The organism is Burkholderia sp. BE12 (assembly GCF_002959955.1).
Lineage (GTDB): Bacteria > Pseudomonadota > Gammaproteobacteria > Burkholderiales > Burkholderiaceae > Burkholderia.
In genome coordinates this window covers 1-57517 of sequence record NZ_PREY01000011.1, presented here as the reverse complement: position 1 = coordinate 57517, position 57517 = coordinate 1, and the positions used below count along the sequence as shown (strand labels likewise).

Annotated in this window: 51 protein-coding genes (1 of these 51 cut by a window edge); 22 read left to right on the top strand and 29 right to left on the bottom strand. The window is 66.8% G+C overall.

Annotation, left to right across the window (positions count from 1 at the left end; translation table 11 throughout):
• Positions 1-436 carry the 3' portion of a GNAT family acetyltransferase gene (locus C4B30_RS14390; RefSeq protein ID WP_027785189.1) on the top strand. The gene continues 20 nt to the left of window position 1, outside the view, so only the last 436 of its 456 coding nucleotides appear in the window; its start codon lies beyond the left edge, outside the window; the stop codon is at positions 434-436.
• A 24-nt stretch (positions 437-460) separates the two neighbouring features.
• On the opposite strand, the gene C4B30_RS14385 is transcribed toward C4B30_RS14390, so the two are convergent.
• From C4B30_RS14385 to C4B30_RS14350, 8 genes are all read right to left on the bottom strand, one after another.
• Positions 461-1132 (bottom strand): DUF2278 family protein, encoded by a 672-nt coding sequence (locus C4B30_RS14385; protein WP_027785190.1) that lies wholly within the window; start codon positions 1130-1132, stop codon positions 461-463.
• Between the two features lie 264 nt (positions 1133-1396).
• On the bottom strand, positions 1397-2113 hold the full coding sequence (locus C4B30_RS14380; RefSeq protein ID WP_027785191.1) for an ABC transporter ATP-binding protein: 717 nt from the start codon (positions 2111-2113) through the stop codon (positions 1397-1399).
• Complete coding sequence (locus C4B30_RS14375; RefSeq protein ID WP_027785192.1) at positions 2113-2889, bottom strand: ABC transporter ATP-binding protein; 777 nt, start codon at positions 2887-2889, stop codon at positions 2113-2115. The genes C4B30_RS14380 and C4B30_RS14375 overlap by 1 nt, the downstream gene beginning before the upstream one ends.
• A gap of 24 nt (positions 2890-2913) precedes the next feature.
• Positions 2914-4083, bottom strand: coding sequence for an ABC transporter permease subunit (locus C4B30_RS14370; protein WP_027785193.1), 1170 nt, complete (start codon positions 4081-4083; stop codon positions 2914-2916).
• Positions 4084-4102: 19 nt separating this feature from the next.
• Positions 4103-5053, bottom strand: coding sequence for a branched-chain amino acid ABC transporter permease (locus tag C4B30_RS14365; protein ID WP_027785194.1), 951 nt, complete (start codon positions 5051-5053; stop codon positions 4103-4105).
• Between the two features lie 209 nt (positions 5054-5262).
• Positions 5263-5907 carry a hypothetical protein gene (locus C4B30_RS14360; RefSeq protein WP_027785195.1) on the bottom strand — a complete coding sequence of 215 codons (645 nt, stop codon included), beginning with the start codon at positions 5905-5907 and terminating at the stop codon, positions 5263-5265.
• A gap of 270 nt (positions 5908-6177) precedes the next feature.
• Positions 6178-7158, bottom strand: coding sequence for a 4-hydroxy-3-methylbut-2-enyl diphosphate reductase (ispH, locus tag C4B30_RS14355; RefSeq protein WP_006488968.1), 981 nt, complete (start codon positions 7156-7158; stop codon positions 6178-6180).
• Positions 7159-7160: 2 nt separating this feature from the next.
• The gene (locus C4B30_RS14350; RefSeq protein WP_006488950.1) at positions 7161-7616 is read right to left on the bottom strand and encodes an FKBP-type peptidyl-prolyl cis-trans isomerase; all 456 of its coding nucleotides are present in this window, start codon (positions 7614-7616) and stop codon (positions 7161-7163) included.
• Positions 7617-7751: 135 nt separating this feature from the next.
• Here C4B30_RS14350 and radC point away from each other — a divergent pair, with 135 nt between their 5' ends.
• The 4 genes from radC to nadB all read left to right on the top strand — a co-directional run bounded on the left by radC (position 7752) and on the right by nadB (position 10928).
• Entirely contained in the window at positions 7752-8525 is a 774-nt protein-coding gene (gene radC / locus C4B30_RS14345) for a RadC family protein (RefSeq protein WP_105132661.1), read from the top strand.
• A 237-nt stretch (positions 8526-8762) separates the two neighbouring features.
• Entirely contained in the window at positions 8763-8996 is a 234-nt protein-coding gene (gene rpmB, locus C4B30_RS14340) for a 50S ribosomal protein L28 (RefSeq protein ID WP_004186391.1), read from the top strand.
• Positions 8997-9013: 17 nt separating this feature from the next.
• Positions 9014-9181 (top strand): 50S ribosomal protein L33, encoded by a 168-nt coding sequence (gene rpmG / locus C4B30_RS14335; protein WP_006478046.1) that lies wholly within the window; start codon positions 9014-9016, stop codon positions 9179-9181.
• 160 nt (positions 9182-9341) lie between these two features.
• Positions 9342-10928, top strand: a complete 1587-nt coding sequence (gene nadB / locus C4B30_RS14330) for an L-aspartate oxidase (protein WP_105132660.1) — start codon at positions 9342-9344, stop codon at positions 10926-10928.
• Between the two features lie 97 nt (positions 10929-11025).
• On the opposite strand, the gene nadC is transcribed toward nadB, so the two are convergent.
• From nadC to purN, 6 genes are all read right to left on the bottom strand, one after another.
• A complete protein-coding gene (gene nadC / locus C4B30_RS14325; RefSeq protein ID WP_080681360.1) occupies positions 11026-12036 on the bottom strand; it encodes a carboxylating nicotinate-nucleotide diphosphorylase in 1011 nt (336 codons plus the stop codon).
• Positions 12036-13172, bottom strand: a complete 1137-nt coding sequence (nadA, locus tag C4B30_RS14320; RefSeq protein WP_027785199.1) for a quinolinate synthase NadA — start codon at positions 13170-13172, stop codon at positions 12036-12038. Before nadA ends, nadC begins: the two co-directional genes overlap by 1 nt.
• 253 nt (positions 13173-13425) lie before the next feature.
• Positions 13426-14622: a DesA family fatty acid desaturase gene (locus C4B30_RS14315; RefSeq protein WP_027785200.1), complete on the bottom strand. Its 1197-nt coding sequence runs from the start codon at positions 14620-14622 to the stop codon at positions 13426-13428.
• A 220-nt stretch (positions 14623-14842) separates the two neighbouring features.
• Entirely contained in the window at positions 14843-16225 is a 1383-nt protein-coding gene (locus C4B30_RS14310; RefSeq protein ID WP_027785201.1) for a mechanosensitive ion channel family protein, read from the bottom strand.
• Positions 16226-16242: 17 nt separating this feature from the next.
• Complete coding sequence (locus tag C4B30_RS14305; protein WP_027785202.1) at positions 16243-17508, bottom strand: RsmB/NOP family class I SAM-dependent RNA methyltransferase; 1266 nt, start codon at positions 17506-17508, stop codon at positions 16243-16245.
• Positions 17505-18167, bottom strand: coding sequence for a phosphoribosylglycinamide formyltransferase (purN, locus tag C4B30_RS14300; protein ID WP_027785203.1), 663 nt, complete (start codon positions 18165-18167; stop codon positions 17505-17507). The genes C4B30_RS14305 and purN overlap by 4 nt, the downstream gene beginning before the upstream one ends.
• A 123-nt stretch (positions 18168-18290) precedes the next feature.
• On the opposite strand from purN, the gene C4B30_RS14295 reads away from it, so the two are divergent.
• The 5 genes from C4B30_RS14295 to dut all read left to right on the top strand — a co-directional run bounded on the left by C4B30_RS14295 (position 18291) and on the right by dut (position 24509).
• A complete protein-coding gene (locus tag C4B30_RS14295; RefSeq protein ID WP_027785204.1) occupies positions 18291-19283 on the top strand; it encodes a bifunctional riboflavin kinase/FAD synthetase in 993 nt (330 codons plus the stop codon).
• A 104-nt stretch (positions 19284-19387) separates the two neighbouring features.
• Positions 19388-22225 (top strand): isoleucine--tRNA ligase, encoded by a 2838-nt coding sequence (ileS, locus tag C4B30_RS14290; protein WP_027785205.1) that lies wholly within the window; start codon positions 19388-19390, stop codon positions 22223-22225.
• A 2-nt stretch (positions 22226-22227) separates the two neighbouring features.
• On the top strand, positions 22228-22728 hold the full coding sequence (gene lspA / locus C4B30_RS14285) for a signal peptidase II (RefSeq protein ID WP_027785206.1): 501 nt from the start codon (positions 22228-22230) through the stop codon (positions 22726-22728).
• A gap of 67 nt (positions 22729-22795) precedes the next feature.
• Positions 22796-24007, top strand: coding sequence for a bifunctional phosphopantothenoylcysteine decarboxylase/phosphopantothenate--cysteine ligase CoaBC (gene coaBC, locus C4B30_RS14280; RefSeq protein WP_027785207.1), 1212 nt, complete (start codon positions 22796-22798; stop codon positions 24005-24007).
• Positions 24008-24062: 55 nt separating this feature from the next.
• A complete protein-coding gene (gene dut, locus C4B30_RS14275; RefSeq protein WP_027785208.1) occupies positions 24063-24509 on the top strand; it encodes a dUTP diphosphatase in 447 nt (148 codons plus the stop codon).
• A gap of 57 nt (positions 24510-24566) precedes the next feature.
• Here dut and C4B30_RS14270 read toward each other — a convergent pair whose 3' ends face one another.
• The 4 genes from C4B30_RS14270 to clpS form a co-directional block, all read right to left on the bottom strand.
• Positions 24567-25337 (bottom strand): COG4705 family protein, encoded by a 771-nt coding sequence (locus C4B30_RS14270; protein ID WP_027785209.1) that lies wholly within the window; start codon positions 25335-25337, stop codon positions 24567-24569.
• A 134-nt stretch (positions 25338-25471) separates the two neighbouring features.
• Entirely contained in the window at positions 25472-26851 is a 1380-nt protein-coding gene (locus C4B30_RS14265) for an amino acid permease (protein WP_027785210.1), read from the bottom strand.
• A gap of 103 nt (positions 26852-26954) precedes the next feature.
• A complete protein-coding gene (gene clpA / locus C4B30_RS14260) occupies positions 26955-29255 on the bottom strand; it encodes an ATP-dependent Clp protease ATP-binding subunit ClpA (protein ID WP_027785211.1) in 2301 nt (766 codons plus the stop codon).
• The gene (clpS, locus tag C4B30_RS14255; RefSeq protein ID WP_006398529.1) at positions 29252-29566 is read right to left on the bottom strand and encodes an ATP-dependent Clp protease adapter ClpS; all 315 of its coding nucleotides are present in this window, start codon (positions 29564-29566) and stop codon (positions 29252-29254) included. The genes clpA and clpS overlap by 4 nt, the downstream gene beginning before the upstream one ends.
• Before the next feature lie 545 nt (positions 29567-30111).
• On the opposite strand from clpS, the gene C4B30_RS14245 reads away from it, so the two are divergent.
• Positions 30112-30315 (top strand): cold-shock protein, encoded by a 204-nt coding sequence (locus tag C4B30_RS14245; protein WP_006478030.1) that lies wholly within the window; start codon positions 30112-30114, stop codon positions 30313-30315.
• A 248-nt stretch (positions 30316-30563) separates the two neighbouring features.
• Here the strand turns inward: C4B30_RS14245 and C4B30_RS14240 are convergent, their stop codons facing one another.
• Positions 30564-32093 carry a YadA family autotransporter adhesin gene (locus C4B30_RS14240; RefSeq protein WP_227789535.1) on the bottom strand — a complete coding sequence of 510 codons (1530 nt, stop codon included), beginning with the start codon at positions 32091-32093 and terminating at the stop codon, positions 30564-30566.
• Positions 32094-32483: 390 nt separating this feature from the next.
• Entirely contained in the window at positions 32484-34091 is a 1608-nt protein-coding gene (locus C4B30_RS14235; protein WP_027785213.1) for a multicopper oxidase family protein, read from the bottom strand.
• 588 nt (positions 34092-34679) lie between these two features.
• On the opposite strand from C4B30_RS14235, the gene C4B30_RS14230 reads away from it, so the two are divergent.
• Positions 34680-34904, top strand: a complete 225-nt coding sequence (locus tag C4B30_RS14230) for a hypothetical protein (RefSeq protein WP_027785214.1) — start codon at positions 34680-34682, stop codon at positions 34902-34904.
• Positions 34905-35027: 123 nt separating this feature from the next.
• On the opposite strand, the gene C4B30_RS14225 is transcribed toward C4B30_RS14230, so the two are convergent.
• Positions 35028-37256: an NADP-dependent isocitrate dehydrogenase gene (locus C4B30_RS14225; protein ID WP_027785215.1), complete on the bottom strand. Its 2229-nt coding sequence runs from the start codon at positions 37254-37256 to the stop codon at positions 35028-35030.
• Positions 37257-37538: 282 nt separating this feature from the next.
• On the bottom strand, positions 37539-38795 hold the full coding sequence (icd, locus tag C4B30_RS14220) for an NADP-dependent isocitrate dehydrogenase (protein WP_027785216.1): 1257 nt from the start codon (positions 38793-38795) through the stop codon (positions 37539-37541).
• Positions 38796-39071: 276 nt separating this feature from the next.
• Here icd and C4B30_RS14210 point away from each other — a divergent pair, with 276 nt between their 5' ends.
• The 5 genes from C4B30_RS14210 (at position 39072) to C4B30_RS14190 (ending at position 44316) form a co-directional block, all read left to right on the top strand.
• On the top strand, positions 39072-39650 hold the full coding sequence (locus C4B30_RS14210) for a pseudouridine synthase (protein WP_027785218.1): 579 nt from the start codon (positions 39072-39074) through the stop codon (positions 39648-39650).
• A gap of 283 nt (positions 39651-39933) precedes the next feature.
• Complete coding sequence (locus tag C4B30_RS14205; RefSeq protein ID WP_011352970.1) at positions 39934-40149, top strand: hypothetical protein; 216 nt, start codon at positions 39934-39936, stop codon at positions 40147-40149.
• Positions 40150-40309: 160 nt separating this feature from the next.
• Positions 40310-40810 carry a DUF192 domain-containing protein gene (locus C4B30_RS14200; RefSeq protein WP_027785219.1) on the top strand — a complete coding sequence of 167 codons (501 nt, stop codon included), beginning with the start codon at positions 40310-40312 and terminating at the stop codon, positions 40808-40810.
• A 227-nt stretch (positions 40811-41037) separates the two neighbouring features.
• Positions 41038-43143: an elongation factor G gene (gene fusA / locus C4B30_RS14195; RefSeq protein WP_027785220.1), complete on the top strand. Its 2106-nt coding sequence runs from the start codon at positions 41038-41040 to the stop codon at positions 43141-43143.
• A gap of 162 nt (positions 43144-43305) precedes the next feature.
• Positions 43306-44316, top strand: coding sequence for a HoxN/HupN/NixA family nickel/cobalt transporter (locus C4B30_RS14190; RefSeq protein WP_027785221.1), 1011 nt, complete (start codon positions 43306-43308; stop codon positions 44314-44316).
• Positions 44317-45313: 997 nt separating this feature from the next.
• Here C4B30_RS14190 and C4B30_RS36055 read toward each other — a convergent pair.
• Positions 45314-46285 carry a hypothetical protein gene (locus tag C4B30_RS36055; protein WP_158683498.1) on the bottom strand — a complete coding sequence of 324 codons (972 nt, stop codon included), beginning with the start codon at positions 46283-46285 and terminating at the stop codon, positions 45314-45316.
• A gap of 60 nt (positions 46286-46345) precedes the next feature.
• Positions 46346-47191, bottom strand: a complete 846-nt coding sequence (locus C4B30_RS14180) for an aldo/keto reductase (RefSeq protein ID WP_027785222.1) — start codon at positions 47189-47191, stop codon at positions 46346-46348.
• A 166-nt stretch (positions 47192-47357) separates the two neighbouring features.
• Between C4B30_RS14180 and C4B30_RS14175 the strand changes: the two genes are divergently transcribed.
• Entirely contained in the window at positions 47358-48104 is a 747-nt protein-coding gene (locus tag C4B30_RS14175; RefSeq protein ID WP_006489667.1) for a GntR family transcriptional regulator, read from the top strand.
• A gap of 22 nt (positions 48105-48126) precedes the next feature.
• Here the strand turns inward: C4B30_RS14175 and C4B30_RS14170 are convergent, their stop codons facing one another.
• The gene (locus C4B30_RS14170; protein WP_027785223.1) at positions 48127-49518 is read right to left on the bottom strand and encodes a CoA transferase; all 1392 of its coding nucleotides are present in this window, start codon (positions 49516-49518) and stop codon (positions 48127-48129) included.
• A 140-nt stretch (positions 49519-49658) separates the two neighbouring features.
• Between C4B30_RS14170 and C4B30_RS14165 the strand changes: the two genes are divergently transcribed.
• Entirely contained in the window at positions 49659-50891 is a 1233-nt protein-coding gene (locus C4B30_RS14165) for a citrate/2-methylcitrate synthase (RefSeq protein WP_027785224.1), read from the top strand.
• Here C4B30_RS14165 and C4B30_RS14160 read toward each other — a convergent pair.
• Positions 50864-51187 (bottom strand): DUF2917 domain-containing protein, encoded by a 324-nt coding sequence (locus tag C4B30_RS14160; RefSeq protein ID WP_027785225.1) that lies wholly within the window; start codon positions 51185-51187, stop codon positions 50864-50866. The genes C4B30_RS14165 and C4B30_RS14160 overlap by 28 nt on opposite strands.
• Positions 51188-51424: 237 nt before the next feature.
• Here C4B30_RS14160 and mdtD point away from each other — a divergent pair, with 237 nt between their 5' ends.
• A complete protein-coding gene (gene mdtD / locus C4B30_RS14150) occupies positions 51425-52861 on the top strand; it encodes a multidrug transporter subunit MdtD (RefSeq protein WP_011694373.1) in 1437 nt (478 codons plus the stop codon).
• Between the two features lie 168 nt (positions 52862-53029).
• The gene (locus tag C4B30_RS14145) at positions 53030-54304 is read left to right on the top strand and encodes an EAL domain-containing protein (RefSeq protein WP_027785226.1); all 1275 of its coding nucleotides are present in this window, start codon (positions 53030-53032) and stop codon (positions 54302-54304) included.
• 19 nt (positions 54305-54323) lie between these two features.
• Here the strand turns inward: C4B30_RS14145 and C4B30_RS14140 are convergent, their stop codons facing one another.
• The 3 genes from C4B30_RS14140 to C4B30_RS14130 all read right to left on the bottom strand — a co-directional run bounded on the left by C4B30_RS14140 (position 54324) and on the right by C4B30_RS14130 (position 56604).
• Positions 54324-54929: a class I SAM-dependent methyltransferase gene (locus C4B30_RS14140; protein WP_027785227.1), complete on the bottom strand. Its 606-nt coding sequence runs from the start codon at positions 54927-54929 to the stop codon at positions 54324-54326.
• Positions 54930-55031: 102 nt separating this feature from the next.
• Positions 55032-56087: a 2-dehydropantoate 2-reductase gene (locus tag C4B30_RS14135; RefSeq protein WP_027785228.1), complete on the bottom strand. Its 1056-nt coding sequence runs from the start codon at positions 56085-56087 to the stop codon at positions 55032-55034.
• Positions 56080-56604 (bottom strand): Mpo1 family 2-hydroxy fatty acid dioxygenase, encoded by a 525-nt coding sequence (locus C4B30_RS14130; protein WP_027785229.1) that lies wholly within the window; start codon positions 56602-56604, stop codon positions 56080-56082. The genes C4B30_RS14135 and C4B30_RS14130 overlap by 8 nt, the downstream gene beginning before the upstream one ends.
• Positions 56605-56685: 81 nt before the next feature.
• Here C4B30_RS14130 and C4B30_RS14125 point away from each other — a divergent pair, with 81 nt between their 5' ends.
• Positions 56686-57393 carry a Crp/Fnr family transcriptional regulator gene (locus C4B30_RS14125; protein WP_027785230.1) on the top strand — a complete coding sequence of 236 codons (708 nt, stop codon included), beginning with the start codon at positions 56686-56688 and terminating at the stop codon, positions 57391-57393.
• Positions 57394-57517 lie beyond the last annotated feature (124 nt).

Here is a 57517-nt window from a genome sequence, read left to right as displayed (position 1 = left end):
TGTCGCTATCCGCCCGTTCGAACGCGCCGACACCGATGCCGTGCTCGCGGTATGGCGCGACGCGTTCCCGCAGTACGACGAAGCCGGTGCGCCGCCGCACCGCGATCCGCTGCGATCGATCGAGCTGAAGCTCGCGACCCAGCCGGAACTGTTCTTCGTCGCGACCAGCGGGGCGCGCGTCGTCGGCACGCTGATGGCCGGTTTCGACGGACATCGCGGCTGGCTCTACTCGTTCGGCGTCGCGAACGACGCACGCCGGCTCGGCGTCGGCCGCGCGCTGATCGCGCATGCGGAACGCGCGCTCGCCGCGCGCGGCTGCCTGAAGATCAACCTCCAGGTGCTGCCCGGCAACGAGGACGCATGCCGCTTCTACGCGGCGCTCGGCTATCGCGTCGAGGAACGCATCTCGTTCGGCAAGACGCTGCCCGCCGCGTAACGCGGCCGCCGGCAGCGGCACGGCTCAGCGCGTGATCGGCCCCGCGCCCGGCAGCGGGTTGCCGAGCGCGTCGGTCGGCACGGCCTGCTGCTCGAACGCCGCGAAATACGCGGCCCACTGCGTGTCGCTCACGCGCACGATCAGCGCGCCGTCCTGCCACACGTCGTTGTGGTCGTTGTGATCGTCGCCCGCGCGATGCAGGTAGTTCGGGCCGGTCGAGCCCTGGTTCATGTGCGTGTCGTGGATGCCGTTGCCTTGCGCATAGGTGCGGCCGAACACGACGACGTCGAGGCCCTGCGACTGCGCGGCGTTCACGAGCCGCAGCAGCGACGGGATCGGCTCCGGATGCTCGGTGCCGTCCATCACCGCGCTCGCGCGCCACGCGCCCGTCTCGTTCAGGATGTCGCTGCGCAGGTAGTCGAGCGCGGGCAGCGCGGCCTGCCCCGTGAGATCGGTAAAGCCTTCGGCCGCGGCGGCGAGCGTCTGCGTGACCGGATGGTGGAAATCGTAGACGAGCTTGTAGTTCAGCAGGTCGTCCGCGTCGTTGGTGCCGACATTGATCGCGACATCCCAGTCGCCCGCCGGCAGCGCCAGCGTCAGGTGGATGTGATACTGGATCTCGCTGCCGTGCGGCGAACCCTTCAGCCGCGCCACCGACGTCACCTTCGCCTTCACGAAACCGTAGTCCAGACTCATGCGTGTTCTCCGTGTCCCGATGAGCCGCCGATGCTACGCGGCCCGTGTGTCCGTTTGCGGGCGACCGGCTGCGGGCGACCGGCTGCGGGCGACCGCATGCGGACGACCGCACGCTAGCCGGCGCAACAATCGAATGGAGTCGCCTTTGCGCGCACAGTTCGACGCGAATCGCACGATACGAAAAAAAAGCCGTCACGGCTATCCCGTGACGGCTTTTTGAAAGCCCGGGTGCGACCTGCGCAACCGGCCCGTTCATTCGATCGCTTACTCGCCCAGATACGCGGCGCGCACCTTCGGATCGTCGAGCATCTGCTTGGCGTCGCCTTCCATCGTGACCGTGCCCGAATCCATCACGTAGCCGCGGTCGGCCGCCTGCAGCGCGAGGCGTGCGTTCTGCTCGACCAGCAGCACCGTGATGCCTTCCTTCGAGATCTCGCGCACCACTTCGAAGATCTTCTCGACCATGATCGGCGACAGGCCCATCGACGGCTCGTCGAGCAGCAGCAGCTTCGGCTTGGAGAGAATCGCGCGCGACATCGCGAGCATCTGCTGCTCGCCGCCCGACAGCGTGCCCGCGAGCTGCGTCGCCCGTTCCTTCAGGCGCGGAAAGAAGCCGAACATCCGGTCGACGTCCTTCTTGATCTGCTCCTTGTCGTTGCGCAGGTACGCGCCCATCTGCATGTTCTCGATGATCGACATCCGCGCGAAGATCCCGCGGCCTTCCGGCACCATCGCGAGGCCGCGCTTGAGCAGTTCGTGCGACGGCACGCCCTTGATCGACTTGCCGTCGTACTCGATGTCGCCCGCCGAGTACGGCTTCAGGCCGGTGATCGCCTTCATCGTCGTGGTCTTGCCGGCGCCGTTCGCGCCGATCAGCGTCACGAGCTCGCCCTGACGGACTTCCATGTCAACGCCCTTGACGGCCTGGATGCCGCCATAGTTGACCTGCAAGCCCTTGATTTTCAACATTGCCGCTGCCATCAGTGCACCCCTGCGCCGAGATATGCCTCAATCACCTTCGGATTCTTCTGCACGTCCTGCGGCAGACCCTCGGCGATCACCTTGCCGTAATCGAGCACCGTCATCCGGTTGCACAGCCCCATCACGAGCTTCACGTCGTGCTCGATCAGCAGGATCGTGCGGCCGTCCGAGCGGATCTTGTCGAGCAGGCGCGTGAGTTCGACCTTCTCGGTCGCGTTCATCCCGGCTGCCGGCTCGTCGAGCGCGAGCAGCTTCGGGTCGGTCGCCAGGGCCCGTGCGATTTCCAGACGACGCTGGTGACCGTACGACAGGTTGCGCGACGTGTAGTCGGCGTACTGCAGCACGCCGACGTATTCGAGCAGCTCGATCGCGCGTTCCTTGATCTCGCGCTCTTCCTGACGTTCGGCCGGCGTCTGGAACACCGCCCCGAGCAGCCCGTGCTTGGTGCGCACGTGGCGGCCCACCATCACGTTCTCGAGCGCCGTCATCCCGCCGAACAGGCGGATGTTCTGGAACGTGCGCGCGATGCCGGCCTTGGCCACCTGGTGCACGGCCGTCGGCGTGTAGTTCGTGCCGTCCAGCTTGAAGTCGCCGGAGTCCGGCGTGTAGAGGCCCGTGATCACGTTGAAGAACGTCGTCTTGCCGGCGCCGTTCGGGCCGATCAGGCCATAGATCTCGCCTTCGCGGATCTGCAGGCCGACGTCGGACAGTGCCTGCAGCCCGCCGAAGCGCTTGTTCACGCCCTGCACGGACAGTCGGATTTGCTTGTCGCTCATGTGTGTTATCCCCTTGTCCGTTGGTTAAGCGCGCACCGGCTTCTTGCTGTTGCGCTTCGCCAGTTTCGCGATCTTGTCCTCATGCTTCGGCGCGGGCCACAGGCCTTCCGAGCGGTACAGCATGATGACCACCATCGCGAGGCCGTACAGCGCCTGACGGATCACTTCCGTATCGACGATGTCGTGACCGAACAGCGCATGCTGCAGCGGGCTCATCGTCGAGCGCAGGAATTCCGGGAAGATCGCGAGCAGCACCGCACCCAGGATCACGCCCGGGATATGACCCATGCCGCCGAGCACCACGCAGGCGAGCACGACGATCGATTCCCAGAACGTGAACGACTCGGGCGACACGAAGCCCTGGAACGCGCCGAACATCGAGCCCGACAGGCCGCCGAACGACGCGCCCATCGCGAACGCGAGCAGCTTCACGTTACGGGTGTTGATGCCCATCGCCTTCGCGGCGATCTCGTCTTCGCGGATCGCTGCCCACGCGCGGCCGATACGCGAGTGCTGCAGACGCGTACACACCCAGATCACCAGCAGCGAGCAGAGCACGAACAGGTAGTAGTACATGTACACCGACGGCAGCTGGAAGCCGAACAGCGTATGCGTCTGCGACAGGTTGAAGCCGCCGACGTGCACCGGATCGATGCCCGTGATCCCCTTCGGGCCGTTGGTGATGTTCACCGGACGGTCGAGGTTGTTCATGAAGATCCGGACGATTTCACCGAAGCCGAGCGTCACGATCGCCAGATAGTCGCCGCGCAGGCGCAGCGTCGGCGCGCCGAGCAGGATCCCGAAGGTCGCCGCCAGCGCCATCGCGATCGGCACGATGAGCAGGAACGGCACGTGCAGGCCGTTCGGCGCGAGCGCCGCGATCCACTCGAACTGCGAGGTCAGGTGCGGCGAGCTCAGGAGTGCCGCCACGTATGCGCCCACCGCATAGAACGCGATGTAGCCGAGGTCGAGCAGGCCGGCGAAGCCGACCACCACGTTCAGGCCCAGCGCGAGCATCACGTACAGCATCGCGAAGTCGAGCACGCGGACCCAGTAGTTGCCGCCGGCAGAGCCGATCAGGATCGGCGCGGCGATCACGAGGACCGCGGTGAGGAGGCCGATGACCACGGTCTTGGCGGTGTTGCGCTCTTCGACGAGCGACGTCGACGATTCGATCGGTTGAATGGATGTCATGTTGTTTGCTCCCCTTCCGTTACGCGCGATCCGCGACCCGTTCGCCCAGCAGCCCCGACGGACGGAACACCAGCACGATGATCAGCACGATGAAGGCGAACACGTCCTGATAGTTGCTGCCGAATACGCCGCCCGTGAGGTTGCCGATGTAGCCGGCCCCGAGCTGCTCGATCAGGCCGAGCAGCACGCCGCCGACCATCGCGCCGCCGAGGTTGCCGATCCCGCCGAGCACCGCCGCGGTGAACGCCTTCATGCCGGGGATGAAGCCCATGTAGAAGTGCACGTTGCCGTATTCGGACGCGATCATCACGCCGGCCAGCGCGGCGAGCGCGGAGCCGATCATGAACGTCGCGGAGATCACGAAGTTCGGGTTCACGCCCATCAGGCTGGCGGTGTTCGGGCTTTCGGCGATCGCGCGCATCGCGCGGCCGAGCTTGGTCTTGTGCACGAGCAGCAGCAGGCCTGCCATCACGAGGAACGCGACCGCGATGATCACGATTTCAGTGACCGAGATCACGGCGCCAGGCGTGGTGTCGGTGGCCTTGATCACGTTGATCGGGTCGGTCGGCAGCAATTGCGGGAACGGCAGCGGGTTGCGCGACCAGATGATCATCGCAGCCGTCTGCAGCAGGATCGACACGCCGATCGCGGTGATCAGCGGCGCGAGGCGCGGCGCGCGGCGCAGCGGCCGGTACGCGACCCGTTCGATCGTGAAGCCGACGAACGCACAGACGACCGCGGCGATGCCCAGGCCGATCGTCAGCGTCGCGACGTTGCCGAGGCCGGGAAAGTGGTTCTGCAGCACGGTGATGGCCGACAGCGCGACCATCGCGCCGATCATCAGCACGTCGCCGTGCGCGAAGTTGATGATGCCGAGAATGCCGTACACCATCGTGTATCCCAACGCGATGATGGCGTACACACTGCCGAGCACCAGCCCGTTGAGAACCTGCTGGACGAAAATATCCATTTAAAGCTCCTTGGCCCATGCTGCCGGAGGTCGTTGCGCCGCGGGTAAGCGAGGCATCGCGCCTTCTCGGCGACACTGCGGGTACTAGTCGATACCGGTAAGGGTGGATCGTCCCGGCGCGCGCCGCCCGGCCTGTACGGCCGGACCTGCCGCCGGAGCGGATACAAAAACGGCACCGCACTGTTTCGGTGCCGTCATGAGTCCCGTCGCTAAATCGTCACGACATCGAGGACGGTGTTCGTGGCCTCCTTGAAGTCGTGGGGCAGCATGCCGAGACGGCCGTCGTCCGGTTTCCCGGCATCCGTGCCCTGGCCCGTCCGGTGCCATGCAAGCATCGCGCCCGGACGGAGCGGATTCCGCGCCGCGTCGCCCGGCAAGGCGTTGCGGCAGCCGCGCCCGACTTGCGTCAGGACTGCATCGGAATCCATCGTACGAACCAGACTGCGCGCCACGCCATGGGCGGTCGCGGCAACGCGCTGTTTCGTCGAATCGAATTGAAGGCGGGACAGTGGCATCGGCACGCTGCCGGCAACGCCGCGATCGTCCGGCATCCATCGACCGGCCGCTGGCCGCGGCGCAGCCTGCATGCCCGCTGCCGGCCCGGTCGTCGGGCCGCGCGCGTTGATTTCCTCGATCGTCAAACGTGCCCCGTGTTCCTTGTCCCTGCCCAGTTGCGCGATACGGCGTGCCGATGGCGCCGCGCGTCCGCTTCCGGCGACGCGCACGCCGCTGGCCGATGGCGCCGCGAACCCCGCCGCCTCCCTGCCCGCCCCGTCGTCGCTCTTTTTGCTGCAGCCGGCATGGATTGCAACCGGTGCGGCGACGGACACGGCGTAAGCCAACTTCACATGCATTGAATGGTCTCCCGCGCCTTGCCAAAAACCCGATTTCAAAGCCATTCCGGCTTGAAAACGGGCGCATTGTAACTCCATTTATAGGACGCCAATATTCCTGATTCGATGGGGTTTTCCTGCATTGCAACCAATTTTGAGACACGATTACGCGCGGCGGGAGCAACCGGGTTGCACCACGATTGGGAATAATGGTTGCGATTGCAATTTCGAGACCACAAAAAAAGCGCGCCGGGAGGCGCGCTTCGGTGTTCCGCGAGTGCGATGCGGCAATCAGGCGGCGGGCGGCAGGTTCAACCCGCGCGGCAGCGGAAACGACACGTTTTCCTCGATGCCGTCGAGCGCCCGGACGTTGCGCACGCCGAGTTCGCGCAGCCGTGCGATCACGGCCTGGGCGAGCACCTCGGGCGCCGACGCGCCGGCCGTCACGCCGATGCGGCGCTTGCCGGCGACCCATGCCGGATCGATCTGGTCGGGCGCGTCGACCATGTACGCGGCCACCCCGCGCTTTTCGGCCACTTCGCGCAACCGGCTCGAGTTCGAGCTGTTCGGGCTCCCGACCACGATCACGACATCGCATTGCGGCGCCATGAACTTCACCGCGTCCTGGCGGTTTTGCGTCGCGTAGCAGATGTCCTGCTTCTTCGGTTCGCGGATCTTCGGATACTTCGCCTTCAGCGCACCGATGATCTCGGCCGCGTCGTCGACGGACAGCGTCGTCTGCGTGACGAGCGCGATGCGCTCGGGATCGGCGAGTTCGAGCTTCTGCACGTCCTCGACGCTTTCGACGAGGTGCATGCCGCGCTCGACCTGGCCCATCGTGCCTTCGACTTCGGGATGGCCCTTGTGCCCGATCATGACGATGTCGACGCCGTCCTGGCGCATCTTCGCCACCTCGACGTGCACCTTCGTGACGAGCGGGCAGGTTGCGTCGTAAATGCGCAGCCCGCGCACGTCGGCCTCGTCGCGCACGGCTTTCGACACGCCGTGCGCACTGAAGATCACGGTGTTGCCGGCCGGCACTTCCTCGAGTTCCTCGACGAAGATCGCGCCCTTCTTCTTCAGATCCTCGACCACGTACTTGTTGTGGACGATTTCGTGACGCACGTAGATCGGCGCACCGTGCATCGCGATGGCGCGCTCGACGATCTCGATCGCGCGGTCGACGCCCGCGCAGAAGCCGCGCGGCTGGGCCAGCAGGATTTCGGCGTCGGCGGCGACGGTCTGCCCGGACAGCGTATCGGTGGTACTCATGATTACAGGATTCCGATGATTTTCACTTCGAACGTGAGCGCCTGGCCCGCGAGCGGATGATTGAAGTCGAACAGCGCCGAGGTCTCGCTGACTTCCTTCAGCACCCCCGCGTAGCGACCGCCATCCGGTGCATTGAACTCGATGAGTTCGCCCGGGGTGAAATCGTCGCCGACCATCCCGTTCTCGCGCAGCGTCGACAGCGTCACGCGCTGGAGCATGTCGGGATTGCGGGGGCCGAACCCCTGATCGGGGGCTAGCTGAAAAGTCGAGTGGTCGCCAACCCTGAGCCCGAGCAGAATCTGTTCCAGCGACGGCGCCAGTTGCCCCGCGCCCAGCAGCAGCGTGGCCGGCTTGTCCGAGAAGGTGTTGACGATGTCGGCGCCGTCGGCCAGTGCCAGCCGGTAATGCAACGTGACGTGGGAACCGGGCTTCACTTCGGATAGATCGATGAGGCTCATGAATTACTCGTTCAGTCGGCGCCCGATACGGCCGAATGGCCCGGCGCAAAGCCAATATTGTAAGTCACCTGAGCGGGCAAGGAGGAAAGTGCGACGACGTCGCGCACGCCGCCCGCGCCCAATGGAGTTCCGAGCATGCCGTCACCCCGCCTCATCCTGCCGTCGGCCGAATGCCGCGACACCGCCGACACGCCGACCGATCCGCCCGGCCGCGTCATCCCGATCAACCGGCACAGGCGCCGCCCGGCCGGCTGGCGGCCCGAGCGGCCGCGCGAACGGCTGGTGGAACGCGGGCCGACCGCGCTGACCGACGACGAGCTGATCGCGCTGCTGCTCGGCACCGGCAAGCCCGGTCACGATGTCTTCGTCACCGCCCGCAAACTGGTCGAGCAGTTCGGCACGCTGAGCGGGCTGCTCGAAGCGACCACCGGCGATTTCGAGGCGCACCCCGGCATCGGTCCCGCGCGCTCCGCGCGGCTCGTCGCGGTCACCGAGATCGCGCGGCGCATGCTGGTGGAGAAAGCGGAGGAACGGACGCCGATCGACTCGCCCGGTGCCGTCGAGGATTGTTTGCGACTGAAGATCAGCACGCGCCAGTACGAAGTGTTCATCGCGGTCTATCTGGACGCGCGCAACCGCCTGATCGACATGGAGGAAATCGCGCGCGGCTCGCTCACGCGCATGGCCGTCTATCCGCGCGAGATCGTGCGCCGCGCGATGAAACATAACGCCGCGGCGCTGATCGTCGCGCACAACCATCCGTCGGGCGCGGTGCAGCCGAGCGCGGAAGACCGCCGCCTGACCCGCGTGCTGAAAGACGCGCTCGAACTCGTCGACGTGCGGCTGCTCGATCACGTCGTCGTCGGCGTCAGCGATACTTTTTCGTTCGCGCGGGCCGGTTGGCTGTAAACTGTGGCGCGGCGGCCCGTCCCAGGGCGCCGCAACGGCGAAGTGAAATTAGGTTTGATTTTTCTGAACTTTTTCTGCTAGAATCGCCGTCTGTATTTTTTCCAACCAGTTCTAGCCATCGAAGGGCCTCGTCTGCAAGGGCTACGGCGTTCTGAGTGCAACCATGGATCACGTGGCGGCGCGATGGAACCTTCACCGGCGATCGAACCCCGAATTTAGCGTATTAGGAGTGCTCTCATGGCACGCGTATGCCAAGTAACTGGGAAAGCGCCGATGAGCGGCAACAACGTTTCCCACGCCAACAACAAGACCAAGCGTCGCTTCCTGCCGAACCTGCAAAACCGCCGGTTCTGGGTTGAAAGCGAAAACCGCTGGGTGCGCCTGCGCGTCTCGAACGCCGGCCTGCGCCTGATCGACAAGAACGGCATCGATTCCGTGCTCGCTGACCTGCGCGCACGCGGCGAAGCCTAAGCCCAAGGAGCACAATCATGGCAAAAGGCGCACGCGACAAGATCAAGCTCGAGTCCACCGCTGGTACGGGTCACTTCTACACGACCACGAAGAACAAGCGCAACATGCCGGAAAAGATGGCGATCAAGAAGTTCGATCCCGTCGTCCGCAAGCATGTGGAATACAAAGAAACCAAGATCAAGTAATCTCCGGTTTCTGCCAGCCTGACGGCGACCGAAAAGCCCCGCTCCTGCGGGGCTTTTTGTTTTGCGCGCACGCTCGGGCCCGACGCGGTATGCTCTCCCCTTTCCGCGGCCGCGGCCGCCGGAACGCACAAGATCAAAAGCGTAACGATGGAGATGCAGCATGAAATTCGACGTGGCGATCGTCGGCAGCGGCCTGGCAGGGCTATCGGTCGCACTCAACCTGGCCAGCACGCGACGTGTCGCGCTGATCGCGAAACGTTCGATGATGGAGGGGGCGAGCGATAACGCGCAGGGCGGCATCGCGGCGGTCCTCGACTCGACGGACAGCATCGAGAACCACGTCGACGACACGCTGGTCGCCGGTGGCGGCCTGTGCGACGAAGGCGCGACGCGCTACATCGTCGAGCACGGCCGCGAAGCAATCGAATGGCTGATCTCGCAAGGCGTGCCGTTCACGAAGGACGACGCGGCCGAACTCGGCTTTCATCTGACGCGCGAAGGCGGCCACAGCCATCGCCGGATCATCCATGCGGCCGATGCGACCGGCCATGCGGTGCTTGCGACGCTGTCGGAGCGCGCGCGCCAGCATCCGAACATCACGTTCTTCGAAAACCACCATGCGATCGACCTGATCACGTCGGACCGCCTCGGCCTGCCCGGCCGCCGCTGTCACGGCCTGTATGCGCTCGACGTCGACAACGACCGTACGATTACGATCGAGGCGCCGCATACGGTGCTCGCCACCGGCGGCGCCGGCAAGGTCTACCTGTACACGACGAACCCCGACACCGCGACCGGCGACGGCATCGCGATGGCGTGGCGGGCGGGCTGCCGCGTGTCGAACATGGAATTCATCCAGTTCCACCCGACCTGCCTGTTCCATCCGTACGCGAAGTCGTTCCTGATTTCGGAAGCCGTGCGCGGCGAAGGCGGCCTGCTGAAGCTGCCCGACGGCACGCGCTTCATGCCCGCGCACGATCCGCGCGCCGAGCTCGCGCCGCGCGACATCGTCGCACGCGCGATCGACTTCGAGATCAAGAAGCGCGGGATCGACTGCGTGTATCTCGACATCAGCCATCAGCCGGAAGCGTTCCTGCGCGAACATTTCCCGACGATTCATGCGCGCTGCCTCGAATTCGGCATCGACATCGCGAAACAGCCGATCCCCGTCGTGCCGGCCGCGCACTATACGTGCGGCGGCGTCGTCACCGATCTCGCGGGGCGCACCGATCTCGCCGACCTGTATGCGGTCGGCGAAACATCGTACACGGGGCTGCACGGCGCGAACCGGCTCGCGAGCAACTCGCTGCTCGAATGCCTCGTGATCGGCCGCGCGACAGCCGAGGCGATCGAGGCGGCCGGCTTCGATACCGACACGCCCGCCACGCTGCCCGCGTGGGACGAAAGCCGCGTATCGGATGCGGACGAGGAAGTCGTCGTTGCACATAACTGGGACGAACTGCGCCGCCTGATGTGGAACTACGTCGGCATCGTGCGCACCGACAAGCGCCTCGAGCGCGCGAAGCACCGGCTGTCGCTGCTGCGCGACGAGATCCACGAGTACTACGCGAATTTCCGCGTGACGCGCGACCTGCTCGAACTGCGCAACCTCGTCGACGTGGCAACGCTGATTGTCAAGAGCGCGCACTCCCGCCGCGAAAGCCGCGGGCTGCACTACAGCCGCGACTGGCCGCATACGCTGCCGAAGGCATTGCCGAGCGTGCTCACGCCGCGCGTGCGCCGCTGAGCCGCACGCCGCCCTTTCCCGCTGCGGCCGCAGCACAAGAAAAAAGCCGCCGGCGTTCGCGCGCCAGCGGCTTTTTGTCTGATTGAACGACGTTGGGTCAGTCGACGATCCGCATCGAATAGTCCGTCGCCCGCACGTCCTTCGTCAGCGCGCCGATCGAGATGCGATCGACGCCCGTCTCCGCGAACGCGCGCACCGTATCGAGATTGACGCCGCCCGATACCTCGAGCACGGCCTTGCCCGCAGCCACACTCACCGCTTCGCGCATCATGTCGAGCGTGAAGTTGTCCAGCAGCACCGACTGCGCGCGATGCGCGAGCGCCGTGTCGAGCTGCGCGAGCGTCTCGACTTCGATCTGCACGGGCACGCCCGATTCCAGCGCGAACGCCGCATCGAGTGCCTCGCCGACACCGCCTGCCGCCGCGATGTGGTTCTCCTTGATCAGGATGCCGTCGTACAGCGCGAGACGCTGGTTCTCGCCGCCGCCCACGCGCACCGCGTACTTCTGCGCGAGCCGCAGCCCCGGCAGCGTCTTGCGCGTATCGAGGATCTTCGCGCGCGTGCCTTCGACGCGATCGACGTAGCGGCGCGTCGCGGTCGCGACGCCCGACAGCAGCTGCAGGAAGTTCAGCCCGTTGCGCTCGGCGGTCAGGAGCGAGCGCGCCGGCCCTTCGAGTTCGCACACGGTCGAATCGGCCGTCATCCGGTCGCCTTCGCGATAGCGCCATTGCACGACGATCGACGGATCGATCCGGGCGATCACGGCGTCGAACCACGGCACGCCGCACAGCACGGCTTCCTCGCGCACGATGATCCGCGCACGGCGGCGCTCGCCGGCCGGCACGAGCCGCCCGGTCTGGTCGCCGGTGCCGACGTCTTCGGCGATCGCATCGGCCACGTTGCGCGCGATCGCTTCGTCGAATGCCGCGCCGTATTGGGCGCGGACGGCTTCGAACAGAGGGGAGACTGCAGTCGCGGCGCCTTCCGCCGGGCCGCCCCCAAGGAAGGCGGCCGCCCCCTCGGGGGGAGCCGTGCATGGGACCGGAGTAAGCGCTGAAGCGCCAACTCCGGTCGACAGCGAACGAATGTGAGCGTGGGGGCCGTTCATTACGCCGCCCCCACGTTCGCGAACAGTTGCTGGTCGCGCTGCAAGTCGCCGCTCGCCTGCACGCGCTTCTTGTGCGCAGCCGCGAATTCGAGCATCCGGTCGATCGGCAAACGCGCACGCTCGCCGATCGCGGGATCGACGAAGATCTCGTTGTGACCGCGTTCAAGCACGTCGGCGAGATTCGCGAGGCCGTTCATCGCCATCCACGGGCAGTGCGCGCAGCTCTTGCAGGTCGCGCTGTTGCCGGCCGTCGGCGCCGCGATGAAGGTCTTGCCGGGCGCTGCGAGCTGCATCTTGTGCAGGATGCCGAGATCGGTCGCGACGATGAAGCGCTTCGCGTCGAACTTGACGGCCGCGTCGATCAGTTGCGTGGTCGAACCGACGACATCGGCCTGCGCCACGACGTTTTCCGGCGACTCGGGATGGACGAGCACCTTCGCGTCCGGATATTCGGCGCGCAGCAGGTCGAGCTCGATGCCCTTGAACTCGTCGTGGACGAGGCACGAGCCCTGCCACAGCAGCATGTCCGCGCCGGTCTTCTTCTGGATATAGCTGCCCAGATGGCGGTCCGGGGCCCAGATGATCTTTTCGCCGCGCGCGTGCAGATCGGCCACGATCTCGAGGCCGATCGACGACGTGACCATCCAGTCCGCGCGCGCCTTCACGGCCGCGCTGGTGTTCGCGTAGACGACGACGGTACGGTCCGGATGCGCATCGCAGAACGCCGAGAATTCGTCGACCGGACAGCCGAGGTCGAGCGAACAGGTCGCGTCGAGATCGGGCATCAGGATCCGTTTGTTCGGGCTCAGGATCTTCGCGGTTTCGCCCATGAAGCGCACGCCCGCGACGACCAGCGTCTGCGCGTCGTGATCGCGGCCGAAGCGGGCCATTTCGAGCGAATCGGCCACGCAGCCGCCCGTTTCGTCGGCCAGTTCCTGCAGTTCGGCATCCACGTAGTAGTGGGCGACCAGCACGGCCTTTTCACGGGCGAGCAACGCCTTGATGCGTGCCTTCAGCGAAGCGCGCTCCTCGGCGGACGGCGCCTCGGGCACCTTGGCCCATGCCTGTCCCACGCCGCACACGGTCCCAGCTGCGACGGGCCGGTCGTACTCGACGGGTTTGATCGTCGATTGCATCTCCATATCTCCTGTCGATCAGAGTTGGCGCTTCAGCGCTTACTCTGATCCCATGCTTCGCGGTCGATCAGCGTCGGCGCTTTGGCGCCTGCCCCGATCCCATCCCTTGCACTCGTCCGGGGCACCCACTCGCCACGCCCCAAAGCTTCATACCAATACCGGCGCCGCCGATCCGTCAAAAACCGGCGCCCCAAATGAAAAAACCCCGCCAACGCGGGGTTTGTGACGTCCTGAGATTCTAATCGATTTCGAATCAGGCGTAGCGACGCAGGCGCGTCGCGAATTCCTGCAGCGCCTTGATGCCGCTTTGTTCCGCGCGATGGCACCAATCCTGCAATTGCGCGAGAAGTTGTTCGCGCGACGCGGTCGAACGATCCCAGATCGCGGCGAGATCCTGGCGCAGCTGGAAGTACGTATGCAGCTTCTGGCTGTTCGCGAAGATTTCCGGCAGCAGCTTTTTCTGCGGCTCGTCGAGGCCGTCGGCGTCCTTGTGGAACCACTTGCGCGCGCCGCGCATCAGCTGGTACTTCTCGCTCGAACCGAGTTCCTTCAGGTGCGCGAGCTCCTGGCGGTACGCACGCTTCACGGCCTTGCCGTAACTCGCCATCACTTCATAGCGGTTCGACAGCACGGCCTGCAGCGTTTCCTGGTCGAGCACCGTCTTCGGCTTGTTCAGGCGCGGCGTGGGCGCGACCTTCTTCACCTTGGCGAGACCGAATGCCGACATGATGCGGATGTACATCCAGCCGATATCGAACTCGTACCACTTGTTCGACAGCTTCGCCGACGTCGCGAACGTGTGGTGGTTGTTGTGCAGTTCTTCGCCGCCGATCAGGATGCCCCACGGGAACAGGTTCGTGCTGGCGTCGGCCGAGTTGAAGTTGCGATAACCCCAGAAATGACCGAAGCCGTTGACGACGCCCGCCGCCCAGAACGGGATCCACACCATCTGCACGGCCCACACGGTCAGGCCGAGCACGCCGAACAACGCGACGTCGATCACCATCATCATGCTGATGCCGAGGATCGGGTACTTCGAGTAGAGATTGCGCTCGAGCCAGTCGTTCGGCGTGCCGTGGCTGAACTTGCGCATCGTCTCTTCATTCTTCGCTTCCGCGCGATACAGCTCGGCGCCCTCGAGGAACACCTTCCAGATGCCGCGCGTCTGCGGGCTGTGCGGATCTTCCTCGGTTTCGCACTTCGCGTGGTGCTTGCGATGGATCGCCGCCCACTGGCCGGTCAGCATCCCGGTGGTCATCCACAGCCAGAAACGGAAAAAATGGCTCGCGATCGGATGCATCTCCAGCGCGCGGTGCGCCTGGCAGCGATGCAGGTAGACCGTCACGCCGATGATCGTGACGTGCGTGACGGCAAGCGCGAACAGCGCGACCTGCCACCACGAAAAACGCAGGAGCCCGTGGGAAAGAAAATCGAGCAGGGAATTCAACAAGGCAGTTACCCGTGATGAGAGCGACGCCGGCTCATGCCAGCGTCATAAAAATGAAAGCATACCGCGTGTAGACCAGAATTTTACTTCAACCGTTCCAAGTCTTTGTAAAAAATGAATATTTTCTTGCCCTGACGCAATCCGCGCGGTCCACCGGCGGACTCGGAAAGGCGCGCGATCCGGTTTCGACCGGGGAATCGGTACGATTGACCGCGCCCGCCCGCTACGCCGCCGGCGCGCGCCCGTTCAGCGCACCGTCGGCGGGCGCCGGATCGAGCCCGGCCGCCACGCCCGGCGCGGGAAAGCCGTCCGGCAGCCCGACCACGCGCACCTCGCGCTGCGGAAACGGAATCGAAATCCCGTGCTCGCTGAACAGCCGCCAGATGTTGCGGTTCACGCTCGAGCGCACGCCCGACGTGCCTTTCGCCGCATCCTCGATCCAGAAGCCGAGCTCCAGGTCGATCCCGTCCGCGCCGAAACTCACGAGGTACGGGGTCGGCGCCGGCTCGGCCAGCACACGCGGCACGTCCTTCGCGGCAGCGACGAGCAACGCGAGCGCCTGCTCGACGTCGCTCGTGTACGCGACCTGCACCGCGACTTTCGCATAGCCGCGCGTCAGGTACGACGACTGGTTCTGCACGACGTCGGTGATCAGTTTCTCGTTCGGGATCAGCGTCTCGTTGCCGTCGAGGCCGCGCACGACCGTGTAGCGCGTGCGGATCTGCGTGACGACGCCCTGCAGCCCGCCGACGCTGATCGCATCGCCAAGCCGCAGCGAGCGGTCGACCAGGATGATGAAGCCCGACACGTAGTTGCTCGCGATCTTCTGCAGCCCGAAACCGAGGCCGACGCCCACCGCGCCGCCGAACACGCCGAGCACCGTCACGTCGATGCCGACGAGCGACAGCCCGATCAGGATCGCCGCGAACACGAGCAGCGCGCGGCCGACCCGCGACAGCACGACCTTCAGGTTCGCGTCGAGCGTGCTCGCGCGCGACAGGCGATCCTCGAGCACCGAGCCGAGCCACATCGCGACCATCAGCGTCACGCATACCCACAGCGCACCGGAGATCACCGACAGCAGCGTGAGGTGCGCGGTCGCGACCCGGAACTGCACGCTGTCGAGCCAGCCGAGCACGTCGCGCTGGATGCCGAGCACGGTCATCGCCATCGCGGCCCACACGACGGTCGACACGATCTTCTCGACGATCGACAGCCATGCGTGCGTGTGGCCGTCGCGCGCGAACACGCGCCGCGCGAAGAAGAACAGCACGTAGATCAGCCCGATGCCGAACAGCGGCACGAGCGCGAGCGACAGCAGCGACGTCGACATGAACGGGTCGAACGCGAGCTGCGCGGCGCCGACGAACACGCTGCCGAACAGCGGAAACAGCGCACGCTTCAGGCTTTGCGCGCCCGCGCCCGGCGCGCGTCCGGCTGCCCGGCGCCGAGCGTCGATCCGGCCGTGCACGAAGCGCGCGGCCACCCACGCGAAACACAGCGCCCCGACGAGGAGCGCCGCCTGCCAGATCATCACCGGCTGGTGGAAATCGCGAATCACCGATGCCAGCCGGTGCGACAGCAGGCGGCTCTGCAGATTCTCCATCGTCCGTCCGCGCGTCGTTACTGCGCGGCGCGGCGTTCGAGCACCGCCGCGAAGAAACCGTCGGTCGCGTGACGGTGCGGCCATAGCGACAGGTAGTCGCCCGTCTCGAGCTCGATGCGCTGGTCGGCCAGCACCTGCTGCGCCGGCACCAGCACGAACTCGGGGTGATCGGCCAGGAACTGTTCGACGATGCGCTCGTTCTCGGCGTCGAGCACGCTGCAGGTCGCGTAGATGAGCCGGCCGCCCTTCTTCACGAGCCGTGCGGCGCTCGCGAGGATCGACGCCTGCTTCGGCGTCAGCTCGTCGATCGCCGTGCGCGTCTGCCGCCACTTCAGGTCAGGATTGCGGCGCAGCGTGCCGAGGCCGCTGCACGGCGCGTCGACCAGCACGCGGTCGATCTTGCCGGCGAGCCGCTTGATCTTCGCGTCGTGCTCGCTGTCGATCAGCACCGGGTTCACGTTCGACAGCCCGCTGCGCGCGAGGCGCGGCTTCAGCTTCGCAAGGCGCTTCTCCGAGATGTCGAACGCATAGAGGCGCCCGGTCGAGCGCATCATCGCGCCGAGCGCGAGCGTCTTGCCGCCGGCGCCCGCGCAGAAATCGACGACCATCTCGCCGCGCCGCGGCGCGACCAGCGAGCACAGCAGCTGGCTGCCTTCGTCCTGCACCTCGATCGCGCCTTCCTCGAACAGCTTCAGGCGCGTCAGCGCCGGCTTGCCGACCACGCGCACGCCGAACGGCGCGAACGGCGTCGCGCCCGCCTCGATGCCGCTCACGCGCAGCGCTTCGATCACCTGGTCGCGGGTCGCCTTCTGCGCGTTGGCACGCAGGTCGAGCGGCGCCGGGTAGTTCAGCGCGGCGGCGAGTTGCGCGAGCTCGTCGGCGTCGAAACGGGCCGACAGCGCCTGGTGAATCCAGTCGGGCAGATTCGTGCGAATGCGCACAGGCAGGCTCGCAGGGTCGATCTTCGACACGTGCTCGAGCCAGGCGGACTCGGTGTCGGACAGGAATGGCTTCAGCGCATTGCGACCGACCGTCTGCATCAGGCCGAGCAGCGTGAGGCGCCGCGCGGGCGTGCCCGTGCCGCTCTCGGCCAGATGCGAAAACTCCATCTTCCGGCGCAGCACCGCGAACACGGCCTCCGCGATCACGCCGCGCTCGGCATGCCCGAGCTTCGGATGCGCGCGGAAGAACCGGCTCGTCGTCGCGTCGGCGGGGCCGGCGAACTTCAGCACCTCGGCCAGCAAAGTCTCGGTCTGGCCGATCAGGAATCCGTGCAGCTTCATACACCCTCACTCGTTTCGGTATGCGGTTGATCCGCGAAAATCCAGCGCGCCTCGTCGGGCGCCACCACTGCACGGCCGTTCTCGAGGCGCAGGCGCCCCTCGACGAACCAGCGCACCGCACGCGGATACAGCACGTGCTCGATCGTCAGCACGCGCTGCGCGAGCGCGGCCGCGTCGTCGCCGGCGCGCACGGGCACCGCGCCCTGCGCGACGATCGCGCCGCTGTCGAGCTCGGGAATGACGAAATGCACGCTCGCGCCATGCAGCGCGACGCCGGCATCCAGCGCCTGCTGGTGCGTATGGATGCCCTTGAAGCTCGGCAGCAGCGACGGATGGATATTCAGCAGCCGGCCCTCGTATCGTCTGACGAATGCGGGCGTGAGGATACGCATGAAGCCGGCGAGGACGACGAGATCGGGCGCGAAACGGTCGATCTCGGCGGCGAGCGCCGCGTCGAAGCTGTCGCGGCCATCGAACGACCGGTGGTCGACCACCGCCGTCGCCGCCCCGTGCGACGCGGCAAAAGCCAGTCCGGCCGCATCGGGCAGGTTGGCGATCACGGCGGCAATCCGGGCCGGCCAGCGTTCCCGCGCGCACGCGCGGACGATGGCCTCCATGTTGCTGCCGCGACCGGAAATCAGGATCACGATTTTTTTCATCCGCGAATTTTACCATTCGCCCTCGCGTTTCCCGCCTTCTCGGCCGCCGGCCCGCCCGAACGTTTATAATCTTCTGCTTTGCGGCATCCCACCGCCCATTCCCCCGACGCTGCATCCGCTATCGTGAAAGTCTTCCGCGGCCTGCCCAACGCCGAGAGCCGCGCCCCGTGCGCGCTGACGATCGGCAACTTCGACGGTGTCCATCGCGGCCACCAGGCCCTGCTCGCGCGCGTGCGCGCGGCAGCGGACGCACGCGGCCTGCCCGTGTGCGTGATGACGTTCGAGCCGCACCCGCGCGAATTCTTCAACCCGGCCGGCGCGCCGCCGCGCATCGCGATGCTGCGCGACAAGCTCGAGGCACTGCGCGACCACGGGGTCGACCGCGTCGTCGTCGAGCACTTCAACCACACCTTCGCGAGCCAGTCGCCGCAGGCGTTCGTCGAGCGCACGCTGGTGAACGGGCTGCACACGCGCTGGATGATGGTCGGCGACGATTTCTGCTACGGCGCGAAGCGCGCGGGCACCTTCGACACGCTGAAGGCGGCCGGCGAGCAGCACGGCTTCGAGGTCGAGCAAATGGGCACGGTGGCCGGCAGCGACGGCACGCGCATTTCCAGCTCCGGCGTGCGCGCGGCGCTCGCCGCGGGCGACCTCGACACGGCCGCGCAAGCGCTCGGCCACGGCTACGCGATCAGCGGCCACGTCGCGCACGGGCTGAAGCTCGGCCGCGACCTCGGCTTCCCGACGCTGAACCTGCCGATCGCGCACAAGCGGCCGGCGCTCGCGGGCATCTTCGTCGTGCAGGTGCACGGCCTCGGCCCCGCGCCGCTGCCGGGCGTCGCGAGCCTCGGGCTGCGCCCGACCGTCGACGATTCGGGCCGCGTGCTGCTCGAGGTCCATCTGCTCGACTGGCACGGCGATGCGTACGGCAAGCTGATCCGTGTCGAATTCCTGAAGAAGCTGCGCGACGAGGCGAAGTTCGACGATCTCGAGGCGCTGTCGCGCGCGATCGCGCTGGACGTCGCGAATGCGCGCGCGTACTTCATCGAGCGCGACCGTGCGCCGGGCAGCCGCGCGACGGGCTTCGCGACGTCGGCCACCGACCGAATTAGCTGATCCGGACGGCGGCGCCCTGGCGCCGCACCCTCGCGCCGCCCTCTCGCGCGCATCCCCGATTCACGACGCCCGAGCGTCTCCCCGATTTAGATAGCGATCCCATCATGAGCAACAAGAAAGCCGATTCGAAACCGCAGGCCAAGTATCCGGTCAACCTGCTCGACACGCCGTTCCCGATGCGCGGCGACCTGCCCAAGCGCGAGCCGCAGTGGGTCAAGGAGTGGGAAGAGCGCGGCATCTACGACAAGATCCGCGCGGCCAGCCAGGGCCGCCCGAAGTTCATCCTGCACGACGGCCCGCCGTATGCGAACGGCGACATCCACCTCGGCCACGCGGTCAACAAGATCCTGAAGGATATCGTCGTCAAGTCGCGCAACATGGCCGGCTTCGACGCGCCTTACGTGCCGGGCTGGGATTGCCACGGGATGCCGATCGAGATCCAGATCGAGAAGCAGTTCGGCAAGTCGCTGCCGGCGGCCGAAGTGATGAGCAAGGCGCGCGCGTACGCGACCGAGCAGATCGAGAAGCAGAAGGTCGGCTTCAAGCGCCTGGGCGTGCTCGGCGACTGGGCCAACCCGTACAAGACGATGAACTTCGTCAACGAGGCGGAAGAAATCCGCGCGCTCGGCAAGATCATCGAGAAGGGCTACGTGTACCGCGGGCTGAAGCCGGTCAACTGGTGCTTCGACTGCGGCTCGGCGCTCGCGGAAGCGGAAGTCGAATACAAGGACCGCACCGATCCGACGATCGACGTGATGTTCGCGTTCGCGGAACCGGAAAAGACCGCGCAGGCGTTCGGCCTGCCGGCGCTGCCGCGCGCCGAGGGCGGCATCGTGATCTGGACCACCACGCCTTGGACGATTCCCGCCAACCAGGCGCTGAACCTCCATCCGGAAATCGTCTACGCGCTCGTCGACACCGAGCGCGGGCTGCTGATCATCGCCGAAGAGCGCGTCGAAGCCTGCATGACCGACTTCAAGCTGACCGGCCGCGTCGTCGCGACCGCGCCCGGCGTGAAGCTCGCGAACCTGCGCTTCCACCACCCGCTCGCGTCGGCTCACCCCGGCTACAAGCGCACCGCGCCCGTCTACCTCGGCGACTACGTGACGACCGACACCGGTACCGGCGTCGTGCACTCGTCGCCCGCGTACGGTATCGAGGATTTCATGTCGTGCAAGGCGCACGGGATGACCGATTCCGACTTCATCAACCCGGTGATGGGGGACGGCCGCTATATCGAATCGCTGCCGCTGTTCGGCGGCCTGTCGATCTGGGAGGCGAACCCGAAGATCGTCGACGCGCTGCACGCGGCCGGCTCCCTGCTGCGCAGCGAGAAGTACACGCACAGCTACATGCACTGCTGGCGCCACAAGACGCCGATCATCTACCGCGCGACGTCGCAGTGGTTCGCGGGCATGGACGTGACGCCGCGCGACGGCGGCAAGACGCTGCGCGAGACGGCGCTCGAAGGCGTCGACGCGACCGCGTTCTACCCGTCCTGGGGCAAGCAGCGCCTGTTCAGCATGATCGCGAACCGTCCGGACTGGACGCTGTCGCGCCAGCGCCAGTGGGGCGTGCCGATGGCGTTCTTCGTGCACAAGGAAACCGGCGAGCTGCACCCGCGCACGCTCGAGCTGCTCGAGGAAGTCGCGAAGCGCGTCGAGCAGTCGGGCATCGAGGCGTGGCAGTCGCTCGACCCGCGCGAGCTGATTGGCGACGATGCGAACCTGTACGAAAAGAACCGCGACACGCTCGACGTGTGGTTCGACTCGGGCACGACGCACTGGCACGTGCTGCGCGGCTCGCACAAGGATCAGCTGCAGTTCCCGGCCGACCTGTACCTCGAAGGCTCGGACCAGCATCGCGGCTGGTTCCACTCGTCGCTGCTCACGGCATCGATGATCGACGGCCGCGCGCCGTACAAGGGCCTGCTCACGCACGGCTTCACGGTCGACGGCGAAGGCCGCAAGATGAGCAAGTCGCTCGGCAACGGCATCGACCCGCATGAAGTCGCGAACCGCCTCGGCGCGGAAATCATCCGCCTGTGGATCGCGTCGACCGACTACTCGGGCGAGCTCGCGATCTCCGAGGAGATCCTGAAGCGCGTGACCGAAGGCTATCGCCGCATCCGCAACACGCTGCGCTTCCTGCTCGCGAACCTGTCGGATTTCGACTTCGCGCAGCACGCGGTGCCGGTCGACGAATGGCTCGAGATCGACCGCTATGCGGTCGCGTTCTCGCAGCAACTGCAGACGGAGCTGCTCGGCCACTACGAAAAGTACGAATTCCACCCGGTCGTCGCGAAGCTGCAGACGTACTGCTCGGAAGACCTCGGCGGCTTCTACCTCGACGTGCTGAAGGATCGCCTGTACACGAGCGCCGCCGATTCGCGCGCGCGCCGCTCCGCGCAGACCGCGCTGTACCACCTGACGCACGGCCTTTTGCGCGTGCTCGCGCCGTTCCTGTCGTTCACCGCGGAAGAAGCATGGAAGGTGTTCCAGCCGGCGAGCGACACGATCTTCACGGAAACCTACTACGCGTATCCGGAAGTCGCCGGCTCGGCCGCGCTGATCGAGAAGTGGGCGCTGCTGCGCGACGTGCGCGGCAACGTGACGAAGGCGCTCGAGGAAGCGCGCACCGCGAACCGCATCGGTTCGTCGCTGCAGGCCGAAGTGGCCGTGCATGCGAGCGGCGCGCGCTACGACGCGCTCACGAGCCTCGGCGACGACCTGAAGTTCGTGCTGATCACGTCGGCCGCGACGGTCGTCAAGGTCGACGACGAAGCGCAGGAAAGCGTCGACGTGGCCGCGTCGAAGTACCAGAAATGCGAGCGCTGCTGGCACTACCGCGAAGATGTCGGCGCGCACGCCGAGCATCCGACGCTGTGCGGCCGCTGCTTCTCGAACCTGTTTGAAAACGGCGAAATCCGGAGCGCTGCTTAACCATGGCGAAAACCCTGTCGAAACCGGCCAGCGGCGCGCTCGCGCCCTGGCTCGGTATTTCGCTGATCGTGATCCTGTTCGATCAGTTGTCGAAGATCGCGATCCTGAAAACGTTCGCGTACGGCGCGCAGCATGCGCTGACGTCGTTCTTCAACCTCGTGCTGGTGTACAACCGCGGCGCCGCGTTCGGCTTCCTGTCGACCGCGAGCGGCTGGCAGCGCTGGGCGTTCACCGCGCTCGGAATCGGCGCGACGCTCGTGATCTGCTTCCTGCTGCGCCGTCACGGCCAGCAGCGGCTGTTCAGCCTGTCGCTCGCGCTGATCCTCGGCGGCGCGCTCGGCAACGTGATCGACCGGCTCGTCTACGGTCACGTGATCGACTTCCTCGATTTCCACGTCGGCGCGTGGCACTTCCCGGCGTTCAACCTCGCCGATTCCGCGATCACGATCGGGGCGGTGCTGCTGATCTACGACGAGCTGCGGCGCGTGCGCGGCTCGCGCTGAGCGCGCATACTCCGTGTCGACGGCCGGCTTCGCGCCGGCCGTTCCGTTTGACCCCAGGAGGCCTGAGTTGGCACACGCAGAACTCGCAGGAAAACACCTCGTTCTCGGCCTGACGGGCGGCATCGCCTGCTACAAGATCGCCGAACTCACGCGGCTGCTCGTGAAGGCCGGCGCGACCGTGCAGGTCGCGATGACCGACGCCGCCACCCAGTTCATCACGCCCGTCACGATGCAGGCGCTGTCGGGCCGGCCCGTCTATACGAGCCAGTGGGACGCGCGCATCGACAACAACATGGCGCACATCGACCTGTCGCGCGAAGCCGACGCGATCGTGATCGCGCCCGCGTCGACGGATTTCCTCGCCAAGCTCGCGCATGGGTTCGCCGACGATCTGCTGTCGACGCTGTGCGTCGCGCGCGACTGTCCGCTGCTCGTCGTCCCCGCGATGAACCGCCAGATGTGGCAGAACCCGGCCACGCAACGCAATGCCGCGCAGCTGCGCGCCGACGGCGTGTCGGTGCTCGGCCCGGATTCGGGCGCGCAGGCATGCGGCGAAGTCGGCGATGGCCGCATGCTCGAGCCCGAGGCGATCTATGAAGCGATCGTCGCGCACTTCGCGCCGAAGGTGCTCGCGCACCGCCGCGTGCTGATCACGGCCGGGCCGACGTTCGAACCGCTCGACCCGGTGCGCGGCCTGACGAACCGCTCCAGCGGCAAGATGGGTTTCGCGCTCGCCCGCGCCGCGCAGCAGGCCGGCGCCGACGTGCATCTCGTCGCCGGGCCGGTGGCGCTCGACACGCCGTGGGGCGTCTACCGTCAGGACGTGCAGACCGCGCAGCAGATGTACGACGCGGTGATGCACGCGGTCGCCGACGCCGACATCTTCATCGCGGTGGCCGCGGTCGCCGACTGGCGCGTCGAACAGCCGGCCGAGCACAAGATGAAGAAGACGGCCGACCACAAGATGCCGGCGCTCGCGTTCGTCGAGAATCCCGACATCCTCGCGTCGGTCGCGGCGCTGCCCGATGCGCCATTCTGCGTCGGTTTCGCGGCCGAAAGCGGCGACCTCGACGTGCACGGCGACGAGAAGCGCAAGCGCAAGAACGTGCCGCTGCTCGTCGGCAATCTCGGCCCGCTGACGTTCGGCCTCGACGACAACGAAGTCGTGCTGTTCGAGGCCGCCGGCCTCACGCGCCTGCCGCGCGCGCCCAAAGACGAACTCGCGCATGCGCTCGTCGCGGAAATCGCGAAGCGCCTGCCCGACAACCGCCTGATCTGATCTACCGCGCGGCGGCCATCACCGCCGCGCCCTTCCCGACCGATTCGACGACCGCATGAAACTCGACCTGAAGATCCTCGACGCGCGCATGCGCGACTACCTGCCCGCCTACGCGACCACCGGCAGCGCCGGCCTCGACCTGCGCGCATGCCTCGACGCACCGGTCACGCTGCAGCCGGGCGAAACCACGCTCGTGCCGACCGGCCTCGCGATCCACCTTGCCGATCCCGGCTATGCGGCGCTGATCCTGCCGCGCTCGGGCCTCGGCCACAAGCACGGGATCGTGCTCGGCAACCTCGTCGGCCTGATCGACTCCGACTACCAGGGCCAGCTGATGGTCTCGACGTGGAACCGCGGCCAGACCGAGTTCGTGCTGAACCCGTTCGAACGGCTCGCGCAACTCGTGATCGTGCCGGTCGTGCAGGCGCAGTTCAACATCGTCGACGAATTCGCCGAGAGCGATCGCGGCACAGGCGGCTTCGGCAGCACCGGCCGCCACTGAGCCACGCAGCACGAAAAAAGGGGCCTCGCGGCCCCTTTCCTTTTCACGCGCCATCACTCACTTGCCACTCGATTGCGCGATTCGCGCGAGCGCCGGCTCGCGACGCTGCGCCTGCGCGATGCTCGCATAGACGACCATCGCCGCCAGCACGCCGAGCAGCACGGCCGACGAGCCGACCGTACCGAGCGCGAGGCCGCCCTTCGCGACCGGCTTCGTCAGCAGGTCGCCGACCGTTGCACCGAACGGACGGGTGAGCACGAACGCGGCCCAGAACAGCAGCACGCCGGAAATGCGCGTGAAGTAGTGCGCGAGCACGATCGCCGCCAGCAGGCCGCCGATCAGCAGTGCGCCGCCGCCGAAACCGAGCCCCGAGCTGTCGGCGAGGAAGTCGCCGAGCGCGGTGCCGAGCGTGTTCGAGAACAGGATCGCGATCCAGTACAGCAGCTCGACCTTGCGCGTCCGGATCAGGTCGACCGACAGCGATTCGCCGCTGAGGCGCCAGACCGCGAAGATCGCCAGCAGGATCGCGACCAGAATCGACGAGCCGGCCGCATAGCCGAGCCCGAGCGTGCGATCCATGAAATCGGACATTGTCGTGCCGGCCGTGCTCGTCGCGACGATCACGGCCCAGTAGATCGCCGGACGATAACGCGTCGTCCTGAGCTGCGCACCCAGCGTCACGAGGAAGAAGCCGAACAGCAGGATCGAGCTCACCGCGTAGCCGACGTTCAGCGTCATCGACAGCAGGTCGCCGCCCGTTTCGCCGAGCGTCGTCGCGCAGATCTTCATGATCCAGAACGCGAGCGTGATTTCGGGAAGTTTGTTCATTCGAACCCCTTTTTACAGGAAATGGCGCGCCGGTACGGACCCGCACGCCTTGCAGACAGGATCGAATGTAGTCGCCGCTCGCTTAACGGAACCTTAGCGACTGAAGAACGGCGTGGGCGGCCACGCCGGCGCGCTCAGCGCGCGTGTTGGTGCCGGTAATGCAGTGCGTAGGCGAGCGTCAGCAGCACGACGAATACGACGCCGACCACCATCGTCATCCGGAACTCGCGCGTGAAAGCGGTCGTCAGCAGAATCGCGGCCACGAGCCCCGCGCCGAGCAGGCTGCCGAACGGGTGTCCCCACATCCGGAACGCGAGCGCGGGGCCGCGATACCGCGAACGGAACCGCAGGTGCGTGACGAAGATCATCAGCCAGGTGAACAGCGCGCCGAACATCGCGATCGCCATCATCACCGTGAACGCGGTGTCGGGCGCAAGCGCGACCAGCACGGCCGCCACCGCGACGCCGCTCGTCGAGATCCACAGCGCCGCGCGCGGCACGCCGTTCGTGCCGAGCCGGCCGAACACCGCGGGCGCGAGACGCGCGCGCGACAGGCTGAACATCATCCGCGTCGTCACGTAGAGCTGGCTGTTCATCGCCGACAGCGCCGCGATCAACAGCACGAAGTTGATCACGCCCGCCGCGTACGGCACGTGCGTCGCGGCCATTACCTTCACGAACGGGCTTTCGTCGGTGCCGGCCTGCGTCCACGGCACGATCGCGAGCATCAGCGCGAGTGTCAGCAGGTAGAACAGCACGAGCCGGAACACGGTCGACCGGAATGCGCGCGTGACCGCGTGCTGCGGATCGCGCGCCTCGCCGGCCGCGATCGCGACGGCTTCGATGCTCATGTAGCTGAAGATCGCGACGATCACCGCGACCCACGTACCCCACGGCCCCTTCGGCATGAAGCCGCCGTGCGCGGTGTAGTTCGCGAAACCGACGCCCGATGCGGCCGGCGCCGACCAGACGAGATACGCGCCGAGCACGATGAACACGACGATCGCCGCGATCTTCAGCAGCGAAAACGCGTATTCGACCGTCCCGTACAACGTGACGCTCGCGAGGTTCACCGCGATCAGCAGCGCGGAGAAGCAGATCACCCAGTACCAGCCGGGCACCGCCGGGAACCAGTACTTCATGAACACGGCGATCGCGCTGATCTCGGTGCCGATCGCGAACACGACCGCGAACCAGTACGCATAACGCACGAGAAAACCCGCGAGCGGGCCGACGTAGTGCTCGGCATAGGCGCCGAACGAGCCGGCCGTCGGATGCGCGACCGTCATTTCCGCGAGCGCGCCCATCAGCAGCAGCGCGATCAGCGCGCCGATCGCATACGAAACCAGCACGCTCGGGCCGGCGAGCCCGATCGCGAACCCGCTGCCGAGGAACAGCCCCGTGCCGATCGCGCCGCCGATCGCGATCATCGCCATCTGCCCCGACGTCAGCGCGTGGCGCAACCCTTGTTCGCGCGCGACGATATCGTCGAACGACCGTTGTTGTTGTGTCACTGCGTTACCACTCCCCTGCACCACCATCGCGCCGCCGGCGCCGGATAAAACGAAACGGCGCGGAGAACTTCCCGCGCCGTTCGCATGAACAACGAATTATCGCTTACTCGACTTCGACCGTCTCTTCGTTCGGCTTGTGCGGCGGATTCGCCAGCTTGTCGAACGACAGCTGCACCTTGTCGCCCTCGTCGACGTCGACCGTCACGTGGCCGCCGTTGAGCAGCTTGCCGAACAGCAGTTCGTCGGCCAGCGCGCGCCGGATCGTGTCCTGGATCAGCCGCTGCATCGGCCGCGCGCCCATCAGCGGGTCGAAGCCGTGCTTCGCGAGATGCTTGCGCAACGCGTCGGTGAAGAGCGCGTCGACCTTCTTCTCGTGCAGCTGTTCCTCGAGCTGGATCAGGAACTTGTCGACCACGCGCATGATGATTTCCTCATCGAGCGAGCGGAAGCTGATGATCGCATCCAGCCGGTTACGGAACTCCGGCGTGAACAGGCGCTTGATGTCGGTCATCTCGTCGCCGGTTTCGCGGCGCGTCGTGAAGCCGATCGTCGCCTTCTGCATTGACTCGGCGCCCGCGTTCGTCGTCATGATGATGATGACGTTGCGGAAATCCGCCTTGCGGCCGTTGTTGTCCGTCAGCGTGCCGTGGTCCATCACCTGCAGCAGCACGTTGAAGATGTCCGGATGCGCCTTCTCGATTTCGTCGAGCAGCAGCACGCAATGCGGCTTCTTCGTGACGGCTTCGGTCAAGAGGCCGCCCTGGTCGAACCCGACATAGCCCGGCGGCGCACCGATCAACCGGCTCACCGCGTGACGCTCCATGTATTCCGACATGTCGAAGCGGATCAGCTCGATGCCCAGCGTGAACGCGAGCTGGCGCGCCACTTCGGTCTTGCCGACGCCCGTCGGGCCGGAGAACAGGAACGCGCCGATCGGCTTGTCCATCTTGCCGAGGCCCGCGCGCGCCATCTTGATCGAGGCCGCGAGCGCGTCGATCGCCGGATCCTGGCCAAACACGACGCTCTTCAGGTCGCGATCGAGCGTCTGCAGCTTGCTGCGATCGTCCTGCGACACGCTTTGCGCCGGCACGCGCGCGATCTTCGAGATGATTTCCTCGATCTCGCCCTTGCCGATCGTCTTCTTCTGCTTCGACTTCGGCAGGATGCGCTGCGCGGCGCCCGCCTCGTCGATCACGTCGATCGCCTTGTCCGGCAGGTGACGGTCGGTGATGAAGCGCGCCGACAGTTCGGCCGCGGCCGACAGGGCGCCCGACGAATACTTCACGCCGTGGTGCTCCTCGAAGCGCGACTTCAGCCCGCGCAGGATCGCGACCGTCTGCTCGACGCTCGGCTCCGTCACGTCGACCTTCTGGAAGCGCCGCGACAGCGCCGCATCCTTCTCGAAGATGCCGCGATATTCGGTGAACGTGGTCGCGCCGATGCACTTGAGCGTGCCCGACGACAGCGCCGGCTTCAGCAGGTTCGACGCGTCGAGCGTGCCGCCCGATGCGGCGCCCGCGCCGATCAGCGTATGGATTTCGTCGATGAACAGGATCGCGTGCGGGCGCTCCTTGAGCTCCTTCAGCACCGTCTTCAGGCGCTGCTCGAAATCGCCGCGATACTTGGTGCCTGCCAGCAACGCGCCCATGTCGAGGGAGTACACCTGCGCGTTCGCGAGGATGTCCGGCACCTCGCCGCGCGTGATCCGGTACGCGAGCCCTTCGGCGATCGCGGTCTTGCCGACGCCGGCTTCGCCGACGAGCAGCGGATTGTTCTTGCGGCGGCGGCACAGCACCTGCACGACGCGCTCGACCTCGGGCTCGCGACCGATCAGCGGATCGATGCGGCCGTCCTTCGCCATCTGGTTCAGGTTCTGCGTGAACTGGGCGAGCGGCGTTTCCTTCTGCGCATTCGCGTCTTCGCTTTCCGCGTTCGCGTCGGTCGACTTCGCGGCTTCGCCGTTGTTCGTCTTCGCGATGCCGTGCGAAATGAAGTTCACCACGTCGAGGCGCGTGACGCCCTGCTGCTGCAGGTAGTACACGGCGTGCGAATCCTTCTCGCCGAAGATCGCGACCAGCACGTTCGCGCCGGTCACTTCCTTCTTGCCGTTCGACGTCGACTGGACGTGCATGATCGCGCGCTGGATCACGCGCTGGAAACCGAGCGTCGGCTGGGTGTCGACATCGTCGGTGCCCGGGACGGTAGGTGTGTTGTCGTGGATGAAATTGCGCAGGTTCTGACGCAGGTCCTCGATGTTTGCCGCGCACGCGCGCAACACCTCGGCCGCCGTCGGATTATCCAGCAGGGCGAGCAGCAAATGCTCGACCGTAATGAACTCATGGCGCGCCTGGCGTGCTTCCATGAACGCCATGTGCAGGCTGACTTCCAATTCCTGGGCAATCATGCTTCCTCCATCACGCACTGCAGCGGATGCCCTGCCTGCCGCGCATGGGTAACGACTTGCTCAACCTTGGTCGACGCGATGTCCCGCGTATAGACCCCACAAACCCCTCGCCCTTCGCGATGGACCTTCAGCATGATCTGCGTGGCCGTCTCGCGATCCTTCTTGAAATACTCCTGGACCACCATCACGACGAACTCCATCGGCGTGAAGTCGTCGTTCAGCAGCACCACCTTGTACATCGAAGGCGGCTTGAGCTTCTGCTGCTTGCGTTCCAGGACGGTACTGTCCTGCTTGTCCGGGATAATCGCCATACACCCATTCTAAACAACTCGGACAGGCCCGCAATCCTGCCATTACCCGACCGACCGGCCGGCGCCCTCCCCGGTATCCCGGAACACGCGATCGTCCTCGCGCCATACGAAAGCCGGCTGCGGTGCCGGCTTTCACGCATGGCGCGGAACACGAACCGTCAGGGGGAATCGCACCGGAACGTCGTGTCCGCATCCAGTATCCCACAAGCCGGGACGACTCGAACGCGTGTCACTCGAGCCTGGTATATGAGCCGATTATGCGGCTTTTCAAGCCCCCGCGCTTGGCCGCATGCTGCAAAGCAAAGCCGGAAAAACCCTGAAAATGGGTTCTTTACAACGACCCTCTAAACGTCTAAAAATTCCACTTGACACTCCAATAAAGAGCGCCAACAATCAAGCTGGCACTTTTTTCAATTCGCCGATTGGCGAAACGAAAGAGGCCGAGGTGAGCTTGTGAGGGGGGAACGACTGTATTTTCAGTCGTTTAGCTTTTCGAGCGTGCTCGTGGTAAGTAGCAGCGACTGTGTGACAGGGGAAGTAGGAAAATGGCAACTGGTATCGTTAAGTGGTTCAACGACGCGAAGGGCTTCGGTTTCATCACTCCCGACGAGGGCGGTGAGGATCTGTTTGCGCACTTCTCGGCTATCACCATGAATGGCTTCAAGACGCTGAAGGAAGGCCAGAAGGTGAGCTTTGACGTCGTTCAAGGACCGAAGGGCAAGCAAGCGTCGAACATCCAGGCCGCATAAAGGCATCGGATATCGGACGAAGAAACCCGGCGCACCGCGCCGGGTTTCTTTTTTGTCTATTGGATTTTTGTTATTGCAATCGGCACTTTCTTTTTCGATTAGCTGCCGGATTCGCACAATTTCAGCGAAAGAAGTGCGATTGTCGGGTCAGGCATACAGATCGTCAGTTGTCACCGCACGGAGGACTGCCGTGCGGCGACCTAACGGGCTTGCCGCAGCAGTCAAAGCCTGCGCCTGCCCCGCGTGGCTTACCAGCTGTACGACGCGCCCGCACCCCACGTCGTCGAAGCCGAACTCATGCCGGCTCCGGCGCGCACCTTCAGGTTTTCGCCGAGCCGCACCGACGCACCCAGCGCGACGGCCTGGTAGCCGAGATAGCTGCCCATGCCGACGCCCACTGCGATCGTCTTGCCCAGATCGACATCCGGAATCATCGACAATGCGGTCGCCGCGGCCACACCGCTGTACGCCCGCCGGGCTACTGCGTTCAACTGTTTCAGGTTGACCGCATCGTGAGGCAGAACCGCGTCGGCGACGTTCGCGAGCTTGCGCTCCTGGCCCGGCGCCCCGATCGACACGGTGTCGTCACGATCGGCAATCGAGCCGTGCCCGAGCGCAACCGAATTCCGGCCGGCCGCGACCGCGTCCGTGCCGAGCGCCGTGCTATTCGTGCCTGATGACGACGCGCCGACACCGAAGCTCGAACTGCCGTCGCCGAGCGCCTCTGCGCTCACGCCCATTGCCGTCGAGTCGCGGCCGGTCGCCCTCGCGCGTGCACCGTTCGCCGTGCTGTTCGTGCCCGACGCCTCCGAATCGGCACCGGCGGCTGTGCTTGATTCACCGGTCGCCTTCGATCGCGCACCGTTTGCCGTGCTGTTCATACCGGACGCCTCCGAATTGACGCCCGTCGTCGTGCTCGATTCGCCGGTCGCCTTCGACCGCGCACCGTTTGCCGTGCTGTCCGTACCGGACGCCTCCGAATCGGCACCGGCGGCCGTGCTCGATTCGCCGTTTGCCTTCGACCGCGCACCGTTTGCCGTGCTGTCCGTACCAGACGCCTCCGAATCGGCACCGACGGCCACGCTCGATTGGCCGGTTGCCTTCGAGCGGGCACCATTGGCCGTGCTGTCCGTACCAGACGCCTCCGAATCGGCACCGGCGGCCGTGCTCGATTCGCCGTTTGCCTTCGAGCGGGCGCCGTTTGCCGTGCTGTCCGTACCGGACGCCTCCGAATCAGCACCGGCGGCCGTGCTCGATTCGCCGTTTGCCTTCGACCGCGCACCATTGGCCGTGCTGTCCGTACCAGACGCCTCCGAATCGGCACCGGCGGCCACGCTCGATTGGCCGGTCGCCTTCGACCGCGCCCCGTTTGCCGTGCTCGAGTCGCCCGTCGCCGAGGCGTTCACACCCGCTGCCGTACTCCCCGCCCCGGATGCATTCGAATTCTTGCCAACCGCGACACTGTCCTTGCCAGTGCCGGGAGACGGCAGCGAACCTTCGAGGCGATTCTTCAGGTTGGAGACATCGCTCTGCAGGCCCGACAGCCTACCGTTGATCGTCGACACACTGTTTTCCAGCGAGTCCACCCGTTCGCTAATCGTTTGAGCGTTCGCGTCCACGAGCATCAATCCGAGCATGCCAGCCACACCGGACGCGATCGCACGCATGGCGAGCACACGTGCGGCATCCGAAACAGAGCGCCCGCCTTTCATTTCCCGCATTCCATTCGGATTACTAATTATTTTCATGATATTCCTAACCAAATCCACATCAAACATTCCGGCGTGAGACTCCACCCAGCAAATCTCAATATTGTTAGCGCCGCACTTCCGCGTTTTGCCGAAACATCGGGGGTTGACCATGCATCCGGTATTCCCGAAATGTCGCCCTTCCGCCGCGCCTGGCAATCCGAGCGTGTCACCTTCCAAGGTGATCGCGGACCAGTATAGGAAGCACAGACGCCCCGGAAAATAGGACAAGTTCTATTTTGCGTTCCGGCGACTAAGAGTCCCTTTAAACCACGTGCCGGTCGTATGCGCGGCCGACATAAAACGCGCGTTCAAGCGGGGATACGAAAAAAGCCGCGCACCGAATACGATGCGCGGCTTGTCTGCAGCATTCGATTTCGACCGTCGGCGACACATGACATATCGTGCGCCGCCCACGGTTCAGACGACCCTCAGCGTCCCCATCATCCCGAGATCCTCGTGTTCGAGAATGTGGCAGTGAAACATACGCTCTCCGGGCATGTCTTGCGTGACGAGAATCGACACGGTTTCACCGCTGCGCACGTTCACGGTATCGCGCCATGCGCGGAACGGTTCGCTCGTGCGCGAACCGGCCGACGCCCGCTCGATCACCTGGAACTGCGTGCCGTGCAGATGGAACGGATGGTCCATGTCGGTCGTATTGCGGATCTCCCAGCGCTCGACGTCGCCGCGACGGCTCGTCAGCGTCGCGCGGTGCGGCGCGTAGGTGTCGCCGTTGATCGTGAAGCGCATGCCCGCCGGCCGGCCGTGCGCCGCGCCCTTCATCATCGCGTCCATGTCCATTTCCTCGCCGAACGCGACCGTCTTGTGCGCCACCGGTTCGCCCAGCGGCCGCACCGCGCGCAGCGTGGCAGGCAGCGCACGGGCCTCGGCGGGTACGAACGCGACATCGGCCAGCGCGAGCGCCGGATCGGGCGGCAGGCTGCCGTGGCCGTCGTCGTGCGACATCGCCATCTTGCGGCGGTCGTACTCGGCCGCCTGCAGCACCGCGCGCGACGCGCGGTCGCCGGCGTGCACCAGCACCTCCGCGCGCTCGCCCGGCGCGATCAGCAGCGACGTCACGCGCCGCGGCGCATCGAACAATCCGCCGTCGGTGCCCGCGTGCTCGAACACGCGGCCGTCGTCGAATGCGATGCGCAGGTAGCGTGCGCTGCACGCGTTCCAGACACGCCAGCGTTCGTCGCCCGCGACGTCGATGCGCGGCCGGCGCGCGCCGTTGACCAGCACGAATTGACCTTCACGGCCGTTCATCCAGTCCATCATGTCGTTCGGCGCAATCGTGCCGTCGCGTGCAAGCTTCAGATCCGACACGAACAGGTGGCGCTCGGGCCAGCCGGCAAGCGGATCGTCTGCGGCACGCACGACGAACGGGCCGGCCAGCCCGCGGAACACCTGCTCGGCGGTCATCATGTGCGGATGCGGGTGGTACCAGTAGGTACCGGCGCTGCCCTTCGGCAACGTGAAGCGATACACGCGCGACGCTCCGGGCGCGACGGGATCGGACGGGTTGCCGTCCTGATCGGGCGGCACGGGCAGGCCGTGCCAGTGGATCGTCGACGGCTGCGGCAGCTTGTTCACGAACCGGATCTCGACCGTATCGCCCTCGCGCACGTCGATCAGCGGGCCGACGACCGGGCCTTGCGTGCCCGCGCCGAACTGCCAGAACGTCGTCGGCCGCGCGCCGCGCAGCAGCGGTCGCGCCACCGGTTGAGCGACGAGCGTGGCCCGGAACGTGCCGGGCTCACGACTTTCGTTGGGCAGCGTACGCAACGTCCCGAGCGGCGCGCCGGCCGGCAGTGCGTCGGCGGGCGCGAGCGCGACCGGCGCGGGCGTGCCGTGCTGCGCGTGACCCGGCATCCCTGACATGCCCGACATGCCGGGCATGTCGTCCATCGAATCCATGCCGGCCATGCCAGCATGACCGGCATGCTGCGCCCATGCAGTGCGCGCGAACAGCGACGCGGCCGCGACACCGATGGCGCGCGACAGGAAGGTTCTCCGTCTCATCAATCAATCCTCGTTATTCATGCGGCGCCACGCGACAGCCGCGGCGGTCGCGTCATCATAACCGCAGGGCCCGATCGAAAAACGCCGCCGCCTGTCGGGCGGCGATACGCCGCAGCAAGCCGCGCTACCGCGCCGGATACGGCGCCACGACCGACATCGCCGATCGCCGCTTCGGCAACCGCTGCCGGTCACCGATCGCCCGTTCGCGCCTTCCGCTCGCCCCTCACGTTCGCACCCGCTGCATCGACGATCCGTCAATCCGCCGTTTTTTCACGATGCGGAATAAGTCACTGCGTTATAAAAATTCGTGGTGCAGGGCACAAATTTCCCGTTTCGCGATGCCGAAAAACGTTCCGCAATGCAAAACGACGTGAGTAATTAATTGTTTTTAAAAGAGAATTTTTGTTTCGAGAAGCCGTTCTACATGCACCATCCGAGCAGGTCGCGGACGTAGACTTTGTTCCATGCACTGACGCTTCGCCACCCCGTTCGATACGGACACCGGCGCAAGCAGCCAGTCGGGCCACAGCCGGCCGAGCCGGCAGGCGGCACAACAGAATCGCTCGTAATCAGAATGGGAGAACGGAAATGAAGGGATTTCGCTTTGGTTCAGCGCTCGGGTCGTTCTACATCCTGCCGGCAAACGGCGGCTGGGAAGCGACGTTCGGCAACGCCCTGCTCGGCGCATTCTCGTGTCCGGAAGTGGCTGCCGACCGCATCTCCCGCGGCGACTGCGAGCAGCCGTCCGAACTCGACACGGCCACACTCGAAGTGCCGGACGAAATCACGGAATGGGAAATCGTTCACGTCTGAATGGCAAGCCTGCAACGACAAACGCCCCGGGCGACCGGGGCGTTTTTCTTGAGTGCCGGGCGGCGAAAGGTTCAACCCGCCGCGCCGGCACTTGCATCGGCTCGCGCGATTGCGCGGCCGGTGTCAGGCAACCGCGTCGACGATGCCGTTCAGCGTCGCGCTCGGGCGCATTGCCTGGCTCGTCAGCTCGACGTTCGGACGGTAGTAGCCGCCGATCGCCTGCGGCTTGCCTTGCGCGGCCGCCAGTTCTTCCAGGATGCGCGCTTCGCTGTCGGACAGCGCCTTCGCCACGCCTTCGAACTGCGCCTTCAGCGCGGCGTCCTCGGTCTGCTCGGCCAGCGCCTGCGCCCAGTACAGGCACAGGTAGAAATGGCTGCCGCGGTTGTCGAGGCCGCCGACCTTGCGCGCCGGCGACTTGTTCTCGTCGAGGAACTTGCCGGTCGCCTGGTCGAGCGTCTTCGCGAGGACGAGCGCCTTCGGGTTCTGGTAAGCGTTGCCGAGATGTTCGAGCGACGCGGCCAGCGCGAGGAATTCGCCGAGCGAATCCCAGCGCAAGAAGCCTTCCTCGACGAACTGCTGAACGTGCTTCGGCGCGGAGCCGCCCGCCCCCGTTTCGAACATCCCGCCGCCGGCCATCAGCGGCACGATCGACAGCATCTTCGCGCTGGTGCCGAGTTCCATGATCGGGAACAGGTCGGTCAGGTAATCGCGCAGCACGTTGCCGGTGACCGAAATCGTGTCCTTGCCCGCGCGGATGCGCTCGAGCGAGAAACGCGTGGCGTCGACCGGCGTCATGATGCGGATGTCGAGGCCGTTCGTGTCGTGATCCTTCAGGTAGCGTTCGACCTTCGCGATGATCTGCGCATCGTGCGCACGCGCCGGGTCGAGCCAGAACACCGCCGGGGCGCCGGTGGCGCGGGCGCGGTTCACCGCGAGCTTGACCCAGTCCTGCACCGGTGCGTCCTTCGTCTGGCACATGCGCCAGATGTCGCCCGACTCGACCGCGTGCTCCAGCAGCACGTTGCCGGCTTCGTCGACGACGCGCACGACGCCGTCCGCCGGGATCTGGAACGTCTTGTCGTGCGAACCGTATTCTTCGGCTGCCTGCGCCATCAGGCCGACGTTCGGCACGCTGCCCATCGTGACCGGATCGAACGCGCCGTGCTGCTTGCAGTCCTCGATCACGGCCTGGTAGACGCCCGCGTAGCAGCGGTCCGGAATCACGGCCTTCGCGTCGTACAGTTGACCGTCCGGGCCCCACATGCCGCCCGAATCGCGGATCATCGCCGGCATCGATGCGTCGACGATCACGTCGCTCGGCACATGCAGGTTCGTGATGCCCTTGTCCGAGTTGACCATCGCGAGGCGCGGGCGCACCGCGTATTCGGCCTTGACGTCGGCTTCGATCGCTTCGCGCGTGTCGGCCGGCAGATCCTTCAGGCGCGCGTACAGATCGCCGATCCCGTTGTTCGGGTTGAAGCCGACCTTCGCCAGCACGTCCGCGTGCTTCGCGAGCACGTCGCCGTAGAACACCGACACGAAGTGACCGAACAGGATCGGGTCCGAGACCTTCATCATGGTCGCCTTCAGGTGCACCGAGAACAGCACGTCCTGCGCCTTCGCGTCGGCGATCTGCGCTTCGATGAAGCTGCGCAGCGCGTGGCGGCTCATCACCGATGCGTCGATCACTTCACCGGCCTTCACGGCCGTCTTTTCCTTCAGCACCTTCTTCACGCCGTCGGTCGTCGTGAGTTCGATCTTCACGCTGCCGGCATCGGCGATCAGCGCCGATTTCTCGCTGCCGTAGAAGTCGCCTTCGGTCATGTGCGCGACGTGGGACTTCGACGTGGACTTCCACGCGCCCATCTTGTGCGGATGCTTGCGTGCGTAGTTCTTGACCGACAGCGGCGCGCGGCGGTCGGAGTTGCCTTCGCGCAGCACCGGGTTCACCGCGCTGCCCTTGATCTTGTCGTAGCGGGCCTTGACGGCCTTCTCTTCGTCCGTCGACGGATCTTCCGGATAGGCCGGCAGTGCGTAGCCCTGCGCCTGCAATTCGGCGATCGCGGCCTTCAGCTGCGGCACCGATGCGCTGATGTTCGGCAACTTGATGATGTTCGCTTCCGGCTTCAGCGTGAGCTGTCCCAGCTCGCCCAGATCGTCGGAACCCTTCTGCTCCGACGGCAGGACGTCTGCGAATGCCGCGATGATGCGGCCGGCGAGCGAGATGTCGCGCGTTTCGACGGCGACGCCGGACGAACGCGTGAAGGCCTTGACGATCGGCAGCAGCGAATAGGTCGCGAGCGCCGGCGCTTCGTCGGTGAGGGTGTAGATGATCTTGGGCGAAGTGGACATGGTGGTCAAAGCATTGCTACGTGATGGTGGAACTGAAGAGCGCCGGCGGTAACCGGCGGGGAGCGACCGGGTCGATCGCGAAAGGGGCGCGCCGGTTCAGCCGGGCGGTGGTGTTGCGAGGGCCGTCATGTTTTACCTTGCAGGGCTCGCGGGCCGCATCGCGGCGCCGCGGCCCGCATGCCGGGCCGCCCTGCCAACAAACCTGCCATCCACGAAACGCTCCGGCGCCGGCAGTCAGCGCCGGAGCGGCCGGCAACGTGCCGGCCCACCCCGGAAGGGGTCTTACATGTTCTCGATCAGCACTTCGCCGAAGCCGGAGCACGACACCTGCGTCGCGCCTTCCATCAGGCGCGCGAAGTCGTACGTGACGCGCTTCTGCAGGATCGACTTTTCCATTGCGGCGATGATCGTGTCGGCTGCTTCCGTCCAGCCGAGGTGGCGCAGCATCATTTCCGCCGACAGGATCTCGGAACCCGGGTTCACGTAATCCTTGCCTGCGTACTTCGGCGCCGTGCCGTGCGTCGCTTCGAACATCGCGACCGAATCCGACAGGTTCGCGCCCGGCGCGATCCCGATGCCGCCGACCTGCGCGGCCAGCGCGTCGGAGACGTAGTCGCCGTTCAGGTTCAGCGTCGCGATCACGTCGTATTCGGCCGGGCGCAGCAGGATCTGCTGCAGGAATGCGTCGGCGATCGAATCCTTGATCGTGATCTCGTTGCCCGTCTTCGGGTTCTTCACGCGCATCCACGGGCCGCCGTCGATCAGCTCGCCGCCGAATTCCTTTTGCGCGAGCGCGTAGCCGGCGTCACGGAACAGGCCTTCCGTGAACTTCATGATGTTGCCCTTGTGCACCAGCGTGACCGACTTGCGATCGTTGTCGATCGCGTACTGGATCGCCTTGCGCACGAGGCGCTCGGTGCCTTCGGTCGACACGGGCTTGACGCCGATCCCGGAGGTTTCCGGGAAGCGGATCTTCTTCACGCCCATCTCGTCCTGCAGGAACTTGATCACCTTCTTCGCCTGCTCGGAGCCCGCGGCCCATTCGATGCCCGCGTAGATGTCTTCCGAGTTCTCGCGGAAGATCACCATGTCGATCTTCTGCGGCTCGCGCACCGGCGACGGCACGCCCTTGAAGTACTGGATCGGGCGCAGGCACACGTACAGGTCGAGCTCCTGGCGCAGCGCGACGTTCAGCGAACGGATGCCGCCGCCGACCGGGGTCGTGAGCGGCCCCTTGATCGACACCACGTATTCCTTCAGCACCTGCAGCGTTTCGTCCGGGAGCCACACGTCCGGACCGTACACCTTGGTCGCCTTCTCGCCCGCGAAAATCTCCATCCAGTGGATCTTGCGCTTGCCCTTGTACGCATGCGCGACCGCCGCGTCGACGACCTTGATCATGACCGGGGTGATATCGAAGCCCGTACCGTCGCCTTCGATATAGGGAATGATCGGCTGATCGGAAACGTTGAGCGAGAAGTCCTTGTTGACGGTGATCTTGTCACCGCCCTCCGGAACCTTGATGTGCTGATACGGCATGATCGACTCCAGTGACGTGGCTGAGCAGGTGATGCTGGTCGAAGCTGCGCGCGCGGCGGGGGCGCGGCATGGCCACCCCGTGACGGCAACAGCGAGCCGCTATTCTAGCGCCCCAACCGGGCACTTCGGCGCGAACCGCGGCACTGCGTATCAAGACCTCACTTATGTCTTATATAAGACAGAGGACTTGCCGTTCCGTATTATGCATTAAGATTCCGCCATTTGCCATAGACCGCCCGCCCCCGCTCTCCGCGGGGCGCCGGTGGGCGCCCCGCCATGAACCTGATCGCCCTCAACAAGCCGTTCGGCACGATTTGCCAGTTTTCCGCGCACGAGACGCGGCCGTCGCTCGGCGACTGGGTAAAAACGCCCGGCGTGTACGCGGCCGGCCGGCTCGACGCGGACAGCGAGGGGCTGCTGCTGCTCACCGACGACGGCGCGCTGCAGGCCCGCATCGCGGAGCCGCGCCACAAGCTGGTGAAGCGCTACTGGGCGCAGGTCGACGGCGCGCCGGGGCCCGCCGACCTGAAGGCGCTCGCACGCGGCGTCGACCTCGGCGACTACGTGACGCGCCCGTGCCGCGCCGAATTCATCGAGCCGCCCGACACGCTGTGGCCGCGCAATCCGCCGATCCGCTACCGCGCCGCGATCCCGACCACGTGGATCGAGCTGGCGATCACCGAGGGCAAGAACCGGCAGGTGCGCCGGATGACGGCGGCCGTCGGCTTCCCGACGTTGCGTCTGGTGCGCGTCGGCATCGGCGCGCTCGATATATTCGCGCTCGGCATTGCACCGGGCGAAACGATCGCCCTGCCGCCGCGCGCGCCGTGGGACGGTTTCGCATCCGCCGGATGACGAATCCGGGAATGCACGAATTTTTCGTCATCTTTTTCGTCAACCGCCCCCCGAGATCGCGCGTTAAACCACGCAGATGCCAACCTTAGCTATCCGGCATTGGCAGCCGAACCCCGTGTTTGCGTCACGAAAGCGACGTTTTATTCGAATACGATTCGGCGCCCGCAGCGCAAAGAGAAATTTCTCGAAGCGTCTGTCAACCGAAAGGTGGATGGCACCGTTAGACGACATGACTCCTATTGCCGGGTCATTTGGTTAATTAACTAAAGCTGAGGAACACAACATGAACAAACTGATCGCCGCTCTGGTCGCTGGCCTCTTCGCAACGGCTGCTTTCGCACAAGCTTCGGCTCCGGAAGCTGCTCCGGCAGCAGCAGAAGCTGCTTCGGCACCGGCCAAGCACGCTGCCAAGAAGCACCACGCTGCCAAGAAGCACCACAAGGCATCGAAGAAGGCTGCAGCAAGCGACGCAGCAGCACCGGCAGCTGCTTCGAACTAAGTAAGCAAGCTGTAATAACGCAGTCAAGAACACGCAGTTCTGCCGTTCTTACGGCGTTGAAAGGCAGATCACCGCAAGGCGATCTGCCTTTTTCTTTTTTGTGCCCGCCGGCGCGCATCGCGTACCATGCGGGTCTCGTTTTCCAGACAGGAGCCATGCTGTGTCATTCTCCCTGCGCTCGTCGCTCGGCCGCCTTGCGCGCGCCGCCGTGTTTCCCGCCGCCCTCGCCGTCCTCGCGCTCGGCATGCAGGCCGCCGGCGCGCAAGTGCCGCCCGGCGCCAAGCAGCCGAGCGAGTTCCCGCGCGTGAAGCTGCGCGCCGGCATGTATGTGATCGACGCGGCCGTCGCCGCCAACGACGCCGATCGCGAACAGGGGCTGATGTACCGTTCGCAGCTCGCGCCGAACGAAGGCATGCTGTTCGTCTTCAACGAGAACGCCGTGCACTGCTTCTGGATGAAGAACACGCTGATTCCGCTGTCGATCGCGTTCATCCGCGCGGACGGCACGATCACCGACATCGACGAGATGCGCGCGGAAACCACCGACAACCACTGTCCGCGCAACAACGGCGTCTATGCGCTCGAAATGAGCAAGGGCTGGTTCGCCGCGAAGGGCATCAAGCCCGGCATGAAGCTCGACGGCCTGCCGCGGGCCCAATAACGGCAACGGCCCGCGCGGCGGCATCGCGCCGCGCACCGACCGAAAGCCGGCCGCCCGTTGCGCGCCGGCTTTTTTTCGCCCGCCGGCGGCGATGCACGCCTTGATTCCGCCGGCGCCGGCCGCATCTGCAAAAGCCACGCGCAAGCGCTATGCTTGAAGTCTCGCTTGTTTCAGCCCGGGTCGGCCCCAGCCGGCCCGCTTACGATCCGAACCACCAGGAGGTTCACGTGCCCCGCAAAACCCCCATCGAGCGCTATCGAAATATCGGGATCAGCGCTCACATCGATGCCGGCAAGACCACGACGACCGAGCGCATCCTGTTTTACACCGGCGTGAGCCACAAGATCGGTGAAGTGCACGACGGCGCGGCCACGATGGACTGGATGGAGCAGGAGCAGGAACGCGGCATCACGATCACGTCGGCTGCTACCACGGCCTTCTGGAAGGGCATGGCCGGCAACTATCCGGAACACCGGATCAACATCATCGATACGCCCGGGCACGTCGACTTCACGATCGAGGTCGAGCGCTCGATGCGCGTGCTCGACGGCGCGTGCATGGTCTACGACTCGGTCGGCGGCGTGCAGCCGCAATCGGAAACCGTGTGGCGCCAGGCGAACAAGTACAAGGTGCCGCGCATCGCGTTCGTCAACAAGATGGACCGGATCGGCGCCGACTTCTTCCGCGTGCAGAAGCAGATCGGCGAGCGCCTGAAAGGCGTCGCCGTGCCGATCCAGATTCCGATCGGCGCGGAAGATCATTTCCAGGGCGTCGTCGATCTCGTGAAGATGAAGGCGATCGTGTGGGACGACGAAAGCCAGGGCGTGAAGTTCACGTACGAGGACATCCCCGCGAACCTGGTCGAGCTCGCGCACGAATGGCGCGAGAAGATGGTTGAGGCCGCGGCCGAAGCGAGCGAGGAACTGCTCGAGAAGTATCTGCACGACCATGAATCGCTGACCGAGGACGAAATCAAGGCCGCGCTGCGCAAGCGCACGATCGCGAACGAGATCGTGCCGATGCTGTGCGGCAGCGCGTTCAAGAACAAGGGCGTGCAGGCGATGCTCGACGCGGTGATCGACTACCTGCCGTCGCCGGTCGACGTGCCCGCGATCCTCGGCCACGACCTGCACGACAAGGAGGCGGAACGTCATCCGAATGACGAAGACCCGTTCTCCGCGCTCGCGTTCAAGATCATGACCGACCCGTTCGTCGGCCAGTTGATCTTCTTCCGCGTGTATTCGGGCGTGGTCGAATCCGGCGACACGGTGCTCAACGCGACGAAGGACAAGAAGGAGCGGCTCGGCCGGATCCTGCAGATGCACGCGAACGAGCGCAAGGAAATCAAGGAAGTGCGCGCGGGCGACATCGCTGCCGCGGTCGGCCTGAAGGAAGCGACCACGGGCGACACGCTGTGCGATCCGGCTCACCCGATCGTGCTCGAACGCATGATTTTCCCGGAGCCGGTGATTTCGCAGGCCGTCGAGCCGAAGACGAAGGCCGACCAGGAAAAGATGGGCCTGGCGCTCAACCGTCTGGCTCAGGAAGACCCGTCGTTCCGCGTGCAGACCGACGAGGAATCGGGGCAGACGATCATTTCGGGGATGGGCGAGCTCCACCTCGAAATCCTGGTCGACCGGATGAAGCGTGAATTCGGCGTGGAAGCGACGGTGGGCAAGCCGCAGGTCGCGTATCGCGAGACGGTGCGCACGCCGGCGAAGGACGTCGAGGGCAAGTTCGTCAAGCAGTCGGGCGGCCGCGGCCAGTACGGGCACGCGGTGATCACGCTCGAGCCGAACCCCGGCAAGGGCTACGAGTTCGTCGACGCGATCAAGGGCGGCGTGATTCCGCGCGAATACATTCCGTCGGTCGACAAGGGGATCCAGGAAACGCTGAAGAGCGGCGTGCTGGCCGGCTACCCGGTTGTCGACGTGAAGGTCACGCTGACGTTCGGCTCGTACCACGACGTCGACTCGAACGAAAACGCCTTCCGCATGGCCGGCTCGATGGCGTTCAAGGAAGCGATGCGCAAGGCAAAGCCCGTGCTGCTCGAGCCGATGATGGCCGTCGAGGTCGAGACGCCCGAGGACTTCATGGGTAACGTGATGGGCGACCTGTCGAGCCGGCGCGGCATCGTGCAGGGGATGGAGGACATCGCGGGCGGCGGCGGCAAGCTGGTGCGTGCCGAGGTGCCGCTCGCGGAGATGTTCGGCTATTCGACGTCGCTGCGCTCGGCGACGCAAGGTCGTGCGACGTATACGATGGAGTTCAAGCATTACGCGGAAACGCCGACGAACGTGTCGGAAGCCGTGATCAACGCGAAGACGAAGTAAGCGCCGCGCGCGCCCTTCCTGGCGCATGCACGCGAAGCCCGTCCGGTTCCGGACGGGCTTTTTTTCATCCGGCGCGCATCGCGTTCGCGGCTTGTTGGTCGGCGCACCGAGCTTTTTTTCGCGTGCCACAATGGACGGCGATTCGTCAGATGGAACCGCCCGATGCCTCCCACCCCTGCCCTGCGCCGCCTGCTGACTCTCTATGCCGGCCTGATCGCCGCGAACGTCGCCGTCTGGCTGTGGGCGCTCGCGGTGCTGCGCGACCATCCGCTGCTGCTCGGCACCGCGGCGATCGCGTACGGGCTCGGGCTGCGGCATGCGGTCGACGCGGATCACATCGCCGCGATCGACGTCGCGACGCGCAAGCTGATGCAGGACGGCCAGCGTCCGGTGAGCGTCGGCCTGTTCTTCTCGCTCGGCCATTCGACGATCGTGATCGCCGCGACGCTCGGCATCGCGCTGACCGCGTTCGCGCTGCGCGACCGGTTCGATGCGTTCCGCGAGATCGGCGGCACGATCGGCACGGCGGTATCGGCCACGTTCCTGCTTGCGCTCGCATGCGTGAACCTGATGATCCTGCGCGACGTGTGGCGACGCTATCGCGGTGCATCCGGGCACACGCACGACGGCGCACATGATCATCGTCCTACCGGACTCGTATCGCGGTTGCTGCGCCCGCTGTTCCGGTTCGTGTCGAAGAGCTGGCACATGTATCCGGTCGGCGTGCTGTTCGGGCTCGGTTTCGATACTGCAACCGAAATCGGCCTGCTCGCGATCGCCGCCGCGCAGGCGAGCCAGGGGCTGCCGGTCTATACGATCATGCTGTTCCCCGCGCTTTTCACCGCCGGCATGACGCTGATCGACTCGACCGACAACGTCCTGATGATTCACGCATACGGCTGGGCGATGGACGATCCGCGGCGCAAGCTGCTCTACAACGCGAGCATCACGTTCGTGTCGGCGGCCGTCGCGCTGGCGATCGGCGGGATCGAGGCGGCCGGCCTGCTGGCCGACAAGCTGTCGCTGACGGGCCCCGTGCGCGACACGCTCGATGCGCTCGGCGAACGCTTCGGGTCGATCGGCTACGGCATCGTCGCGCTGTTCCTCGTCTGCTGGATCGCGTCGATCCTGTTCCACCGCTGGCAACGCGCGGCCGGCGCGCCGGCACGCTGAACGACACACCTCTACGTTTCATTCCGGAAACAAAACGCTCCCCAACGACGTTGCACGCGTGATCACGCGACGGCCCCCGCCTTTCGCCACGGGCCCGAGCGGCCGATGGCACGAATCTCGCTGATAGGGATTCGCACGGCGGGCCCGCGTGCCGATCCGCATCCGCGGCTGGCGTCAAGCGCCGGCCCGGAGGCTATCGGCCGACGATAGGACAACGAATCTTTTACGCCCCCCTGCACCACACGTAGATCGTCGCGCGACAACGAGGCATCGCGCGCATGGGGAGGCCATGATGCATAAGACGAAACAACCGTTCCGCGCGGCGGGACGGCGCCCTCGTGCAACCTTGCTGGCCGCGGCCGCGTTTGCGTGCTGCTGCTCGTATGCCGTCGCACAGAACACGAAGCCCGACGCCGCGTCCGACGCGAATGCCAGCGCGGACACCATCATGACGCTGGTCGAGAACGCATCGCCGTGCGCCGCCAATCCGGCTGCGTGCGCGGTGCACGTTTTTGCCGGCCGCGGCGTCGGGAATGGCGGTGCCGGTGCGAGCGGTAGCGGTACCGGTAGCGGCAATGGGAACGGCGGTGGCACGGGTAGTGGCAACGGGAATGGCAGCGGTAGCGGCGGCAACAACGGAAACGGCGCCGTCGGACCTGCCGGTGTCGGTGGAACGACAGGTGGAACGTCAGGCAGTACGAGCGGCACGGGCCGCGGAGGCAATGCGTCCGGCAACGGTGGGTCAGGTGGCGGCACTTCGGGTGGCGGCACTTCGGGTGGTGGCACTTCGGGTGGTGGCACTTCGGGCGGCGGTACCTCGGGTGGCGGCACTTCGGGTGGCGGTACCTCGGGTGGCGGCACTTCGGGTGGCGGTACCTCGGGTGGCAGCACTTCGGGTGGCGGTACCTCGGGTGGCGGTACCTCGGGTGGCGGTACCTCGGGTGGCGGTACCTCGGGTGGCGGTACCTCAGGTGGCGGTACCTCAGGTGGTGGTACCTCAGGTGGCGGCACTTCGGGTGGCGGTGGCCACGGTGGTGGTGGCGATGGTGACGGCGGCGGTCACGGTCATGGTGGCGGCCATGGCGACGGCGATGGTGATGGCGGCGGTCACGGCCATGGCGGCGGTCATGGCGACGGTGATGGTGATGGCGGTGGTCACGGCCACGGCGGCGGTCACGGCGACGGCGATGGTGACGGCGGTGGCCACGGCCATGGCGGCGGTCACGGCGGCGGCGATGGTAATGGCGGCGGCCACGGCCACGGCGGCGGTCACGGCGACGGCGATGGTGACGGCGGTGGTCACGGCCATGGTGGCGGTCACGGCGACGGCGATGGTAATGGCGGTGGTCACGGCCCTGGCGGTGGTCATGGCGACGGCGATGGTGGTCACGGCCATGGCGGCGGTGACGGCGGCGGTCACGGCGACGGCGGTGGTGGCCACGGCAATGGCGGCGGCCATGGCGACGGTGGCAGCGGCGGTCATGGCGACGGCGGTGGTGGCCACGGCAATGGCGGCGGCCATGGCGACGGTGGCAGCGGCGGTCATGGCGACGGCGATGGTGGTCACGGCAATGGCAGCGGCCATGGCGACGGCGGCACCGGCGGTCACGGCGACGGCGGCGGCGGTCACGGCACCGGCGGTCACGGGAATGGTGGCGGCAACGGCAATGGCAACGGCAGTGGCGGAGCCGGCAATGGCGGCGCCAACGGTCGTGGCAACGGCAACGGTGGCGCTGGCGGTGCCGGCGGTGGAGGCCACGGCAACGCCAGTGGTGGCTCGGGCAACGGCGGCGGGAGCGGCGGGAGCGGCGGAAGCAGCGGCAGCGGCAGCGGCGGCGCTCATGGCACCGGCGGCCACGGCAATGGCGGTGGCAACGGCAACGGCAATGGCAGTGGCGGCGCCGGCAACGGCGGGGCCAATGGCGTCGGCAACGGCCGTGGCGCCGGCAACGGCAATGGCGGCGGTCACGGCAACGGCGGATCGTCCGGCGGCAACCACTGACCCGAAGCGTTGCCCGGCCGAATACGGTCAGAGCATCTCGAGCGCGCGCTTGCTGCGCGGCGGACGGAAATATGCGTCAAGCTGCGCGCGCTCGTCATCGCTCAACACGAAATCGAGCGCGGCGCGGTTGTCGCGCACGTGTTCGATCCGCGACGCCTTCGGAATCGCGAATACACCCGGCTGCGCGAGCACCCATGCCAGTGCGACGCGCGTCACCGACACGCCGCGCAGCCTCGCGATCTCGTCGAGCGGCGAGTGTTTCGGCAGACGCCCGTGATCGACCGGGCTGTACGCCATCGCCGGAATCCGGTGCTCGGCCAGCCACGGCAGCAGGTCGAATTCCGGACCGCGTCGCGCGATGTTGTAGAGAATCTGGTTGGTCGCGCACGCATCGCCGCCCGCCTCGTCGACGAGTTCGGCCATGTCGGCCGTATCGAAGTTGCTCACGCCCCAGTGGCGGATCTTGCCCGCACGTTGCAACGCGTCGAAGCCCTCGACGGTTTCCTCGAGCGGCACCGATCCGCGCCAGTGCAGCAGGTACAGGTCGAGGCGATCGGTACGCAGGCGCTTCAAGCTCGCGTCGCACGCGGCGACGACGCCGCGCCGGCTCGCATGGTGCGGATAGACCTTGCTGACGAGAAACACGTCGTCGCGCAGGCCCGCGAGCGCGTCGCCGACCAGTTCCTCGGTCGCGCCGTCGCCATACATCTCGGCCGTATCGACCAGCGTCATCCCGAGTTCGACGCCCTCGCGCAGCGCGGCGATCTCGTCCGCGCGCCGCGCCGGCCGCTCGCCCATTTCCCAGGTGCCCAAGCCCAGCTTCGGAATCGTCTCGCCGTTCGGCAAAACGACCGTGGCGATCGTGTCTGTCATGCGTTCCTCGTTGCGGATTCGTGGCCGCACACCGCGGCCGAAGCATCGGATACGACGCATCAGTGTAGTCAATCGGTGCGCCCCCGGCCTATTGCACGGCAAAAACCGGCTATAACGGCGCGGCATGATGACTTAGAATGGCCGCAACCTGATCGATACCCATTGTATGAAGGCACCCACGGACGACCGCTGGCAGGACCTGCGCCCCGACCCCGACAACGATACGCCGCTCTACCTGCAGCTCGCCCGCAAGCTCGGCGATGCGATCCACGACAACCGCTGGACGGCCGGCGAAGCGCTGCCTTCCGAGCGTGTGTTGTCCGAAGCGCTCGGCGTGTCGCGCATCACCGCGCGCAAGGCGATCGCGCTGCTCGTCGAGCAAGGCTTGATCCGCCGCACCCAGGGCGCGGGCAACTTCATCCAGCCACGCTACGAGGATCCGCTGTCGCGACTGTCGAGCTTCAGCGAAATGCTCGAGCGCCGCGGCTTCAAACCGAGCTCGCAGTGGCTCGCGCGCGAAATTCAGCCGGCGAACCGCGATGAAGTGATCCAGCTCGGACTGTCGCCGGCCGCATCGGTTACACGCCTGAAACGTCTGCGGCTCGCCGATGGCATCGTGATGGCCGTCGAGAATTCGACGTTCCCCGCAACGCTGATTCCCGATCCCCAGGCGATCGTCGGCTCGCTGTACAGCTATCTCGAAGCGCGCGGCACGCCGATCGTGCGCGCGCTGCAGCATTTCCGCGCGGTCAACGCGACCGACGAGATCGCCGAGCAGATGGGTATCGCCCCGCACGACGCACTCCTGCTGATCACGCGGATCGGCTATACGTCCGACCAGCGCGCGATCGAACTGACCGATACCTACTGCCGCAACGACTACTACGATTTCGTCGTCGAACTGCGCAAGTAACGCGAGCGAGCGTCGCCGGCCCTCATAGCCAGCGCGCGTCGTCGGTGCCGAGCGGCACGGGCGGACGCGCGAACGACGGCGGCGTCGCCGACAACCGTTCGGCCGGCCGCACGGTGTCGAGCACGCCGAACGGCGACGCGATGCGGTCGATCCTGTCCCGCACGTCGGCAAGCGCGAGATCGGGCGCCTGCAGCCCGTCCGGCACGGCGCCGAACGACTGCAGCCAGCGCCCCGTCTGCGCGAGCGACATCCGCACGTGCCAGCTTCCCCCTTCGCGTGCGCGCCGTGCGAGCGCGATCATCGCGCCGAACGCGGCGAGATACCCCGTCGCATGGTCGAGCGCCTGGCACGGCAGATGGCGCGGCCCGCTCGCCCGCGCGGCCTGCTGCTCCTGCCATGCGATTCCGCTCGCCGACTGCACGAGGCTGTCGAAACCGCGCCGCTTCGCCCACGATCCTGCATGCCCGTACGCCGACACCGACACGTAGACGACGCCGGGCCGCCGCGCCGCCAGGGCCTGCGGCGAGAAGCCGCGCGCCGAGAGCGCGCCGGGCCGGTACGACTGCAGAAACACGTCCGCGTCGCGCACCAGCGCGTGCAGCGTATCGACGCCTGCCGCGTCGCGCAGATCGATCCACGTCGAGCGCTTGCCGCGCCCGTTGTCGATCACGAGCGGCGCGATGTTCGGCAGGTGTGGACCATTAACGAGCAGCGTCTGCGCGCCGTGCGACGCCAGCGTGCGGCCCGCGACCGGCCCCGCGATGATGCGCGTGAGATCGAGCACGCGCACGCCGGCCAGCGGCTGGCCGGCTTCGCCGCGGCCGATCGGCTCGGCCGGCGCGTCGCCGATCCGCTCGATCTCGAACAGCGGCAGCGACGCGATCGCGCGCGCCTGCTCGTGAGCCGCCCATTCGTCAGGGGTTCTGATCAATGCCGCGCACAGGCCGGCATCGGCCAGCGCGGTATCGAGTGCCGCGCCGTCCCACGTGCGGATCGCCGCGGCCACGTCGGCGGGCTGCGAGCCGCAGCCGAGCACGCCGAGAATGCCGCGCAGGTGATGCGGGAAATTCGCATGCAACTGAATCCAGCGTCCCTCGCCCGTCTCGAAGAAGCCGGTCACCGGATGGCGCAATTCCGGCGGCGGCCCGTCGTCCACGCGCAGGTAGCGTTCGCTGCGGAACGCCACGAGCGCGTCGCGCACCGACACGTCGATCGATTGCGCGACGCCCGTTCGCAGCCGATGGCATTCGGCTGCCGCGAGCCCGGCTGCGGCGATCGTCGCGGCGGCAAGCGTGCCGACATGAAACGTCGACGGCAACGTCGGGTCCTGCCCGGTCACGGTCGTGCGGGCCAGCGCGTCGCGCTCGCCGTCTGCGAGTTGCCAAAGATGCGCCAATGCGAATTCGGGTGTCATGGTGAAGGAGACGCCGTTGAGGAGACGGAATCGAGTCTAGAATTCGCGACAGGCACGATCAATCTTGATTGCGCGAATCAATACATAACGAATAGTTGTAGCGGGCCCGCGCTTCATGCGCGGCGACAGGAGCAACCGGCATGACATCCGTCAGTGCGCAGGAAGCCGCCGGCATGCTCGGCGTCAGCGTGAGCACCCTCTACGCGTACGTGAGCCGCGGCCTGCTGCGCTCGCTGCCCGATGGCGCCACCAAGCGCCGCCGCTACGACGCGAACGAGGTGCGCCTGCTCGCGCGCCGCCGCGCCGACGCGAAACGCGCGGGCGGTGTCGCCGAACGCTCGCTCGACTGGGGCGTGCCGGTCCTGGAATCGCGGATCACGCAGATCGCCGACGGCCGCCTGCGCTACCGCGGCGCCGATGCGATCGCGCTGGCCGACGCCGCGACACTCGAGGAAACGGCCGCGCGGCTATGGGACTGTCCGCCCGCGCGGCTGGCCGCCACGTCGCTCGCATCGACCGGTTTCGACGCGGCGCAGTGGGACGACTGGGCGCGTCGCTGGGCGCATCTCGCGCCGCTCGAACGGACACTGGTGCTGCTGCCGGCCGCGGCCGCGTCGCTGCCGCGCCGGTGGGCGCAGGGGCGCGACGCCCAGCTCGATGCCGCGGCGCTGCTGCTGCGTATCGCGACGGCCGCGCTCGCCGGCATCGCGCCGGGCGACGCGCCCGTGCACCGCCAGCTCGCGGCAGCGTGGCGCGTGCGGCGGCGCGACGAAGCCGACCTGCTGCGGCGTGCGCTCGTGCTGTGCGCCGATCACGAACTGAATCCGTCGACCTTCGCGGTGCGCTGCATCGCGTCGACCGGCACCCATCTGTTCGGCGCGATCTCGGGTGGGCTCGCGGCGCTGTCGGGACCGCGCCACGGCGGCGAGACGTTCCGCGCCGGCACGCTGCTCGACGAAGCGGCCCGCGCCGCCGATCTCGATCGCTACCTGGCGCTGCGGCTGGCGCACGACGAACGCGCGGACGGCGCCCGCACGGCCCTGTCCGGCTTCGCGCACCCGCTGTATCCCGACGGCGACCCGCGCGCGCGGGCGCTGCTCGATGCGCTGCATGCGGCGGTACCCGACCGCCCAGCGCTGCACATGGCGCGCGCGCTCGCCGCACACGTCGAAGCGGCGACGGGCCTGCGGCCGACGATCGATTTCGCGCTCGCGGTGCTGGAGCGCACGCTCGCGCTGCCCGACGGCGCGGCGTTCACCCTGTTCGCGGCCGGCCGCACGGCCGGCTGGATCGCCCACGCGCTCGAACAATATGCGGACGGCAAGCTGATCCGGCCCCGGGCGCGCTACGTCGGCAGCGACGCACCCGCGTGACGCCGGCCGCCGCGCCACGCGGCGAACGGGCGCCACCATGCGGACGTGCAGCGCTCGGCTGGCGCCGCGAGCGGGCCGAACGCGAACGTCGCGCCGCCCGGCCCGGCGCTGACCCACGCGCGCGTGCCGGGCAGCAACGTCAGCGAGGCGCCCGCGCCCAGCCAGTGATCGTCGGGCCGACCCTCGACGGTCACCCACACGTCGCCTTCGGCCACCTCGAGCAGCGTGCGATCGACGATCCGCCACCGTCCCGCCGGCTCGTCGCCGTCCATCACGTAAAGTCGCAGTTCGCGCATGACGGCCTCCTGGTCGCACGGGTTCAATGGCACCAGTATTTCGGATAGCTGCCGCACACGGACAGATACGGCCGCAGACACTTTTGGCTGAACTGTACCGGCCGCCCGACGGAGACAGGCTTCCGGCGGTCGGGCCGGAACGGCAGGTCGCGGCCGCATGACATCCCGGCCCCAAACTGCACGGCGCGGCGGCTTTCCCTACAATGTCGGCTGTCCCGCGCCACCGCCCCTGCCGTCATGTTCCAACGCCCCCCCGCCGCCGCTCCCGGCGAAAAGAACCTCACCGTGATGCTCTGGCTCGTTGCGACGGGCTTCTTCATGCAGACGCTCGACGCGACGATCGTCAACACGGCGCTGCCGTCGATGGCCGCGAGCCTCGGCGAATCGCCGCTGCGGATGCAATCGGTCGTGATCGCGTACTCGCTGACGATGGCGGTGATGATCCCCGTGTCGGGCTGGCTCGCCGATACGTTCGGTACGCGGCGCGTGTTCTTCAGCGCGATCCTGGTGTTCTCGCTCGGCTCGCTGCTGTGCGCGAACGCCCATACGCTGACGCAGCTCGTCGCGTTCCGCGTCGTGCAGGGCGTCGGCGGCGCGATGCTGCTGCCGGTCGGACGGCTCGCGGTGCTGCGCACGTTCCCGGCCGAGCGCTACCTGCCCGCGCTGTCGTTCGTCGCGATTCCGGGCCTGATCGGCCCGCTGATCGGGCCGACGCTCGGCGGCTGGCTCGTGAAGATCGCGTCGTGGCACTGGATCTTCCTGATCAACGTGCCGGTCGGCGTCGCGGGCTGCATCGCGACCTTCTATTCGATGCCCGATTCGCGCAACCCGGCCGCCGGCCGCTTCGACCTGAAGGGCTATCTGCTGCTGACGATCGGGATGGTCGCGATCTCGCTGTCGCTCGACGGGCTCGCCGATCTCGGCATGCAGCACGCGGCCGTGCTGGTGCTGCTGATCCTGAGCCTCGCGTGCTTCGTCGCGTACGGGCTGTACGCGGTGCGCGCACCGCAGCCGATCTTCTCGCTGGAGTTGTTCAAGATCCACACGTTCAGCGTCGGGCTGCTCGGCAATCTGTTCGCGCGGATCGGCAGCGGCGCGATGCCGTACCTGATTCCGCTGCTGCTGCAGGTGAGCCTCGGCTATTCGGCGTTCGAGGCCGGGCTGATGATGCTGCCGGTCGCGGCGGCCGGCATGTTCTCGAAGCGGATCATCACGCGCCTGATCACGCAGCACGGCTACCGCAAGGTGCTGCTCGCGAACACGATCATGGTCGGCGTGATGATGGCGAGCTTCGCCCTGATGCGCGACACGGTGCCGGTGTGGGTGAAGGTCGTGCATCTCGCGCTGTTCGGCGGCTTCAACTCGATGCAGTTCACCGCGATGAACACGCTGACGCTGAAGGATCTCGGCACCGGCGGCGCGAGCAGCGGCAACAGCCTCTTCTCGCTCGTGCAGATGCTGTCGATGAGCCTCGGCGTCACGGTCGCCGGCGCGCTGCTCGCGACGTTCACCGGCATGCTGCGCACCGTGACGCCGAGCAACACGCTGCCGGCGTTCCATGCGACGTTCATCTGCGTCGGGATCATCACGGCCGCGTCCGCGTGGATCTTCGCGCAGCTCGCGCCCGAGATCCGCAGCACAGCGCGCAAGACCGACCCGTCCGAGCGCGCGTGACGCGCGGTGCGCGCCGAATCGGGCGCGCGCGCACCATCGCGGTGCAACGCGGCGCGGCGCGCGTGCGCGAGCCGGCCGCGACGAGCGGCCGCGCGCGGCGCCCCGCCGTGCATGCTTCTTGCTGGCCTATTCTGTGGGTAAACTGGCAATCTTCCTTCGGCCGACATCATGAGCATGATCGAAATCGATCCCCCCGGCTTTCAGCCGCCCCGCCCGGTCGCCGGCGACGACGGGAACCGGCGCACCGTGCTGTACGGCGGCTACACGGTGTTCAGCGTGTTCCAGCCCGTTTTCTCGGTGTCGCACCGGCGCGCGATCGGCTATCACGCGTCGCTGCGCGCGCACGACGAGGAAAGCCGTCAGGTGGCGTCGCACGAGGTATTCACGCAGGCGGCGCGGCGCGGCGACCTGCTCGAGCTCGGCCGGCTCGCCGAATCGCTGCATCTCGGTAACTTCCACGCGTTCGACAGCCACGACGAATGGCTCTTCCTGAGCCTGCATCCGGCCGCGCTGATGGACACAATCTACGGCGACGCGCTGCTCGCGAACCTGAAGGCGCTCGGGCTGCCGCCGCACCGCGTGGTGCTCGAGGTGCCCGAGCAGGCCGGCGGCGAAACGCCGCGCTATGCGGCGATCATCGACGGCCTGCGCAAGGCCGGCTTCCTGATCGCGCTCGTCGGGTTCGGCGCGAAGCATTCGAACGTCGATCGCGTATGGCATCTGCATCCCGACATCGTCACGCTCGACCGCGGCATCCTCGCGCAGGCGAGCGAGCACTCGCATCTCGAACGCGTGCTGCCGGGGCTCGTGTCGCTGCTGCACGAATCCGGGCAGCTCGTGCTGATGGGCGGGCTCACGACCGAACGCGACGCACTGATCGCGCTCGAATGCGACGTCGATTTCGTGCAGGGCCAGTACTTTGCGGGGCCGAGCGTCGATCCCGTGCAGCCGCAGGCCGCCGCGGGCTGCATGGATACGCTGTCGGCCGCGCTGCGGCTGCGCGTCGCGCAGCGCGAGCGCACGCAGGCGGAACGGCTCGCGCCGTACGTCGCCGCGCTGGAGGAAGCGAGCCGCAAGCTCGGCGCGGGCGAATCGCTCACCGATGCGGCCGCCGCCGTGCTCGGGCTGCCCGAGACCGCGCGCTGCTTCCTGCTCGACGCGTCGGGCCGCCAGATCGGCGACAACGTGCTCGCGCGCGGCAGCGTGTCGCAACGCGCGAAGCGCTTCCGGCCGCTGCTGCATTCCGAGGGCGCGAGCTGGGAACGCCGCCCGTATTTCATCGACGCGATGCGCGCGCCGGGCGGCGTGCATCTGACGCCGCCCTACCTGTCGATCAACGAGGCGCACCTGTGCGTGACCGCGTCGATCGCCGCACCTGCCGCGACGGGCATGCAGGTGCTCTGCGTCGACATCAACTGGGAAGCGGCGCTCAACCGCGACTGAACCCGATAGCGCGCCGCGTTCACGCGTCGCCGCCCGCCTTGCGCACGATCAGCCGGTGCACGCGCTTGCCGGACGACGCGCTGACGACTTCGTGTTCGTCGATCACGTGCACGCCGGCGCCCAGCGCCGCATGCATCCGCGCCGAGTCGAGCGGCGTATAGAGGCGGCCGCGCTCGTCGCGCAACACGCCGTTTCCGGCCACCCGCCAGCTCAGGTACAACGTGCCGCCCGGCATCAGCAGATCGGCCAGCCGCGCGGCGGCCGCGGCTGCGTCCGCCTGTTCGAGATGCATGACGACCGTTTCGCACAGCACGTTGCGAAACGCGCCGGACGGTACGCCGGCCAGCGCCGGCAACGCGGCCAGCTCGAAAACCAGACCCCGATGGCGCCGCCGCGCCTCGTCGAGCAGCGCGGCGCTCGCGTCGTAGCCGCGCACGTCGAAGCCGCGCGACGCGAGCCAGGCCGTGTCGCGCCCCGCGCCGCAACCGACGTCGGCGGTCAGCCCCGGCGAGAAATGCTGTTCGAGCAGCGCGTACATGTCGTCGGGTGCGGCCTGGTCGAGCCAGTCCTGTGCGAATTGCGCCGCATGCGCATCGTAGGCATCGAGAGTTGGGCGATCCACCATGGCGATTGCTCCGCAAAGGCGCGTCGTATGACGCACTCCGCATCTTAGCCGTTGCGCACGGCCCGTGGCGACGGCGGATGGTGCGACGCCGGCCTACCCAGCCTACCCGGCCGGCACGTGGCCCGCGTGCGGCACCTGCGCGGACAGATCGGCCCACAGTGCATCGCCTCGCCACGCCGGGCGCGCCGCCGCGCTTTCAGCGTCGTGGACGAGCACGCAGAGTCGCGCATTGACCGGCGCCGACGCACCGAAGCGCCCGGCCAGCCGCACGATTTCACCGTTGATCCAGTCGACTTCGGTCGCGCGGCCCGCCGCGAGATCGTCGGACATCGACGATCTCGCCAACGGATCGATCGCCAGCATCCGGCCGCCGAGCACCCGAAAAGCCGCATCGGGCAGATCGAGCACGGCCGGGATCCACGCGGCCGGCAGCGGCGTCAACCGCGCGGGCCGGAGCGCGGCCCGCGCCAGCCAGTGCAGCGCCTCGCGCTGGACCAATGCGACGCAGCGCCGGTACGTGCGTTGGGCGAGTTCGTCGCGCAGCGGCAGGTTCGCGAGCGCATTGATCGGATTGTTCAGGTTGAGCAGCAGCTTCGCCCACTGTACGGCGCGCATGTCGCGATGCAGCACGAGCGGCAATCCGGCGCGCGCGAACATGCCGGTGAACGGCTGCAGCGCCGGCGCCGCCTCGGCCGCGAGCGTGCCGGCCGAACCCTGGTGAAACGCGCCGGGCCCGCGCTCGATCACGTTGAACGGCACCATGCCGGCCAGCACGGTTGCTTGCGGCAACGCGTCGCGCAGCGTGTCGGCATGGTGCAGGCCGTTCTGGAAGCTGATCACGATGGTGCCGGGCCGCAGCACGCCGGCCAGCTGCGCGGCGGCCTCGCGCGTGGCGCCCGACTTCACCGCGACGAGCACGAGCCGTGCGTCGGCCGCCGAGGCCGGATCGGTCGCGAATCCGACATCGGCCGGCGCGAGCGCCGCGCGATAGCCGCGCCGATCGGTCAGCGTGAGCCCGTGCCGATGAATCGCGTCGCCGATCCGCGCGCGGCCGACGAGCGTCACATCCGCGCCGCCCGCCGCGAGGCGGCCGCCGAGATAGCAGCCGAGCGCCCCCGCGCCGAACACGCAGACCGGCCCGGCCGGCCCGTCAGACATGCGAATGCGGGCCCCCATGCACGGGGCCCGCGCGCCGCTCGACTTCGCGGCGCACGTCGCTGCGCAGCCCCGCGAAGAACGCGACCTCGGCGACGACGAACAGCGGCCCGACGATCAGGCCGACCAGATCGTCGACGAACGCGGGCTTGCGGCCTTCGAACCAGTGCCCGACGAACTGCACGATCCAGCCGACGACGAACGCGCCGACGCCGATCGCGAGCCACTGCGCGGTCGGCAGCCGCGCCAGCGACTGCGCGGCCCACAGGCCGAGCGCGAGCAGCACGGCCATCACGATCCCGAACCGCAGGTCGAGACGCAGGTAGAACACCGCGGACACGACGACGAGCAGCAGCGCCGGCGACAACGCGATGCCGGCCAGCGCCCCGATCGCCGGCCGCGACAGCAACACCTCGACCGCGAACACGATCATCGGGATGCCGACCAGATGCGTCGCGATGTTGCGCGCGTCGCGATGGTAGGCCGCATACTGGGAAAGATGGTCTTCGAGGGTCTTCATCGCGTCTCCTGATCGGTTATTGAGCGCTATGATGCGCGTCACGCCCGAGAACCTCTGTCAGCTACCCGACATCGCGTGCCCATGCCTTCCTCGCTCGCCCCGTACCTGCCGCAGATCGAAGCGAACCCGTGGTTCGCCGCGCTGCCGCCCGCGCTGCGCGCGGAGCTGATCGCCCGCGCGACGCTGCGCCGTCTGCCGTCCGGCCACGCGCTGTTCCGGCGCGGCGACCCGCCGTGCGGGCTGTACGCGGTACTGGCCGGTTCACTCACGATAGGTGCGGTCGATCCGCAGGGCAAGGAAGCGCTGCTGACGGTGGCCGAACCCGTCACGTGGTTCGGCGAGATCGCGTTGTTCGACGGCCAGCCGCGCACGCACGACGCCATTGCACTCGACGACGCGCTGCTGCTGCACGTACCGCAGGCCGCGCTGCTCGCGATCCTCGATACGACGCCGCAATACTGGCGGCAGTTCGCGCTGCTGATGGCGCAAAAGCTGCGCCTGAGCTTCCTGACCGTCGAGTCGATGAGCGTGATGCCGGCCGCGCAGCGGCTCGCCGCGCGACTGCTGATGATCGCCGAAGGCTACGGCGGCATCAGCGCCGGGCGCACGCACGTCCGGCTGTCGCAGGAAACGCTCGCGTCGATGCTGTCGCTGACGCGGCAGACCACCAACCAGTTGCTGAAGGCGCTGCAGGCCGACGGCGTCGTGCGGCTGCACGTCGGCGAGATCGAACTCGTGGACATCGACGCGTTGCGCCGCGCGAGCGGGCTCGGCGACGGCACGCACTGAACGCCGCATAACGGCCGCTATCGGTCTTTATCCACCGCGACGCGCTGCCCGCAGCCGCCGCGATGCGCTATCGTGGCGGCTCGTTCCATCCGTCGCGCGCACCGCCCCTTGAACACGTCGACCC

Bases quoted from the DNA above. Each gene is read 5' to 3' on its own strand.
- radC (WP_105132661.1), top strand. From the start codon at position 7,752: ATGCCGTCACCCCGCCTCATCCTGCCGTCGGCCGAATGCCGCGACACC.
- C4B30_RS14135 (WP_027785228.1), bottom strand. From the start codon at position 56,087: ATGTCTGACGGGCCGGCCGGGCCGGTCTGCGTGTTCGGCGCGGGGGCG.
- rpmG (WP_006478046.1), top strand. From the start codon at position 9,014: ATGGCAAAAGGCGCACGCGACAAGATCAAGCTCGAGTCCACCGCTGGT.
- C4B30_RS14240 (WP_227789535.1), bottom strand. From the start codon at position 32,093: ATGTTTGATGTGGATTTGGTTAGGAATATCATGAAAATAATTAGTAAT.
- C4B30_RS14375 (WP_027785192.1), bottom strand. From the start codon at position 2,889: ATGAGCGACAAGCAAATCCGACTGTCCGTGCAGGGCGTGAACAAGCGC.
- C4B30_RS14210 (WP_027785218.1), top strand. From the start codon at position 39,072: ATGAACCTGATCGCCCTCAACAAGCCGTTCGGCACGATTTGCCAGTTT.
- C4B30_RS14350 (WP_006488950.1), bottom strand. From the start codon at position 7,616: ATGAGCCTCATCGATCTATCCGAAGTGAAGCCCGGTTCCCACGTCACG.
- rpmB (WP_004186391.1), top strand. From the start codon at position 8,763: ATGGCACGCGTATGCCAAGTAACTGGGAAAGCGCCGATGAGCGGCAAC.
- lspA (WP_027785206.1), top strand. From the start codon at position 22,228: ATGGCGAAAACCCTGTCGAAACCGGCCAGCGGCGCGCTCGCGCCCTGG.
- clpS (WP_006398529.1), bottom strand. From the start codon at position 29,566: ATGGCGATTATCCCGGACAAGCAGGACAGTACCGTCCTGGAACGCAAG.
- C4B30_RS14165 (WP_027785224.1), top strand. From the start codon at position 49,659: ATGACATCCGTCAGTGCGCAGGAAGCCGCCGGCATGCTCGGCGTCAGC.
- C4B30_RS14225 (WP_027785215.1), bottom strand. From the start codon at position 37,256: ATGTCCACTTCGCCCAAGATCATCTACACCCTCACCGACGAAGCGCCG.
- C4B30_RS14130 (WP_027785229.1), bottom strand. From the start codon at position 56,604: ATGAAGACCCTCGAAGACCATCTTTCCCAGTATGCGGCCTACCATCGC.
- C4B30_RS14385 (WP_027785190.1), bottom strand. From the start codon at position 1,132: ATGAGTCTGGACTACGGTTTCGTGAAGGCGAAGGTGACGTCGGTGGCG.
- clpA (WP_027785211.1), bottom strand. From the start codon at position 29,255: ATGATTGCCCAGGAATTGGAAGTCAGCCTGCACATGGCGTTCATGGAA.
- C4B30_RS14270 (WP_027785209.1), bottom strand. From the start codon at position 25,337: ATGAACAAACTTCCCGAAATCACGCTCGCGTTCTGGATCATGAAGATC.
- ispH (WP_006488968.1), bottom strand. From the start codon at position 7,158: ATGAGTACCACCGATACGCTGTCCGGGCAGACCGTCGCCGCCGACGCC.
- C4B30_RS14175 (WP_006489667.1), top strand. From the start codon at position 47,358: ATGAAGGCACCCACGGACGACCGCTGGCAGGACCTGCGCCCCGACCCC.
- C4B30_RS14230 (WP_027785214.1), top strand. From the start codon at position 34,680: ATGAAGGGATTTCGCTTTGGTTCAGCGCTCGGGTCGTTCTACATCCTG.
- C4B30_RS14365 (WP_027785194.1), bottom strand. From the start codon at position 5,053: ATGGATATTTTCGTCCAGCAGGTTCTCAACGGGCTGGTGCTCGGCAGT.
- C4B30_RS14145 (WP_027785226.1), top strand. From the start codon at position 53,030: ATGAGCATGATCGAAATCGATCCCCCCGGCTTTCAGCCGCCCCGCCCG.
- C4B30_RS14305 (WP_027785202.1), bottom strand. From the start codon at position 17,508: ATGAAGCTGCACGGATTCCTGATCGGCCAGACCGAGACTTTGCTGGCC.
- ileS (WP_027785205.1), top strand. From the start codon at position 19,388: ATGAGCAACAAGAAAGCCGATTCGAAACCGCAGGCCAAGTATCCGGTC.
- C4B30_RS14170 (WP_027785223.1), bottom strand. From the start codon at position 49,518: ATGACACCCGAATTCGCATTGGCGCATCTTTGGCAACTCGCAGACGGC.
- icd (WP_027785216.1), bottom strand. From the start codon at position 38,795: ATGCCGTATCAGCACATCAAGGTTCCGGAGGGCGGTGACAAGATCACC.
- nadB (WP_105132660.1), top strand. From the start codon at position 9,342: ATGAAATTCGACGTGGCGATCGTCGGCAGCGGCCTGGCAGGGCTATCG.
- C4B30_RS14235 (WP_027785213.1), bottom strand. From the start codon at position 34,091: ATGAGACGGAGAACCTTCCTGTCGCGCGCCATCGGTGTCGCGGCCGCG.
- dut (WP_027785208.1), top strand. From the start codon at position 24,063: ATGAAACTCGACCTGAAGATCCTCGACGCGCGCATGCGCGACTACCTG.
- C4B30_RS14160 (WP_027785225.1), bottom strand. From the start codon at position 51,187: ATGCGCGAACTGCGACTTTACGTGATGGACGGCGACGAGCCGGCGGGA.
- nadC (WP_080681360.1), bottom strand. From the start codon at position 12,036: ATGAACGGCCCCCACGCTCACATTCGTTCGCTGTCGACCGGAGTTGGC.
- mdtD (WP_011694373.1), top strand. From the start codon at position 51,425: ATGTTCCAACGCCCCCCCGCCGCCGCTCCCGGCGAAAAGAACCTCACC.
- C4B30_RS14370 (WP_027785193.1), bottom strand. From the start codon at position 4,083: ATGACATCCATTCAACCGATCGAATCGTCGACGTCGCTCGTCGAAGAG.
- C4B30_RS14380 (WP_027785191.1), bottom strand. From the start codon at position 2,113: ATGGCAGCGGCAATGTTGAAAATCAAGGGCTTGCAGGTCAACTATGGC.
- purN (WP_027785203.1), bottom strand. From the start codon at position 18,167: ATGAAAAAAATCGTGATCCTGATTTCCGGTCGCGGCAGCAACATGGAG.
- C4B30_RS14205 (WP_011352970.1), top strand. From the start codon at position 39,934: ATGAACAAACTGATCGCCGCTCTGGTCGCTGGCCTCTTCGCAACGGCT.
- C4B30_RS14190 (WP_027785221.1), top strand. From the start codon at position 43,306: ATGCCTCCCACCCCTGCCCTGCGCCGCCTGCTGACTCTCTATGCCGGC.
- C4B30_RS14180 (WP_027785222.1), bottom strand. From the start codon at position 47,191: ATGACAGACACGATCGCCACGGTCGTTTTGCCGAACGGCGAGACGATT.
- C4B30_RS14310 (WP_027785201.1), bottom strand. From the start codon at position 16,225: ATGGAGAATCTGCAGAGCCGCCTGCTGTCGCACCGGCTGGCATCGGTG.
- nadA (WP_027785199.1), bottom strand. From the start codon at position 13,172: ATGCAATCGACGATCAAACCCGTCGAGTACGACCGGCCCGTCGCAGCT.
- C4B30_RS14360 (WP_027785195.1), bottom strand. From the start codon at position 5,907: ATGCATGTGAAGTTGGCTTACGCCGTGTCCGTCGCCGCACCGGTTGCA.
- C4B30_RS14125 (WP_027785230.1), top strand. From the start codon at position 56,686: ATGCCTTCCTCGCTCGCCCCGTACCTGCCGCAGATCGAAGCGAACCCG.
- C4B30_RS14245 (WP_006478030.1), top strand. From the start codon at position 30,112: ATGGCAACTGGTATCGTTAAGTGGTTCAACGACGCGAAGGGCTTCGGT.
- C4B30_RS14140 (WP_027785227.1), bottom strand. From the start codon at position 54,929: ATGGTGGATCGCCCAACTCTCGATGCCTACGATGCGCATGCGGCGCAA.